The organism is Paenibacillus sp. NRS-1781 (genome assembly GCF_050467745.1).
Classification (GTDB): Bacteria; Bacillota; Bacilli; order Paenibacillales; family Paenibacillaceae; genus Paenibacillus; species Paenibacillus terrae_A.
Genome location: NZ_JBITPI010000010.1, coordinates 1 through 57,671 on the forward strand (window position 1 = coordinate 1; position 57,671 = coordinate 57,671).

General features: G+C 46.3%; 55 protein-coding genes and 1 pseudogene (1 of these 56 running past the window's edge). 10 read left to right on the forward strand and 46 right to left on the reverse strand.

Translation table 11 applies throughout. The annotated features are described in order from the left end of the window. From ACIFO6_RS02645 to ACIFO6_RS02655, 3 genes are all read right to left on the reverse strand, one after another. A complete protein-coding gene (locus ACIFO6_RS02645; RefSeq protein ID WP_430037837.1) occupies positions 1-1,839 on the reverse strand; it encodes a DNA primase family protein in 1,839 nt (612 codons plus the stop codon). Between the two features lie 19 nt (positions 1,840-1,858). Then, positions 1,859-2,056, reverse strand: a complete 198-nt coding sequence (locus tag ACIFO6_RS02650; protein WP_430037840.1) for a DUF5659 domain-containing protein — start codon at positions 2,054-2,056, stop codon at positions 1,859-1,861. A 164-nt stretch (positions 2,057-2,220) separates the two neighbouring features. After that, positions 2,221-2,997 carry a hypothetical protein gene (locus ACIFO6_RS02655; RefSeq protein ID WP_430037842.1) on the reverse strand — a complete coding sequence of 259 codons (777 nt, stop codon included), beginning with the start codon at positions 2,995-2,997 and terminating at the stop codon, positions 2,221-2,223. A 471-nt stretch (positions 2,998-3,468) separates the two neighbouring features. On the opposite strand from ACIFO6_RS02655, the gene ACIFO6_RS02660 reads away from it, so the two are divergent. After that, a protein-coding gene (locus ACIFO6_RS02660; protein WP_430037845.1) for an IS3 family transposase occupies positions 3,469-4,625 on the forward strand; the annotation gives its coding sequence in 2 pieces (ribosomal slippage) (positions 3,469-3,724 and positions 3,724-4,625; 1,158 coding nt in all). A 410-nt stretch (positions 4,626-5,035) separates the two neighbouring features. Here the strand turns inward: ACIFO6_RS02660 and ACIFO6_RS02665 are convergent. The 5 genes from ACIFO6_RS02665 to ACIFO6_RS02685 all read right to left on the reverse strand — a co-directional run bounded on the left by ACIFO6_RS02665 (position 5,036) and on the right by ACIFO6_RS02685 (position 14,354). Then, entirely contained in the window at positions 5,036-8,119 is a 3,084-nt protein-coding gene (locus tag ACIFO6_RS02665) for a type I restriction endonuclease subunit R, EcoR124 family (RefSeq protein WP_430037848.1), read from the reverse strand. A 16-nt stretch (positions 8,120-8,135) separates the two neighbouring features. Beyond that, entirely contained in the window at positions 8,136-9,395 is a 1,260-nt protein-coding gene (locus tag ACIFO6_RS02670; RefSeq protein ID WP_430038000.1) for a restriction endonuclease subunit S, read from the reverse strand. Next, complete coding sequence (locus ACIFO6_RS02675) at positions 9,395-11,959, reverse strand: type I restriction-modification system subunit M (protein ID WP_430037851.1); 2,565 nt, start codon at positions 11,957-11,959, stop codon at positions 9,395-9,397. The genes ACIFO6_RS02670 and ACIFO6_RS02675 overlap by 1 nt, the downstream gene beginning before the upstream one ends. Positions 11,960-12,727: 768 nt before the next feature. After that, positions 12,728-13,072, reverse strand: a complete 345-nt coding sequence (locus ACIFO6_RS02680; RefSeq protein ID WP_430037854.1) for a helix-turn-helix domain-containing protein — start codon at positions 13,070-13,072, stop codon at positions 12,728-12,730. 649 nt (positions 13,073-13,721) lie between these two features. Then, entirely contained in the window at positions 13,722-14,354 is a 633-nt protein-coding gene (locus tag ACIFO6_RS02685; RefSeq protein WP_430037857.1) for a hypothetical protein, read from the reverse strand. A gap of 346 nt (positions 14,355-14,700) precedes the next feature. On the opposite strand from ACIFO6_RS02685, the gene ACIFO6_RS02690 reads away from it, so the two are divergent. Both ACIFO6_RS02690 and ACIFO6_RS02695 read left to right on the forward strand, forming a co-directional pair. Continuing rightward, a complete protein-coding gene (locus ACIFO6_RS02690; RefSeq protein WP_430038003.1) occupies positions 14,701-15,246 on the forward strand; it encodes a recombinase family protein in 546 nt (181 codons plus the stop codon). Between the two features lie 218 nt (positions 15,247-15,464). Next, positions 15,465-15,698 carry a hypothetical protein gene (locus ACIFO6_RS02695; RefSeq protein ID WP_430037859.1) on the forward strand — a complete coding sequence of 78 codons (234 nt, stop codon included), beginning with the start codon at positions 15,465-15,467 and terminating at the stop codon, positions 15,696-15,698. 173 nt (positions 15,699-15,871) lie between these two features. On the opposite strand, the gene rlmD is transcribed toward ACIFO6_RS02695, so the two are convergent. From rlmD to ACIFO6_RS02715, 4 genes are all read right to left on the reverse strand, one after another. Continuing rightward, positions 15,872-17,542 carry a 23S rRNA (uracil(1939)-C(5))-methyltransferase RlmD gene (gene rlmD / locus ACIFO6_RS02700; RefSeq protein ID WP_430037862.1) on the reverse strand — a complete coding sequence of 557 codons (1,671 nt, stop codon included), beginning with the start codon at positions 17,540-17,542 and terminating at the stop codon, positions 15,872-15,874. Between the two features lie 223 nt (positions 17,543-17,765). After that, on the reverse strand, positions 17,766-18,647 hold the full coding sequence (locus tag ACIFO6_RS02705) for a diacylglycerol kinase (RefSeq protein WP_430037864.1): 882 nt from the start codon (positions 18,645-18,647) through the stop codon (positions 17,766-17,768). 185 nt (positions 18,648-18,832) lie between these two features. Then, positions 18,833-19,606: a sirohydrochlorin chelatase gene (locus ACIFO6_RS02710; RefSeq protein WP_430037867.1), complete on the reverse strand. Its 774-nt coding sequence runs from the start codon at positions 19,604-19,606 to the stop codon at positions 18,833-18,835. Beyond that, a complete protein-coding gene (locus ACIFO6_RS02715) occupies positions 19,606-19,896 on the reverse strand; it encodes a YerC/YecD family TrpR-related protein (RefSeq protein WP_014279885.1) in 291 nt (96 codons plus the stop codon). The genes ACIFO6_RS02710 and ACIFO6_RS02715 overlap by 1 nt, the downstream gene beginning before the upstream one ends. Before the next feature lie 229 nt (positions 19,897-20,125). Here ACIFO6_RS02715 and ACIFO6_RS02720 point away from each other — a divergent pair, with 229 nt between their 5' ends. Beyond that, entirely contained in the window at positions 20,126-20,653 is a 528-nt protein-coding gene (locus ACIFO6_RS02720) for a tyrosine protein kinase (protein ID WP_430037870.1), read from the forward strand. Positions 20,654-20,659: 6 nt separating this feature from the next. On the opposite strand, the gene corA is transcribed toward ACIFO6_RS02720, so the two are convergent. The 7 genes from corA to ACIFO6_RS02755 all read right to left on the reverse strand — a co-directional run bounded on the left by corA (position 20,660) and on the right by ACIFO6_RS02755 (position 27,928). Further along, positions 20,660-21,619 carry a magnesium/cobalt transporter CorA gene (corA, locus tag ACIFO6_RS02725; RefSeq protein WP_430037873.1) on the reverse strand — a complete coding sequence of 320 codons (960 nt, stop codon included), beginning with the start codon at positions 21,617-21,619 and terminating at the stop codon, positions 20,660-20,662. Positions 21,620-21,873: 254 nt separating this feature from the next. Further along, a complete protein-coding gene (locus tag ACIFO6_RS02730) occupies positions 21,874-22,308 on the reverse strand; it encodes a GNAT family N-acetyltransferase (RefSeq protein WP_430037876.1) in 435 nt (144 codons plus the stop codon). 300 nt (positions 22,309-22,608) lie between these two features. After that, positions 22,609-23,337, reverse strand: coding sequence for an amino acid ABC transporter ATP-binding protein (locus ACIFO6_RS02735; RefSeq protein WP_430037879.1), 729 nt, complete (start codon positions 23,335-23,337; stop codon positions 22,609-22,611). Continuing rightward, positions 23,330-24,778, reverse strand: a complete 1,449-nt coding sequence (locus ACIFO6_RS02740; protein WP_430037882.1) for an amino acid ABC transporter substrate-binding protein/permease — start codon at positions 24,776-24,778, stop codon at positions 23,330-23,332. Before ACIFO6_RS02740 ends, ACIFO6_RS02735 begins: the two co-directional genes overlap by 8 nt. A gap of 238 nt (positions 24,779-25,016) precedes the next feature. Beyond that, positions 25,017-26,006, reverse strand: a complete 990-nt coding sequence (locus tag ACIFO6_RS02745) for an inorganic phosphate transporter (protein WP_430037885.1) — start codon at positions 26,004-26,006, stop codon at positions 25,017-25,019. Between the two features lie 14 nt (positions 26,007-26,020). Beyond that, complete coding sequence (locus ACIFO6_RS02750) at positions 26,021-26,635, reverse strand: DUF47 domain-containing protein (RefSeq protein ID WP_014279877.1); 615 nt, start codon at positions 26,633-26,635, stop codon at positions 26,021-26,023. 192 nt (positions 26,636-26,827) lie between these two features. Continuing rightward, positions 26,828-27,928 (reverse strand): DUF3048 domain-containing protein, encoded by a 1,101-nt coding sequence (locus ACIFO6_RS02755; protein ID WP_430037889.1) that lies wholly within the window; start codon positions 27,926-27,928, stop codon positions 26,828-26,830. A gap of 244 nt (positions 27,929-28,172) precedes the next feature. Here ACIFO6_RS02755 and ACIFO6_RS02760 point away from each other — a divergent pair, with 244 nt between their 5' ends. Continuing rightward, positions 28,173-28,691 carry a DoxX family membrane protein gene (locus ACIFO6_RS02760; RefSeq protein WP_044647040.1) on the forward strand — a complete coding sequence of 173 codons (519 nt, stop codon included), beginning with the start codon at positions 28,173-28,175 and terminating at the stop codon, positions 28,689-28,691. 99 nt (positions 28,692-28,790) lie between these two features. Here the strand turns inward: ACIFO6_RS02760 and ACIFO6_RS02765 are convergent, their stop codons facing one another. The 3 genes from ACIFO6_RS02765 to ACIFO6_RS02775 all read right to left on the reverse strand — a co-directional run bounded on the left by ACIFO6_RS02765 (position 28,791) and on the right by ACIFO6_RS02775 (position 31,144). Continuing rightward, positions 28,791-29,582, reverse strand: a complete 792-nt coding sequence (locus tag ACIFO6_RS02765; RefSeq protein ID WP_430037892.1) for a dioxygenase family protein — start codon at positions 29,580-29,582, stop codon at positions 28,791-28,793. 92 nt (positions 29,583-29,674) lie between these two features. After that, the gene (locus ACIFO6_RS02770; protein ID WP_430038006.1) at positions 29,675-30,499 is read right to left on the reverse strand and encodes an alpha/beta hydrolase family protein; all 825 of its coding nucleotides are present in this window, start codon (positions 30,497-30,499) and stop codon (positions 29,675-29,677) included. Between the two features lie 345 nt (positions 30,500-30,844). After that, a complete protein-coding gene (locus ACIFO6_RS02775; protein ID WP_430037895.1) occupies positions 30,845-31,144 on the reverse strand; it encodes a hypothetical protein in 300 nt (99 codons plus the stop codon). 197 nt (positions 31,145-31,341) lie between these two features. Here ACIFO6_RS02775 and ACIFO6_RS02780 point away from each other — a divergent pair, with 197 nt between their 5' ends. Further along, positions 31,342-31,770 carry a hypothetical protein gene (locus ACIFO6_RS02780; protein WP_430037898.1) on the forward strand — a complete coding sequence of 143 codons (429 nt, stop codon included), beginning with the start codon at positions 31,342-31,344 and terminating at the stop codon, positions 31,768-31,770. Between the two features lie 114 nt (positions 31,771-31,884). On the opposite strand, the gene ACIFO6_RS02785 is transcribed toward ACIFO6_RS02780, so the two are convergent. From ACIFO6_RS02785 to ACIFO6_RS02825, 9 genes are all read right to left on the reverse strand, one after another. Further along, on the reverse strand, positions 31,885-32,832 hold the full coding sequence (locus ACIFO6_RS02785; RefSeq protein ID WP_430037901.1) for an ABC transporter substrate-binding protein: 948 nt from the start codon (positions 32,830-32,832) through the stop codon (positions 31,885-31,887). An 88-nt stretch (positions 32,833-32,920) separates the two neighbouring features. Next, positions 32,921-33,946 (reverse strand): FecCD family ABC transporter permease, encoded by a 1,026-nt coding sequence (locus ACIFO6_RS02790; RefSeq protein ID WP_430037904.1) that lies wholly within the window; start codon positions 33,944-33,946, stop codon positions 32,921-32,923. Further along, positions 33,946-35,031: a FecCD family ABC transporter permease gene (locus tag ACIFO6_RS02795; RefSeq protein ID WP_430038009.1), complete on the reverse strand. Its 1,086-nt coding sequence runs from the start codon at positions 35,029-35,031 to the stop codon at positions 33,946-33,948. The genes ACIFO6_RS02790 and ACIFO6_RS02795 overlap by 1 nt, the downstream gene beginning before the upstream one ends. Before the next feature lie 197 nt (positions 35,032-35,228). Next, on the reverse strand, positions 35,229-36,203 hold the full coding sequence (locus ACIFO6_RS02800; RefSeq protein WP_430037907.1) for a glycoside hydrolase family 43 protein: 975 nt from the start codon (positions 36,201-36,203) through the stop codon (positions 35,229-35,231). 238 nt (positions 36,204-36,441) lie between these two features. After that, entirely contained in the window at positions 36,442-37,731 is a 1,290-nt protein-coding gene (ilvA, locus tag ACIFO6_RS02805) for a threonine ammonia-lyase IlvA (RefSeq protein WP_430037910.1), read from the reverse strand. Between the two features lie 126 nt (positions 37,732-37,857). Continuing rightward, complete coding sequence (locus ACIFO6_RS02810; RefSeq protein WP_430037913.1) at positions 37,858-38,697, reverse strand: carbohydrate ABC transporter permease; 840 nt, start codon at positions 38,695-38,697, stop codon at positions 37,858-37,860. 3 nt (positions 38,698-38,700) lie between these two features. Continuing rightward, on the reverse strand, positions 38,701-39,663 hold the full coding sequence (locus ACIFO6_RS02815; protein WP_082067198.1) for a carbohydrate ABC transporter permease: 963 nt from the start codon (positions 39,661-39,663) through the stop codon (positions 38,701-38,703). Between the two features lie 28 nt (positions 39,664-39,691). Beyond that, positions 39,692-40,984 carry an ABC transporter substrate-binding protein gene (locus ACIFO6_RS02820; RefSeq protein WP_430037916.1) on the reverse strand — a complete coding sequence of 431 codons (1,293 nt, stop codon included), beginning with the start codon at positions 40,982-40,984 and terminating at the stop codon, positions 39,692-39,694. A gap of 238 nt (positions 40,985-41,222) precedes the next feature. Beyond that, complete coding sequence (locus ACIFO6_RS02825) at positions 41,223-41,849, reverse strand: alpha/beta hydrolase (protein ID WP_430037919.1); 627 nt, start codon at positions 41,847-41,849, stop codon at positions 41,223-41,225. 219 nt (positions 41,850-42,068) lie between these two features. Between ACIFO6_RS02825 and ACIFO6_RS02830 the strand changes: the two genes are divergently transcribed. Together ACIFO6_RS02830 and ACIFO6_RS02835 are read left to right on the forward strand one after the other, a co-directional pair. Beyond that, entirely contained in the window at positions 42,069-42,380 is a 312-nt protein-coding gene (locus tag ACIFO6_RS02830; RefSeq protein ID WP_430037922.1) for an autorepressor SdpR family transcription factor, read from the forward strand. Beyond that, on the forward strand, positions 42,377-43,033 hold the full coding sequence (locus tag ACIFO6_RS02835; RefSeq protein ID WP_430037925.1) for an SdpI family protein: 657 nt from the start codon (positions 42,377-42,379) through the stop codon (positions 43,031-43,033). Before ACIFO6_RS02830 ends, ACIFO6_RS02835 begins: the two co-directional genes overlap by 4 nt. Positions 43,034-43,160: 127 nt before the next feature. Here the strand turns inward: ACIFO6_RS02835 and ACIFO6_RS02840 are convergent, their stop codons facing one another. Together ACIFO6_RS02840 and ACIFO6_RS02845 are read right to left on the reverse strand one after the other, a co-directional pair. After that, entirely contained in the window at positions 43,161-43,985 is an 825-nt protein-coding gene (locus ACIFO6_RS02840; RefSeq protein WP_430037928.1) for an aldo/keto reductase, read from the reverse strand. A gap of 45 nt (positions 43,986-44,030) precedes the next feature. After that, positions 44,031-44,324, reverse strand: a complete 294-nt coding sequence (locus ACIFO6_RS02845; protein ID WP_430037931.1) for a putative quinol monooxygenase — start codon at positions 44,322-44,324, stop codon at positions 44,031-44,033. A 79-nt stretch (positions 44,325-44,403) separates the two neighbouring features. Between ACIFO6_RS02845 and ACIFO6_RS02850 the strand changes: the two are divergent. Continuing rightward, positions 44,404-44,540, forward strand: a pseudogene (locus ACIFO6_RS02850) (iron chelate uptake ABC transporter family permease subunit); the annotation flags it as partial. Positions 44,541-44,543: 3 nt separating this feature from the next. On the opposite strand, the gene ACIFO6_RS02855 reads toward ACIFO6_RS02850, so the two are convergent. The 10 genes from ACIFO6_RS02855 to purM all read right to left on the reverse strand — a co-directional run bounded on the left by ACIFO6_RS02855 (position 44,544) and on the right by purM (position 54,412). Next, positions 44,544-45,779 carry a serine hydrolase gene (locus ACIFO6_RS02855; RefSeq protein ID WP_430037934.1) on the reverse strand — a complete coding sequence of 412 codons (1,236 nt, stop codon included), beginning with the start codon at positions 45,777-45,779 and terminating at the stop codon, positions 44,544-44,546. A gap of 186 nt (positions 45,780-45,965) precedes the next feature. Then, entirely contained in the window at positions 45,966-46,391 is a 426-nt protein-coding gene (locus ACIFO6_RS02860) for an OsmC family protein (RefSeq protein ID WP_430037936.1), read from the reverse strand. Between the two features lie 54 nt (positions 46,392-46,445). Beyond that, entirely contained in the window at positions 46,446-47,192 is a 747-nt protein-coding gene (locus ACIFO6_RS02865; RefSeq protein ID WP_430037939.1) for an amino acid ABC transporter ATP-binding protein, read from the reverse strand. Positions 47,193-47,209: 17 nt separating this feature from the next. After that, complete coding sequence (locus ACIFO6_RS02870) at positions 47,210-47,857, reverse strand: amino acid ABC transporter permease (RefSeq protein ID WP_283654697.1); 648 nt, start codon at positions 47,855-47,857, stop codon at positions 47,210-47,212. Between the two features lie 85 nt (positions 47,858-47,942). Then, positions 47,943-48,803, reverse strand: a complete 861-nt coding sequence (locus tag ACIFO6_RS02875; RefSeq protein ID WP_430037942.1) for a transporter substrate-binding domain-containing protein — start codon at positions 48,801-48,803, stop codon at positions 47,943-47,945. A gap of 108 nt (positions 48,804-48,911) precedes the next feature. Next, positions 48,912-49,598 carry a TetR/AcrR family transcriptional regulator gene (locus ACIFO6_RS02880; protein ID WP_430037945.1) on the reverse strand — a complete coding sequence of 229 codons (687 nt, stop codon included), beginning with the start codon at positions 49,596-49,598 and terminating at the stop codon, positions 48,912-48,914. Between the two features lie 126 nt (positions 49,599-49,724). Beyond that, entirely contained in the window at positions 49,725-50,990 is a 1,266-nt protein-coding gene (gene purD, locus ACIFO6_RS02885) for a phosphoribosylamine--glycine ligase (protein ID WP_430037948.1), read from the reverse strand. A 90-nt stretch (positions 50,991-51,080) separates the two neighbouring features. Beyond that, positions 51,081-52,628 carry a bifunctional phosphoribosylaminoimidazolecarboxamide formyltransferase/IMP cyclohydrolase gene (purH, locus tag ACIFO6_RS02890; protein ID WP_430037951.1) on the reverse strand — a complete coding sequence of 516 codons (1,548 nt, stop codon included), beginning with the start codon at positions 52,626-52,628 and terminating at the stop codon, positions 51,081-51,083. Between the two features lie 129 nt (positions 52,629-52,757). Continuing rightward, positions 52,758-53,372: a phosphoribosylglycinamide formyltransferase gene (gene purN, locus ACIFO6_RS02895; RefSeq protein ID WP_430037953.1), complete on the reverse strand. Its 615-nt coding sequence runs from the start codon at positions 53,370-53,372 to the stop codon at positions 52,758-52,760. Then, positions 53,372-54,412, reverse strand: coding sequence for a phosphoribosylformylglycinamidine cyclo-ligase (gene purM / locus ACIFO6_RS02900; protein WP_430037956.1), 1,041 nt, complete (start codon positions 54,410-54,412; stop codon positions 53,372-53,374). The genes purN and purM overlap by 1 nt, the downstream gene beginning before the upstream one ends. Positions 54,413-54,471: 59 nt before the next feature. Here purM and ACIFO6_RS02905 point away from each other — a divergent pair, with 59 nt between their 5' ends. Then, positions 54,472-54,807: a hypothetical protein gene (locus ACIFO6_RS02905; RefSeq protein ID WP_430037959.1), complete on the forward strand. Its 336-nt coding sequence runs from the start codon at positions 54,472-54,474 to the stop codon at positions 54,805-54,807. 38 nt (positions 54,808-54,845) lie between these two features. Here ACIFO6_RS02905 and ACIFO6_RS02910 read toward each other — a convergent pair whose 3' ends face one another. The 3 genes in view from ACIFO6_RS02910 to purL are tightly spaced (at most 44 nt apart) and all read right to left on the reverse strand, a layout consistent with a single transcriptional unit that may run on beyond the window. Continuing rightward, on the reverse strand, positions 54,846-55,109 hold the full coding sequence (locus ACIFO6_RS02910; RefSeq protein WP_430037962.1) for a hypothetical protein: 264 nt from the start codon (positions 55,107-55,109) through the stop codon (positions 54,846-54,848). A gap of 44 nt (positions 55,110-55,153) precedes the next feature. Continuing rightward, the gene (gene purF / locus ACIFO6_RS02915) at positions 55,154-56,635 is read right to left on the reverse strand and encodes an amidophosphoribosyltransferase (RefSeq protein WP_430037965.1); all 1,482 of its coding nucleotides are present in this window, start codon (positions 56,633-56,635) and stop codon (positions 55,154-55,156) included. Beyond that, positions 56,620-57,671: the final stretch of a phosphoribosylformylglycinamidine synthase subunit PurL gene (gene purL, locus ACIFO6_RS02920; RefSeq protein ID WP_430037968.1), read on the reverse strand. 1,192 nt of this gene lie beyond the right edge of the window; 1,052 of the gene's 2,244 nt are visible here — the last part of the coding sequence; the start codon falls outside the window, past its right edge — the gene reads right to left on this strand; the stop codon is at positions 56,620-56,622. The genes purF and purL overlap by 16 nt, the downstream gene beginning before the upstream one ends.

The window sequence follows — 57,671 nt, forward strand, 5'->3', positions numbered from 1 at the left end:
TTATATTTTGATACCAAACCAGCACGGAACTGAATTGCCACTTGTTATTCTGGCCTTCTTCTGATACACCTTGTCCTTAAGTTTTGTTTTGATATGTTTATTAAATCGAATAATCATTTCAGGTTTAAATCCACCTTGTTTACACCATGCAGAGTATATCGCATATAACCTTTTGCATTCGATTCGGCTTTCATGTTGTTTTGAAGCTTCACTTTCAAGCTGACACACTTCATCTATAAACAGCATAATAGTATCGGATTCCATTTGATACGTTTTAACTTGATCCTTAATCGTTTGTGAATATGAAAATCCACCTTGTTGTTCGAGTCGTCTTAAGCCCTCAAGCGCATAATTCAATAATGTCGATAAAGCGGATGGAGTCGTCAGTTTATGAATTAATTTCGTATCCTTTTGTTGATCCGTAAATTTTCGAGTAAAAGGAAACACCGTCAGCCTTCTAAAAAATCCATCACTATGGTCACTACTTTTCGGCAACTCATTGGCGCTGAATAACAGTTTACAAAATGGCTCAAAGTTAAAGGGATCTTTCCCCTTTTTCTCTGCGTTTAATCCTTCACCACTGGCAAGCACCTTGAGGTTCCCCGTAGAGTTCAATGCATCCGCAGGGATATCTGTAAAGCAATTCAGCACTTTTCCATACAGTTCAGCAATCTTAAACCTTGATCTGTCGCCTTCCAAATCCTGAATTTTAACTTTGGATATATTCGCCTTGCCTATCATGGCTTCAATCGTTTTAATTAATACCGATTTCCCGTTACTTCCCGTACCTGTGAATAAAAATATTTTTTCATATTCCAAGGTGGGGATCAGGAAATAGCCAATCATTTCAAATAAAGTTGCATGCGTATCCTGTTCCAGTACAGATTCGATAAACTGAAGCATAGCAGGATCATTGGCCGTAGGATCATATAGGACAGGAAATTGAATGGTGCTCCGTCTCTCAGGCGTATGCTCCCTTAACTCTCCCGTTTTCCAATTCAACAAACCGTTTTTAACATTAATATAGTCGTCCAACAGATTCATTTGGGTTCCTGCAATATAACTTTGGGCCTCTATGTAATAACGTGCTTCCTTAATCCGACTATGGCGAAACTCATTGTCCAGCAGGGTAACGGATAATTGCTCCAGGTGACGCTCACCATCATTGACATATACCCCCTGATCATACCGATACAAAAACGTACCGTCAGAAAAACATTTCATATGCTGATCTAAAATATCTTTGCCGTACCAGATAGGCTGAAATTTCTTATGGGTTCCATGAATCTCAAAATATTTCATATAATTAGGCTCAATTGATTTGGGGGAATTCTCTCCTGCTGACTCATCATCGCGTTTGAACACATCTGGAATATCGACATAAGATGTAAGCTTAGAATTGCTTTGACTTCGGTAATACTCTTCCTCATGAGCTAACCATTCTTCATATTGTTCGGCAAGCCACTCTTGATATTCAGGATCATTCGCTTTTCGTTCTTCCTCTTCAATGCGTGTTTGGAGATTCCAATACTCAAAACATTCAATTTCCTTCTTAAAGTATGCTCTCTCCGAATCGGTCATATATTTTTCATCCGTATATGTCCACCACGTTTTGCCACCATTATACGAAAACTCCAACTCATATGGAGAATATTCAAACTGTATCCGATACTGCTTATCCACATCTTCCTTGGTGATCGGCTTCCACATACCATCTATCCAAGCTTCTACTTGCTTGCTATTGCTATTTTTTCGTACATCCACCCGTTTTCCGTTAATGGTGAATTGGTCGGTATAATATTTGTGTTTATCATCGTGTTTTTGCAAAGCTGTTGTCATATTGTTATGATCCCCCTTATTAATAGATGTTATCGACTACATGTTTAAATTCGTTATATTGCTCCATGGCTTTCCTTAACGGAGGCGAATCCTTGAATATAAATACTTTCCGATTCGAATCCTTTAAATCTACTTTTTCATCCATTTTATAAAACCGATTAAACATCAACCATCCTGCCATCCGAGACTGGGTAATGACAATTGTATGGCTTTCCATATTTGACCTCCTCATCTAAAAGTGATTGGAATGTGAATGATGAATTTATCTCACATCCCTCTCTACCGTCTGACAAACCGTATAGTTAAGCTCGCACCCTTTTAACAGGTGTCACCCAAGCGCCAGTGTTAACAGGCGCCTATCATGACACACAATGATTCATTTTATTCGATATGGACTATAGCCTTAAAGCTTGATTTCGTTACTTTCTCAATCCTGATAAATTTAATTGTCGCTCCGTCAAAATCTAGAAAGGATAACCCCTCATCCCGACGAATGGCCTGATCTCTCGGAATGATACACTTCACTTTACCCTGCTCATCTATAATATGAACATAGTTATGCTCGACCACCTGAACCCACAATTTCTTGCCTAATATCTGGTCAGCTATCGACTGTGATTCTTCCTTCGACTTTTTCAAAGTGCTAAAGCCAAGCGGATAATTTCTCAATATTCGTCTTGTACTTTTCTCGTCCAACATAGAAGGCGTATTACTAGTTTGTACTACGGTTTCCCGTTCAGCTTCGTATCCAATGAAATACTGCCCCATGATTTCAAATAATGAATAAACACCATCCTCAAGCATTGCATTTCCAGTCAGGGCGATAAACAAGTCCTGGATACCTTTTGAATCATCTAGATTAGTAATTGAAATGACGTTTGGATAAACTCTATTTGGATTAACGTTCTTGAATTGCTTTATTGCTTTGTTGATACGGGAGGCCATGTTGTCATATGTGTTATCCTTATCCATTTCATACTCTTGTGATTCTTGACAACGATCACAATATCTTTCCATTTCTTCGGCTGTCATATATTCAGTCTCGGCTTGCTCGATTGTCTTCTCCTCACAATAAAATAGAACTTGTCCATTTAGACAGACTTCAAAATCCGGAGTTTTAACATCTGTTTTTCTTATTTCATTTACTTCAAGCCCCATACCTTCAAAATATGTTTTGTAGTATCTTGACCTAATTTTTCCACTTGGGTGCACCCTTTCGAATTTGCATATATCCCATATAATGGTATGGGGAACTAAGGAGTCTAGCCTCTCTCTTAACGAATTACAATACCCGATTATAAAATAGTCATCCTCTAATTTGTGCTATTTATTTCGACAACAATCAGTCAACTTTACTTCTTTCTAGTCTCTGTTTCTCACTTTTCTCCAATCTGTACCACTCCCCAAACCCGCTCCGCTACTGCAAATTTAGTCCTCTGACTATCGTACTTTTGCGAATTTCAGGCTTTTATCTTGTTACTAGTAATCTTTTGTTGAGTATACGGTGTTCCAGAATTAATATCTTTCAATATCTGAAACTATACTCAGCATTATGATGCTAGACTAAAAAGTGGACACCGAGAATCGAGAATGCGAGAATAAAATCAAACACATTCGAGGTGCTTCCCTATGAGTAAAAACTACGACAAGGCTTTTAAAGTTCAAACCGTTCAAATGATTCAAGAAGAAGGTAAACCTGTCTCTCAAGTAGCGAGAGAATTGGGCATCTCCGCGAACACGCTGTATCGTTGGGTAGCTGAACACAACCAAGATGGGAAACAGGCTTTCCCTGGCAGTGGGAACCTGAAGCCAGAGGATCAAGCCACAAGAGAACTCCACAAACGCATTCGTGATCTGGAAGAGGAGAACGATATTCTAAAAAAGGCGATGCACTACTTTGCCAAAGACCGACGCTGATCTTTTCTTTTATATATGATCACCGCTTCCAGTGTCGTGTTGCAAAGATGTGTGCGGTGTTTGGTGTTTCACGAAGCGGCTATTACAGATGGGTACAAACTCGAACGATTCATAAAGAACGACAAAAACAACGGGAAAAGCTTTTACAACGTATCCGCCGGATCTTCTTGGATTCACGCCGTTTGTATGGCAGCCGGAAGATTCATAAAGCTTTGGTTCAGCAAGGAGTTGTCGTGTCAGAAAAAACAGTAGTGCGAATCATGAAGGAGCTTGGTTTAACGTCCAGAACCGTGAAAAAATACAAAGCAACTACGAACTCCAAACACCAACTGCCTGTTCATGAGAACCTTTTAAACCAGCAGTTTGTTGCTGAGGCTCCAAACGAGGTGTGGATGACGGATATTACGTATATTCCCACCGATGAAGGCTGGCTTTATTTGGCGAGCGTGATGGACTTGTACAGCCGCAAAATCGTAGGATTCCACATGGATTCTCGGATGACTAAAGAGTTAGTCATTCAGGCCCTTGACCAAGCCTATCGTGTCCAACGACCGGGCAAAGGGGTTCTGCATCATTCGGATCGAGGGAGCCAATACGCATCTCACGAGTATCAAGCTAAGCTGGTTAAGTACCCTATGAAAGGCAGCATGAGCCGCAAGGGGAACTGTTATGACAACGCCTGTATCGAATCCTTTCACAGCGTTCTAAAGAAGGAACTGATTTACTTAGACCACTACAAAACCCGTCGTGAGGCAAAGAAGCAGATTTTCGAATATATTACATGCTTTTATAATGGGAAACGAATCCACTCTTCCCTAGGTTATGTATCTCCAAATCAGTATGAACGATTGTACCGAAAACCCGCTTGAAGTTCTCGACTTGGGGTGTCCATTCTATTGACAGTAGTCCATTATTGCCCAGTTATATAACTGTACAATAATTCTTCGTCATTTATGGTACGGTTCACCTTATCGGGTCTAACGGCGAAAAAGACAGAGATAGCCTGAACGATTCTAGGTCCAAGTCTGCCCCTGCCTTTATAAAAGTCTTCGAAACTTTATCCAAAAAGCACTCTATTCGAAGTAGCCCTCATCTTCGAGTTCTTTCTTTACTGCCTCTTCTATTCTAGTCCATTTTGCTTTATTAATATCGGTTATGCCATTTGCTTTATTTATTCTTTCTTCTTCTTTTCACTCTTGTTCATGTTGTAATCCTCCGCGACTCTTGTAATCAACACATTCTGTTTTCTACTGTTTTCACCGTCACTTCAAACATCAGGTTAACTATATTTTTGCTTAATTTCAGCAATCCACGCTGGAAGCTTGGTAGTTAGCGTCATATTATGTCTTAATAAGTTGCCCGCCGTTTGATTGGTTGCCTTACTAAAATCAACACTACTAATGAGTTCATTGATGTACGGAACAACAACAGGCTGTAAAATAGAATATGAATTCACTGATTTGCAAAGCAATACACTATCTAGTCCCCACTCCAAAGAAAACGCATTAACCACGTTCTGCAGCTTACTTACTTTCCAAACTTCAAATGCCTCATCAAAGCTCAGACCGCTAGATAAGTTGCCAGGCACAAGCTCAGTATCCACAAATTCTTTCAGTAACTGTGCTTGCTCGTATTCCCCCATGTTACTCAACTCTTGAATTTGTTCATATATAATACGGAGTGTTTCCCTATCCACTGTTTGCACGCCGTTTGGCGAGGTAACTTTTGAACCAATCAATCTAAGGATATGATTCGCATCGATTACTTGTGTTCCTGCTAGCTTGGTTTTACCAACAAGTGGATTGACTGATGCTGGTGGAGGTGTAGTTCCTGGCTTCCACGTTAAGTTTTTATACGCACCTACATACTGCAACCAAGTGTGCTCATCAATACCAAAAGCTACATCATTCCACTTAAACTCGTAGTATTGTTCTACTAAATTTAGCTGTTCAACAGTATCTTTAAACGCAAGTATAAATGCTTCTTTTTTCTCTTCATCATTTTCAATTGTCTGCCACTCAGTCGGATCTGGTAAAGTCGGAATCATTTCAATAACTTTTATGGCTAATTTCTTTACAGCAGTTTCATAGGTATCCACAATTGCTTTACTGCTCTTACCACCGCTTCCATACAGCTTCAAAGCTTGATCTACGATTTGTTCGGTAAGTCGTGGATATTGAAAGTTGATAATCGTTCCAAACTCTTTATTTGAGCCAAATACACGGTTTGTGCGTGAGTAGGCTTGAATCAAACCTTGAAGTTCAAGTGAACGGTCAACATAAAGTGTATTAAGACGCTTAGAATCATAACCTGTAAGCAGTTGGTCTGCCACAATGATAAGGTCTATATTCTTAGGGTTTCGTCCGCTGCCGCCTCGAGTGGCACGCTCCACGACATCTTCAAAATAAGCATCTTCACCGTGTTTTTGATCACCAGCAACAAACTCAATACCCGTAAATTCAGCGTAGTCCTTAAACATACCTTTGACAATTTTAGGTTCTATTGGCGTAGGGTCATTTTCGTTACCGAAACTAAACGTCATAGACACGTTTAACTTTTCTCCGCAAGTTGTCAGTTGTTTCTTGAATTCATCATAATAAGCGATTACCCGATTTTTATAGGCCACGGTTAATATAGCATTAAACTCTCTTCCTTGTGATTGAGATTCCCAGTTATTCAGAATTTCTTCAACCACACGTGGGATATGCGTTTCATCTTGGTATTTTAACAATCCTCGTTTTTGTGCTTGCTTTTCAAGGTCAGCTTCTGACATTTCTTGAACTTGACGTTCGATTTCTCTATCCGTCAATTCCGGATGCTCTTCCTTAATCTTCTCCGCCAATTTTTCTCTTAAATCATCATAGCTCTTGAACTCTCCAGTGTTGATATAGTCAACATGAAAACCCAATACGTTTTTATCCGTAATCGCCTCGTCAATTGTATATTGATGTAACTTAGGTCCAAATAATTTTTCAGTTGTATTGATGACTTCGCTTTTTTCATTGACCTTCCCTTTGATCTTATTTTCATCAAATAAAGGTGTTCCGGTAAAGCCATAGAAAAGTCCACTTTTCTTGAAATAGCTCTTAATGGTTCCCATCATCTGACCCATTGTCGTACGATGAGCCTCATCGATGATAAAAACGATTCTCTTATCTGCTAAACTATGATCCTGTGCTTCTTCCAGTTCCTTAACTAAAGAGTTCAGTTTGAATGTTGTCGTTACCACAATTCCATTTTTTGCTGACTTAAGTATCTTTTTTAACTGGTAGGTGTGCTTCGTATCATCAACGGAAACCGCCTCATAAGCAGCATATGCTTTGAAGTTTTCACTGGTACGATTGTCTAACTCACGTCTATCAACAAGGAAGACGACTTTATCAAATCCTGCTCTAGTCGATAAAAACAAAGCTGTCTTAAAACTCGTGATGGTCTTCCCTGAGCCAGTCGTATGCCAAACAAATCCGCCGTGAGGAACTTTTCCCTCATTGTCCCAACCGAAAGCAGCACCTTCGACAGATTGTAGGGCATACACCTGATATGGACGCAATAGCATATGGCGCCTGTTTTCTTCATCTTTAGCTTCGTCAATCACCAAGTAATCTCCCACCATTTGATGAGCCATTGGTATCATCAGAAAATGCTCCACTACTTTTTGCCAGTTGTTAATCGGTTTGTTTTCTTTATCCGACCAATGAAAGACGAAACTAAGGTTAAAATCTCCTACTGATTTTGGAGTAGCAAAATATCGAGTGGCAATTTCAGAAGTGATGACCATCATCTGCGAAAAAGCCATGAAATTATTACTGTATTCGCCGTCACGATAGTAGCGGGTAAACTGTCCGAATGCCTCGTCTAGCGTTTTGTCTGTACGTTTTTGCTCGATATTGATTAAAGGCAAACCATTGATAAGTAAGACAATATCAAAGCGGTTGTTATTTGCTGTCTGTACTTCTCTAGCAATTCTATAGCTTGAGTCCCCGCCACGCACTTCAGCTTTTTTGAATATTGTCAACGTGATTTGTTTCCTCGTGACTTTGGGATTATCATCACGGTAAATTCCATCAATCTTTCCTTTTGATTCTTCTATTGCCAACACCTTTGCTGCCTCGTAACTGTTGCTGATACGATTAACTTTTGCCATAACTTGATTGAATTCATTATCCGTCAATTCCACACCTTCCAACTGGTCGGCATTGATACGGTTGAGTTCACCACGCCAGTGAGCAATCAAATCAGCAACGGTAACTTTTTGAATGTTTCCATTTAAATAGTCAGGAGCTGACCATTTATATTTTTGTAGTTCTTTGACAAAGCTCTCTTGATAAGTTTTTTCTGACGCACTTTTTGGTGCATTACTCATGACTTAGACCTCCTCTCTAAATAAACATCTCATTTAAATATGCTTTTTTAATACTTTGTAATTTTTCCATCTTCTTCCTATGGTGAGCAATAGTGCCGTCCAAGGCTTTGAAAAATGTACCGATTTTTTGCTGTTCCTCTAAAGTCGGAACCATTAATTCAAAGCTCGCATACTCTTGAGCATTCACCCCAGGCTGCCCAGAACGTTGTGATGTTATCTTTATAAAGTTATCGTATTTTGGTGTTAGGGTATTTTGGAACACAAACTCCGAATCGTAATCTTCGTTAATTCTCGCTCTAATTAAGAATCCCGCATAATAAACTTTCCCATCTGATTCCTTATAATGATAGGTTTTCCCAACACTTGCTCCAGTTCTAGCAAATAAAATATCACCATTTTTTAATCGATAACTATCTGTATTCGATAAATCCACGTCTGGAGAAGTTAATGCACTTTGATTAAACAATTTACTGTCATCATCTATATCCGTTATACGAATATATTTATTTATTCCATCAAAAATAGTAGCACTCGCATTTAAACCGTATTCAATTTTTTTTGACATCTCTCCTAACTTACGTGGTTCCCACGCTTGAGTAAATCCTGCGAACCTCCGTTTTGGCTCACGCTCACCTTCAACGGGGAACATTTCAGATAGATAAGCAGACTTTAACGCTTTAGTCTTTTCTAACTTAGACTGATGAAGAGTTATAAGGCAGTCGAGGTTGGTGAAGAACTGCCCAATTTTTTTCTGCTCTTCAATTTCGGGAAGTGTAATTGGCAGTGTCTTCACTAGTTCAGCATTATAACTTTGCTGTTTTGTGCCTTGGGTGTAGCTAATACCATAATCTTCACCAACTTTTCGATACCACTGAAAAAGAAACCTTGTATCTAGCACATTTAATTGTGGAAACAGAGCCATACAAGATTGATTTAATGTTGTATCAATTCCAAGTACAGCGCAGTTACCACGTGTTCCCGCAGCTTCCAAACCAGTAATTGCCATAACAAAAATACCTTTTGGAACAATCCTTAAGTTAGCATTTTTTTGACCTGCTGCAGTGATTTTTTCTACCGTTTCCGTTACAATTCCACGATTTAATTCACCGCTAGATAACCAATTAATATCACCATTCCAATTGTCACCATTAAACCGTGATGGTGTCTGTCCGTTATACATCTTTTCAATTACGTCACCTAACCTACTCAATTCCCAAGCATTGGTATTTTGAAACTCCTTAAATCGCTTTTTCGGCACTAATTTTGTTTGTACCATCACTGTCCCACCACCAATTCACTCATCAAAGCTTTAAAAGTTGATTCCAAGTCTCGACTTTCATCATCAACTGCTGTTAAAGTATTGGCATAGCGATTGTGCAACATTTGCAAAGTGCTTATCTCCTTTTTTAGCGGTATCTCTACCAACCCAGTCAAAGCATCCACTGTGTTACCGAACCATTTTTCATACATTAATTTGTCGATTTCTTCGTTTGTCAAAGTTAAGATACGTTCTTGCACGGCTTCTTTGAGAGCTTTTTCATCAGCTTTGACTGTTTTGCTAAGCTCTGACTTATCTACAAACAATTTTTCAATCTTTCTCAGAAGGTCGTACTCCACTGTTCCCTTAGTTGACTCTTTCAACGCTGCCTTGACTGCTTTAGCTTCAAAAGCCTCACCAGCTTCATCCAAGGTTTCTCCAAAAGCATTGGCTTCATCGCTATCTTCAACTTTAGCAGCCTCAACCAATTCCGACAGCTTAGCTTCATACTCTAGAATGCGAGTTTTCTTTATTTGGATTTCACATAGCTCACTGCTGTATAAATGCTTTGCAATTAACACATTCGGTACGATACTACCAACCCAGCCGTCTTGCTCTATACGCTTTTTATCACCAGTTCCTTTAGTCACCATATTCGGCTCGCGAGTGCGTCCTGCCGTATAGAAATCACTTAACGTAATAATTTCCGTGTCATGTGTCAGTATATTCTTCCAAATTTCGGCCACAATCTGATATCCGTCATAAATATCAATATATTCGAACCCTGACAATATTGTCTTGATTTCAACAAGCATTTGATCCATCAACTGAGTCAAATCACTGCTTGTGTCTACATTTCGTAATACGCCCCAGTATTTATCGATATAAGATTTTGCCTTGAATTCGATTTCTTTTGACTTTTCAGCAATACGAGAATCACTCAAAATGTCGTCAGAAATGTTCTCAACTGGTTTCAATAGATCAACATAACCATCACGAATTTCTCTCAAAGATTGCTCCAAAACATCTGAAACTGTAGACTGCAAAAGTTTCAAGCCGTCAATGTTTTTTCGAGGAATCCCACCAAAAAGATGAGCATCCACATCTTGAGGTATCTCTTCGTTAATCGTCTTAATATAACGAGTAATATTCATGTTATATTTATTTCTCAGTATTTCCTCGGGAGTTGCTAAATGGCTGTACCCTTCTTTTTCTCTACGTTCAACATATGTGTCTACGATTTTAGCAATATCTTTTTCTTGTAAAACATTTTGTTTCCCAACTTTAATAAAGCTTTGAGAAGCGTCAATGACTAAGACAGATTCGCCTAATTTTCGGTTTTTCTTCAAAACGATTATAACTACTGCAATATCTGTATTAGTAAATAACTTATTTGGCAAACCAATGATGGTATCAATGTAATTTTTCTTAAGCAAGCGTTCACGAATTTCACCTTCAGCTGAACCACGGAACAAAACTCCGTGAGGCAAGACAATCGCCATTGTTCCATCTTGGCCTAAGTGAAATAATCCGTGTAAAAGAAAAGCGAAATCTCCTTTAGAGTCTGGAGGCAACACCCCAGCAACTTCAAAACGAGGATCGCTTACTTTTAACCTTGCTTTGTTCCATTTTTTCGCGGAATATGGGGGATTCATAACAACCGCATCAAATTGCACACCCTCAGTTGGGCGTTCTGGATCTTCTGGCCAGTCCTGAGAAAGTGTATCGCCATTTTTTATCGTCATTTTGTCAGGACGAACACCATGAAGCAATAAATTCATACGAGTCAGGTTATAGGTTGCAGTATTCTTTTCTTGTCCGTAATAGCTCAAATTTTTCTGAGCATCCTCATATAAATGATTCTTAACAGTTAAAAGTAGCGAACCAGAACCAACAGTCGGGTCATAGATTGACTTGATGCTTGGCGTTTTTGCTGCAATTTGTGCCATCACTTCACTGACTTGTCGTGGGGTATAGAACTCACCTGCCTTCTTCCCCGAGTGCATCGCAAACTGACCGATAAGGTACTCATACGCATCACCCAAGACATCACCTTTTTGCAATGCCACCATGTTCAAATCTGCAAATAACAAAATCAGCGCTTTAATATTTTTGCTACGCTCATTTAAGTTGCTGCCTAAAGCAGTATCAGTTAAATCAAGCGTAGAACTTGAGAACAAGCCCTTGAAATCATCCGAATCGCCAGATATAGCAATTGAACGTTCGAAGTTATTCAAGCTATCCGTTACTTTTTGAACTTCAAAGTCTCCTGAGTTGATGTCTTTTAACCAAGTCTGATAAAGATACTCAGGCGAAACATAATACCCGAGCACATTCTGAAGCATTTTATCCAATTGTTCGCCGTATTCTGCTTTAGCCCTTGTGTATTCCTCAACCAATTCAGATTCAGTCATTTGCCCTAAACCGCTGGTTACTTTGAATGTCTCTAAAGTTTTATCACTCAAAAACTTGTAGAACATCAACCCAAGCATATAATCTTTGTAACGGCTGGCATCCATTGAACCACGCAGTTCAGTTGCCCCGTCCCATAATTTACGTTTAATTTCTTCTGATGTAATCACTTTGTATCCTCCATTGATTTTGTTTATTTTTTCAGCTCAGTAATATCACCTAAAACAACATCAAGCACCAAACATATATCGTCAAATTTATCTGCTACGAAAAGTCAGCTCAATACTAAAATTAGCGTTTGACGAAATCAAGCAATCTAAACTGGAAAAGCACCTGAAAATCCTGTATTGTTGCAGGTCCCACCAAACAACAAGAGGATATGACGGATGCCACTTCAGTATATCAACGAAATGCGTGGATCGCCATAGCTACAACTTCATAGTATCGTCTGTATGGAGCCGGAGAGATTCATTTAGAGGCATCGCCAGTAGCCTACAAACAACCTTGACCTATCAGTCATTTCGAACAAGATATGAAGCGTGGCGGCGTAATAAACACGCAAATTTCTCTGTTTTACCAGAGTCTACCCTAGGAGGAAATGCGATAATATATCTTTTCGTTTACCCGTTAATAAATCTTAAAAATTTTCATAAATATAAGCTCTCTAGAAAGTCTAAATTCCAAGATAGTTAGCTAATCAAGCATAGTTGCTAGTAATTACGATATTCACCCTGTCATTTCCTATGTTTAGGCATAGATTGTTGCATATTTATACATTAAATTCACCTAAGCAACACGCACCTTACACCATACTTTCACGTCCAATGAGGCAACGAACCTTAGTAAAAATTCAGCAAGGAAGACGATATTTATGCAAAACACGAAATAGGACGGTTACCTGTTGTCCAGGTACCGTCCTTAATAATGCAGCTCTCCACTTACTTTGATTCTTTCCACTCTAATAGGAAGTCAATCATTTTACTTATGCCTCGTTGTTCCTCCAGGTTCCTACTTTGAACTTTGGTAATAATCTCAGATATTACAACGCTCTCCTCACTATCAGGGTTTGGCTTAATATGTCGAAATAAATCCTCAAAACTGATTCCTAACGCATCTACAATCCCTTCCAGACTTTCTATCGTTGGACTCTTCTCTCCACGTTCTAGTTGTCCGATATATACGCTATGGAGACCAGCGAGATTAGCCAGCTCTTCTTGACTGTATCCCCGCCCTTTCCTAAAATTTCTAATTCTATCACCCAATAGATTTTTTAATTCACTCATCAGTACCACCTCAATATAACTTTGAGGACAGAAACAGATACTTTCTAGAAACAATAGGCTTCAACCTATGGTGGATACCTTGAAAACTTGCTGGAGCACCATGCCGGATTTGAGATTTGGACAATTAGTTCAAAACATCCTTATCCACTATAAAGGAGCGGGCAATTTAGTCTCCGATCTATGGAATATGGAGGAGGTGGAATGGATGAGGGCGATCCAAGCATTCTCTGATCACCATAACCATAACAGTAACAGTAACAGTAACAGTAACAGTAAATTGATTGATCCCTCTAATTGAAACATAGTATCGTTTAATACCGAATTTCTGTCACAGACGGCTAAGCTAAGTAGCACATTATCATTTACCACCAAGGGGATAACATAGAGACTATACAAGAACGTAATCGAAGATTAAAACGAGAAGGTATAGCCAGGAGCAATCGTGAGTATGCAAACTATGTCCAAAGCCAACCCCGGCAGTATTTTGATTCTCCACCTCCCTCATCTGCCGAGGTTCGATGTCCGAAATGCCAATCTTGTCAAATCTCAGCAGGAACAAAAGGTTTCAGCCTGGGGAAGGCAGTAGCAGGTGGAATCCCTTTAGGTGGGACTGGTTTATTAGGAGGCTTTTTGGGAAGAAACAAGCAAGTCAATACTTGTGTAAGATGTGGTTACCGTTGGGTACCATGATTTCTGGCCCAAGACACATGATTACTTTCCAGTCATTGAATGTACTATTTATTCTCATACCTAACCTTTCACTAAACCAGTCACAAATACGTTGAACATATTCGCCCATGTTTTCATTACAATAATCAAAGGAATCATTGTACAACTCCGATCGTTTGTACTCATATACAATTTTTTTAATTTGCGTATTAGAGACTCTACTATAGGAATCTGGATCGCTTCGGATAAGCTCAATCATCATCCATATCCACTCCGAATGATGGAGACAAAACGGTTCCCATACGTTTTCCAGTTTGTATAGTAGTGTTCCCTTTGAATATCTACTTGTTGTAATCAAGCCCACCTCCCGTAATTCGTCTAGATATTTATCAAGGGTTGCGGAACTTATGCCCAATTCTAGCATGAGAAGGGCTTGCCCTGGGTAGCAAGTTTTTTTATTCCCATATGCATATTGGCATAAATTTCTGTAGAGCTGTTTTGCACCAATGGAAAGAAATATACATCGGTCTATAGCAACAAGAGATTGCGAGGTTCCTTTATTCACAAAATAATGCTGTACTTGTGAAAATTCTTGATCAGTTAGTCTGCTCATTTATTATTCTCCTTTTCCTACTAACCTTTTTGGTTCGTAGTGGGTCATTTTTTTTAGATTTTGCTTTCTGATTTTTTGTGTTCTGATTTTCAGAATCAATTCAAAATTTGAATCCCTGTTTTTAGTTTTTTGTTACTGGTATTCAAATATTGAATTATGGAACTTCATTTTTTGAAGACTAATCTCTATAAGTAATCTCTACGAATAGAATCACTACAACCCAACTTGCGAGGCGAATGCCTCGCGGGGGTGATTGTGGGATTGATTACAGTATTAATTCTTTGTTGCACAACAACCTTTTAGAAAAATTTCTTCGGCATGAGGTTTTGATAGAACTTACGCGCCAATCGTCCGTGAAATCTTCAATCTCTATCTCTATGAAGGATGGGGATGGTGCCGGATTAAGAACGAAATGAATCGCAGAAGAGTGCCTACTCCCCGAACCGTCTCAGGGGCGAAAAATGCCGGAACACTATGGCATGACAGCTCTATACGGGTCATATTGGAGAATATCGTTTATACCGGAAACTTAGTCCAACACTGGGACGAAACGATAGACTTCATTTCAAAGAAGAGGAGAAAGGTACCTCAGGATAAACAGATCGTAAACCTTAATACGCATGTTGCTCTGATCAACCACGACGAACATTTGGCAGCTCTTGAGAAGATGAGAACTAAAGGCATTAGAAATTCAAATGGTCAGGAGAGCTTGTTCGCACATATCGCAGTCTGTGCTGATTGTGGAAAAGGCATGATGTATCGGAAAGATCGGGGTAAGGGCGGGGCCTACGTATGCGGTAAGTATGTGAAAAATGGGAAACAATACTGTACCTCTCACCTTATTGATGCCCCTAACCTTTTGAGACTGTTAAGGCAGAACTTAAGGCGCTGATAACAGATCACACAAGGCCTGAGAGCCTCTACAAGGCGGCCTGTGGCGAATTAGATAGGAACACACCTTCTTTCACGAAAGAGCACCAGAAGGTCACTAAGCGTTTAAAACAGCTATCTTCCGAGTTCGACAGCCTCTTTCAACTTTATTCGCGTCAGGCAATAACGATCAATCAATTTCAAGAAAAAAACGAACAATTGATTGGAGAACAGCAGACATTGCAAATGCGGCAAGCTGAATTGGATAGCGAAATCGAGACTGAGAAAGATACTGAGCAATTGTTACATGAATTCCGTCAACAGATTAAGAAAATCACCAATTTGGATACCGATGATGAACGAATTCTGAAGCCGATCATTCAATCACTTATTCATACAGTTGAGATCGGTGTTGATGGAAGCATTAAGCAAATACATTACAATTTCGCTGCTCCATCGTTTATTGGAGCATAGAAAAAAGGGTGCGAATACTACTCGGCACCCTTCCATTTTAGTAACACTGAGCACTCCACATGCCTTATATATGTAAATAATATATGTCCCCGCACTCAACCCTAAAGCATTTTTTTGAATGCGAGAACATATCCAAGTTGCTCTTAAACCCTCGTACATCAATGCTTCTTATATCAATATATTACTACCACACACTCCACATGCACCGTATGGGGAAACATGTCCACGGGCTGAACCTCCACCGTTCTATACCCGCCATCCTCCAGTATCCTTAAATCCCGTGCCAGCGTACTCGGATTGCAGGATACATAGACCACGCGCTCTGGCTTCATCTCCAGAATTGTTTCGAGCAGGCGAGGATCGCAGCCCTTGCGGGGTGGATCGACGACGATGACGTCGGCTGTGATGCCTTGCTCTTTCCATGCGGGGATGACGTCTTCGGACGCGCCTACCTCAAACTTCACATTGCGCATATTGTTCAACAGCGCATTACTCCGTGCATCCTCAATAGCTTCTTTGACGATCTCCACTCCGTATACCTGATCCGCATGTTGAGCGAGGAACAAGGAAATGGTGCCAATGCCGCAGTACGCGTCGATCACCGTTTCTTTGCCCGTGAGTCCGGCATATTCGACGGTTTTGCTATACAGCACTTCGGTTTGAACAGGGTTCACTTGATAAAAGGATCTCGCGGAAATAGCGAATTGGACGTTTCCGATGTAATCATAGATCACGTCACGGCCCCATAGTACACGGGTTTCGTCGCCAAAAATAACATTCGTTCGCTTGGTATTCACGTTCTGGCAAATGCTTGCCACGAGTGGGATATGCTCACGAATACTGCCGATCCAGGCATCTGCGTGTGGGATATCTCGTCCATTCGTAACGAGCACCAGCATCATTTCACCTGTACGAAAAGCAGTCTTAACGACGACGTGACGCAGCAGTCCGCGTCCAGCTTCTTCATTATATGCGCTGATGCCCAGCGTCCGTCCAATCTCTTTGACACGTACAACGACTTCGTCGTTACGCTCGTCCTGAATGAGACAGGTGTCCATATCCACAATACGATGACTGCCACGTGCGTAGAAGCCGCCGACAAGCCCGCCTTCGGTGACGCCGATCGGCACCTGGGCCTTGTTGCGGTACCGCCACGGATCGTTCATGCCCAGCGTAGGAAGTACCTTCACCGTAGCTTGTTCACCTGCGATGGAACCTTCATTTCCCTCCACCTCCAGCTTCCCGATACGCTCCAGCACGTCCACGACATGCTGCCGTTTCCAACCCAGCTGCGCTTCGTAGCTCATATGCTGAATCTGACAGCCGCCGCACTGATCGTAGATGGCGCAGGGAGCTGCAATCCGGTCGGGGCTTGCCTGAACGATATCCAGCAGCTTGGCATAGCCGTACTGCTTTTTCGTTTTCAGCACCTTTATCCGTACCTTTTCACCCGGCAACGCGCCTGGGACGAACAGTGTAAAGCCCTCAACACGCCCCACGCCTTCGCCGTCATGGTTCATGCCGATGATGTCCATCACGGCTTCATCGTTTTTTTGCACTGGCAGATCGGTACGCTGCTCTGCACTAACTCGGTTACGATTGGATGCATCCTGACTTCGTCCACCACGGGAAGCGCGATGCGATCCACGTCCCTTTTCCGATGTCTTCCGTTCCCTTTCCTGCGCACTTCCACTCACACTTCTGTTTCCATTTCCGGTCCCAGCTCGAAGCTGTCCCTGTCCTCTTTCACTGTTCATCGGCATGGTCTTTTTCTGCGGCTTCCCTTGATTGGGAGCTGCTTCATTCCGGCGGCTTTTTCCACGTCCGCTACGGCTACTCGTCATTTTAGATGTCACTTCTTTCTGATAATCTTTTCAAACCTGCTGATGCTCATGATCGGCATACAGCCTCATATATATCACGCGGCCATTACTCCACTCATTAACGCCAGTACCGTGAACTCGAAAATGCCGTTACTCCCCACGGAGAACGGCAAGAACCGATATCGTCACAGCGAAAAATAACTTCCAGCTCTACATTTCATATACTATACTGCATCGTCTTTCCTTACCGAAAAACATTCAAATGATGCGGTAAATTGCGGAAGGTTGCTGGCAGGGTTCCACCCAGTTCGCCATCCAGATTAAGTTGAACATAGCCGGGCGAGGTGACTTCCATGTAATCCGTTTTAAAATATACGATTTTCTTGTCCTGCAAGTGCTCACCACGCAGCGCGAGTGTCACGAGCCGAATCATTTCCGCCAGATTACATTTGCGCACAGCGATCACGTCGAGCAGCCCATCATCAATGGTCGCACCGGGCGCCAGCTTTTCAAATCCGCCCACCGAATTCGTATTAGCAATCAGGAAAAGCATGAACTCGTCGTGTATCACTTCCTGACCCGATGCCTTGATAATCAGTTCTTGCGGGGCAAGGCTGACCATTTTCTCCACACCCTTAAAATAATAAGCCAACTGTCCAATCATCGTTTTCAGCTTACTGGGAACTTCATACGTAAGCTCGGTTAAAGTCCCTCCACCCGCGATGTTAATAAAATAGCGGTCATTAGCTTTTCCGATATCCAGCGGCTTCGCATTTTGACGAATGACCAGATCGCAATAGTCCTCCCATTGCTTGGGAATGCCCAAGGCTCTGGCAAAATCATTCGTCGTACCTAACGGGAATACGCCCAAGGGCGGACGGTTTTCCCTTTCAGCCATTCCGTTAATCACTTCGTACAATGTACCATCCCCACCTGCGGCAATGATCATATCATACCCGCGCTCAATGGCATCCATCGTCTCACGAGTTGCATCCCCTTCTCCCGTAGTTGCATGGCAAGAGGCTTCAATACCGCCTTCATCCAGACGCTGCAAAATGTCCGCAAGGCGACGCTTCATTTCCTCGCGTCCGGAGGTCGGATTATAGATTAATCTAGCACTTTTCATTCCCGTTACGCCACCCGTATATTTAATGATATTTAGGTTTATATTCTCATTCATCACATTCACTCTATACAAAATATCATCATACTGGAAAAAGATCTCTTTTACAATAAAAGAAGCCTACGCTTACCTAAATACGGAAATTTCAGGCTATGATAAAGCTGTAGCTGAATCAAGCGCCCTGTTGCTCAATCCTGCTGCTGCATTCTTTGCAGCAGTTCATGAATTTGCCCGTTCATCCAGCTTGTAAGCAGGGGATGCGGCAGCAGAGGATCTCCCGAATAACGGTATTCAAGCCCCTGTAATCGTCCAGGAATGATATGACTTGTAAAATATCCCGAGCTTACAAAAAGCGGCGCCACTATAACATCATGACCCCGCTCTCGCTTCCAGTACGCTGCCTTATCATATACACTCTCAGGATTCAGCAAGGCGTAGTCCGTAGCGATACTACTCACCCTTTGCACCCTACGGGCTAACGAAGAAATCCCTCGCTCCCAGCGCTGAAAAAAGCCATCATGCACACTGCCATGTCCCACGAGCAAAATAGTCTCTCTCGCAGGATTGACCGACAATGGGCTAACCTTGTCCCACACCATGTGAGCCACATCTTCTCCGTCATCCACCGGACTGCCAAAATGCACACACGCCTTGATTCGAAAAGGCTTAAAATCCGTTTCTTTGTCTGGCGCAACCTTGACTCCCAGCGCATAACTGATCTCATCTACATGCGTGCTGCCTGACGACATAAATAAGGGCACAACCAGCAAATCTGTCACACCTAGAGCTTCCAAACGATCAATTCCATTCTGGATCAATCTGCCTTTAACCGTTTCCAAAAATGAAACCTCTAACGGCATGTCCTTCGGCAAATGAAGCTTTGCGGCAGCCTGATCCACCTGTTCCACCCAATACGACTCCCTTGAGCCATGGCTAATGACCAGTACCCCAGGGCTTCGCATTAGCGCCCCAGACGCTCAAGTGTCAATTTATACCCGTCATTACCGTAGTTCAAGCAACGCTTAACACGTGAAATCGTAGCTGTGCTGGCACCCGTCTCTGCTTCAATCTGGTTATACGTACTACCTTTACCCAGCATACGGGCAACTTCCAAACGTTGAGAGAGCGACTGAATTTCATTAATCGTGCACAAATCATCGAAGAATACATAGCACTCTTCCAAATTTTTTAGAGTTAGGATGGCTTCGAACAATTGATCAATACTTTTATCATTAAGCTTTTTGAGCTGCATGGATTATCATCTCCCAAGGTTACGATCTATCCCCATTGTACCCGAGGAATAGTTGGTTTTTCAAGCGTTAACGATTTCACGCATCACAGAACAGCATTATTTTTTTAGCAGGATCGTACTGTGCTATAGCCCAAATCCGCTTTTATACCTAATTTCGGGACACGCGCCTAAACCCACTGTGCGTTTGTAACATACATTAGAGTATCAACCAACAAAGGAATGTGATCTCATGCCTGGAAACTACTATCATCGGAGGCCGCCACAGCGTTCCCTTTCCGATCCGTATAATTCCTCTTCATATCCGGGACTCGACACGTACAGCGATGTTCCGCAAGTCGATTCCTCCGGAATCGTGCCTTACGAGGCACCATCAAATATTACAGAATCTGCCGCCGTGGTCACATCTGATCCGGTCCCAGCCAAAGGAGGACTGCTCGGCGGTCTTAGCAGTCTTGGCAGCCTTAGCAATCTCAACGAAATTAAAGGCTTCATTGACCGTATGGGCGGCATTGACGGGATTGTCGCTACTTTCGGCAAGGTACAAAAGGTCATGTCCAGCGTGCAGCAGTTTGCGCCAATGGCGAAGCTGATTATGGGCTCACTCCCAGGATTGGGTAAATCGGCGAGCAAAAATTCTGCAAAGGAACTCACCAAGGAATTGGATGAATACACACCACCTCGCACACGCCGAAAAAAGACACAGCGCAAAAGCACCACGACCCCGCGCAGACGTCCGAGCAAGCGCAAGAGGAAGTAGGCAATTTTATTTAAACCAGCCCCGACGCATAAACCAGATTACCATCGCTGCACTTAATATGAACATAAAGAACAGCACTCCAAAATAACCATATTTCCAGCCCAGCTCGGGCATATACGAAAAATTCATACCATAGATCCCCGCAATCAGCGTCAGGGGCATAAAAACAGTCGTAATGACGGTCAGCGTCTTCATGATTGAATTCATACGGTTGGAATTTAGCGAAATATAACTGTCTCTCAGGTCGGCTGTCATCTCGCGGTCGGCCTCCAGCATGTCGGTCAGCTTCAGCAGATGGTCATAAATATCTGTAAAATAGGCCATATGCTCTCCTTTACCCTGCACATGCTGCGAATTAAGGACCCTGTACATCAAATCCCGCATCGGCACAATTGTACGGCGCAGCTTGAGTAGCCTGCCTCGCAGAGCAAATACCTGCTTCATCAAGTCCTCCACTGATTCACGCCCGCCCAGGCTCTCCAGCTCTGCCAGCTCATCCTCAATCATGAACAAACTCGGGAAATAGTTATCCACCAGCTTGTCCACCACCGTATAAGCCGCAGCCAGCGGCCCACGCGACCAAATTTTGCGTTCATTGGCATGCTGGACAATCCGTTCCCAAGCCTGATCCAGCTCCTCCAGTTCATGATGATGGTACGTCACCAAGTAACGGCTGCTAATGAACATATCCACTTCTTCCGCATCCAATGTATCTACATCCAGCGCATGTACCACCAGAAACTGCACATCCTCATAATAGTCCAGTTTCGGACGTTGCAGAACATGCAAACAATCCTCCACAGCCAACGGATGAAAATGGAAATAACTCGTCAGAAGCTCTGATTCATGATCGGTAGGCTCGCTAAAATCCACCCACATCCATATATAATCCTCCATGACGATCTGCTCCAGTGGCAGCCCCACCGTCACCTGATGATCATGGCCTATAACCAATGTACGTATCACCGTACGTCCCCCTCGCCTAGCACTACTGTCATTAATTCTATATATATTGTATATAAGCTATTCAGCGTTATACAAATCTCAAGCCTCATATTCATGCTTCATACAGCCAAATAAAGAAAAGGATATCTCCGGGCCATCACCATCCCCAAAATATCCTTATGAATATAAATCCAACTCAAACGATATGTTCCATCTCTCTATCTGTTAAGGAGCTAACTTCAGGATTTCACAAAATCCTCAACTTATAATGACAACTATGCTTCAATTAATTTCACAAAGCCTGTGCTTGTCGCTTCATAGCCTAACCGTCGATAAAATTGATGCGCATCCTGTCGCTCACTCCGATTACCGCTGTTCAAAGCAATGGCAACCAAACCATTCTCTTTGGCCCAAGCTTCCGCCTCCTGATTTAGCGCCTTGCCGATGCCTTTATTACGATGTTTCGAATCCATCACAAAAACAACGATACGCGCATAATCTTCATTTCTTTCATAAAAAACATCATAGTGTAGCCCCACCATCCCCACCACTTCCCCTTCCATTTCAGCAACCAGGGTATGATAGTTAGGATTAGAAGCGATACGCTCATATCTCTGTTTCATTTCCTCTATAGATGTAGAATAACCCAATTCCTCCATTAAATATGCCAAAGCCGGAATATCCTCGCGATGAGCAGTCCTTATCTTCAAAGTAAGCCCTCCACTTATGAAAATAAATATCATAAAAGAACAACTACCTAACGTCCACGAAGTGCCACTCCACGGTCGGATGGTGCTTCCCAGCGCAGAGCACAGCGCTGCGCCAGTTCCCTCTCCTGCTCCACCCCAAAAGAGTAGGGCAGGCTATTGCGAAAAAAGGAGTCGATTCAGCGAGTAGTAGCGAAGCGGTACATTTGAATCTGAAGAAGCGTCAGCGATCGAAAGATCAAATGGACCACGGAGCGTCTCACAACAAGCACACTCACACATTCAACGCAAACCCTGCCACACTTACAACACCTTTTCCAAGAAACTAATCGTCCGCTCATTTCGCGGATTACCGAATACCTCTTGTGGCGTTCCTTCCTCGACGATGTAGCCTCCATCCATGAACACGACACGGTCGCTTACTTCGCGTGCAAAACCCATTTCATGCGTCACGATCATCATCGTCATACCTTCACGGGCCAGATCATTCATGACGCCAAGCACTTCTCCGACCATTTCAGGATCAAGCGCCGAGGTCGGCTCGTCGAACAGCATAATATCCGGGTTCATGGCCAGCGCGCGTGCAATCGCCACGCGCTGCTTTTGACCGCCAGACAACTGTCCTGGCAAGGCATCTGCCTTATCAGACAAGCCCACACGCTCCAGCAGCTTCATGGCCGTCTCCCGGGCCTCTGCCTTGGACTGTTTACCCAATTCTGTTGGCGCAAACATAATGTTCTTGAGCACCGTCATATGCGGGAACAGGTTGAAATGCTGAAACACCATGCCTATATTTTCACGGACCTTGTTAATGTCCACACTCTTGTCACTCAAGTTGTAGTCATCCACGATGACCTCGCCTGCGGTAATTTCCTCCAGCATGTTCACACAACGTAAAAACGTGCTTTTCCCCGAACCCGAGGGGCCAATGACGCAGACAACCTCGCCTTCCTGTACTTGCATATCAATGCCTTTCAGTACTTCGTTACTGCCATAGCTTTTTTTCAGGTTCTTGACGATAATTTTACCCACGGCGAACTCTCCCTTCAAGACGGTTGGAAATTTTGGTCAGGACTGTAATGACGATAAGATACATCACCGCAACCACCAGCCAAATATCAAAGGATTGGAACGTCCGCGCAATAATGATCTTACCCGATTGGGTCAATTCGACCAGGCCGATAACGGACAAAATCGAAGTATCCTTCAACGTAATAACCAACTGATTGATAAACGACGGGATCATGATTTTCACAGCCTGCGGCAAAATGATTTTGAGCATAGCCGTCCGGTATGGCAACCCAAGAGAACGAGCAGCTTCCATTTGTCCCGGATCAATGGACTGAATACCGCCACGGATGATCTCCGTCACATAAGCTCCCGCATTCAGAGACAACGTCAGTACAGCCGCGACAAAGAGCGGCATTTTAAAATCCAGTGCCTGCGGAATACCAAAGTAAATAAAGAAAGCAAGTACGATCAGCGGAATACCACGGAATACATCGACAAAAACTGTGGCAATACCACGGAACAGTTTATTGTGACTCACCTTCATAAAGCCAAACACCAGACCCAGCACAAAAGCTACCAGCAGGGATACAAGTGTATACAGCAGCGTATTTCCCATTCCTTTGATCAGCGAAGGCAGGGAAGCGGAAATGAGTTCCCAGCGCCCACGTTCAACAGGTGCCGCACCTTTACCGGATTCGCCCAGATACTTGGACATGATTTTGTCATATTCCCCGCTGTTGCGGAGATTCACAAGCCCTGCATTAAATTTCTCCACCAACTCCTGGTTTTTCCCTTTATTTACAGCGAAACCGTAAGAACCACCTTTTTCCTTATCCGTCACAAGCTTGAGTCCATTATTCTGTGTCACTCCGTATGCCAGCACCGGATAATCATCAAAACATGCAACTGAGTTTCCAGTCTTAACCTCATCGTACATTTGAGAGGAATCATCGAACGGAACCGTCGTAAAGCCATATTTGGCCTTAATGGACTCTGCGAACGTGTAGCCTTCGGTTCCCGTTTTGACAGCAACACGCTGCCCTTTCAGGTCCTCATAGCGCTTAATCGTATCATTATCCTTACGGACCGCCATGACGACACCTGAATCAAAATACGGTTCAGAAAAATCAAATTTTTGCTTACGTTCATCTGTAATACTCATCCCGGCAATAACGCCGTCCACTTGATTCGTTTCAAGGGCCTGCACTGCCGCATTAAAGCCAAGAGGCTTGATGGTATAGTCAAAATTCTGATCCTTGGCAATAGCAGCCAGCAGATCCATGTCGATTCCGACAAATTTACCGCCTACATCTTCAAACTCAAAAGGCGCGAACGTTGTATCCGTGCCGATATCATATTTTGTTATGTTTTCTGCATGTGCCACTACGCCAAAATTACCGGCCAGGGCAACCACAAAAAACAGACAAATCATGAGTGCTATTATTTTTCCGGATTTTTGCATAAGTTCCTCCAGTCAGTTGAACGGTTCAAAGTTTTTTGTTTATTCTACAGGAGTTATCAAAAATTGACTACTTTGATGTCAGATATTTTTTGAAATGTTTCATGAACCTCTCTGGTCGAGTAAGGTTTACTGGGCCTGTGTTTGTTCTTTAATGCCAATAAGCCCCTGCCGCAAAAAGCGGACGGAGGCTTATTGTGTATCCCATAGTGTGTACTTATTCCCTAGAAATAATGATGAACTAAAAAAGAATTTTGAAAATCAGTCCTGACAATAAAGCAGAAATTGGAATGGTAATAACCCAAGTAATGATAATTCTACCAGCCAACGACCAACGCACAGCGGAAAAACGCTTCGCAGAACCAACACCCAAAATAGCCGAAGTTATCGCATGAGTGGTGCTTACTGGTAAATGAAGCAGCGTGGCTGTGAAAATAACCGAAGCTCCGGAAATATCAGCGGCGAAGCCATTGATCGGCTCGATTTTAAAAATCTTGGTGCCCATCGTCTTGATGATCTTCCAGCCCCCAATAGACGTACCAAGCGCCATTGCTGTTGCGGCCGAAATTTTAACCCACATTGGCACTTCCAGATGATCCTGATACCCCGCTGAAACGAGTGCAAATGTAATAATCCCCATTGCCTTCTGAGCGTCATTCGTACCGTGCGTGAACGATTGAAGCGCTGCCGTAATGACCTGCATCGTGCGAAAACCTTTATTCACCGTATGCGGACTGCGACGAGCAAAAACGTATTTTAAAATGATCATCACAATATAACCAATAACAAAAGCAATCAGCGGGGAGAAAATAAGTCCCTCAACAATCCCGATGAAGCCACTCCAGTTCAATTTCTCTGATCCCGCACCTACATACACAGCCCCGGCCAGCGCACCAATCAAGGCGTGGGAAGAGGATGAAGGAATACCGAACCACCATGTGAGCAGATTCCAGATAATCGCTGCGATCAGTGTCGCAATGACGATATCAATCCCGTTCGTAAGCTTGGTAGGGTCAGCCACACTGCCACCAATCGTCTTGGCAACCCCTGTAAACAATATGGCTCCCAGAAAGTTCATAACCGCAGCCATAATAATCGCACGACGCGGCGTCAACGCACGGGTAGATACCGAGGTTGCGATAGCGTTCGCCGTATCATGAAAACCGTTAATAAAATCAAATGCCAGAGCAAGAAAAATAACAATACCCAATACCAGTAAACTTGTATCCATGTAAAAGGACTCCCTTACGAGTTACGCATAATGATGGATTCCAGCATATTTGCAACATCCTCGCATGAATCCGTTGTCGTTTCTAGGCGTTCATACAATTCTTTGCGTTTAATCAGTTCAATGGGATCAGTCACAGTTGCAAACAGGTTTTTGATGCAAATACGCAACAGCTCATCCCCCTGATTTTCCAAATCATTCAGGCGAATGGTGTATTCACGAATGGCCAGCAGCTTCTTCTGTGAAAGCAAATGTACAGCCTTCTGGATTTCATAAGCCGACTGACGCAAAATATCAGCGAACTGCACAATATACTCGTCCGGCTCCGTAATGTTGTACATATAAAAACGAGAGGCCGTCGCTTCCAGACCGTCCAGCACATCATCCATGGTCGTTGTCAGTTCCATGATATCGTCGCGTTCCAGCGGCGTAATGAAGGTCTTGTTCAGCTCAGTAATAATCGTGTGTGTGTAATCATCACACTTATTTTCATACTTCTTCATTTCATTAGTAAACAGAACCACATCTTGAAGATTTGAAGTATGTTGGGCAAAGTAATCGGCTGCTTGCACGATTGTATCTGCCATATTTTCCAACGTCTCGAAGAATATATCCTTTTTCTTCAATCTCATTAACGATTACCCCTTTACGAAAATATCCGCAACCTGTTTCGACTGCATTAGACAACCTTTGCTATCTTATCACACTCATCAATGTTTTTGTAAAGTTTGTAAAGGCAAATTTCATAATATTAAGTATACATTGCCCGACAAGGAAGTTCATTATGCGACAAATTATATCTAGAAAGGTGGATTATGGATTCCTCATTTTACTTCTACACTTACATGCTCGTTCAGCGAAACGTCCGCCGGAACCACATGTATATAGGATGTACCTGGTACCAATGGAATTTCAACTCCATTTTTCATAAAACGAATAGCATCACCGGGCGTATGCTGCCACTCGGCGTGTATCAACTTCCCTTGTTGAAACAACATAGCCTCTCCACCGCCTTTAAGCTCAACGCTCAATCGACCTACATCATCCAGCATTTGGTGCCTGGTGCTCATCACAATGACATTGGCCGCAGAGAGCTGCTTGTTATTGTTTTGATCCACATGTGACTTTTCGTTCACAAAACGCTTATATTGCTGATCTGACGGATCGTAGATGTAAGATACCTTGTAGCTTTTAAGCAAAAAGCGGATTTGCAAAGATACTGCCTCCCCGTCTCCCATGATCGAAGCTTCACCGAATTTAAGGTAGTTATATACCGGAACCACCGTCTGCTTGGCGTAGCCTTTACTTTCGCTTCCTTGGCGAAGTCTGTTCACATCTGTGTACAGATTGTGTGGAGGACGGCGATCCTTGCTTCTCCAGAAGTAAGCTCCCCCATTCGAAATCTCATCCAGATGCTCTTTTCGTTGCTGCTGTAAAATCGCATAGGCATCTGTACTTCCCCCGGCGTGTATCGGCAACGCCCCGTAAGTTTCGCCCAGCTCAATCAGATACGGCCGGATGCTGCGGACCGGACCTATTTTCACATCACCACCATGACTTTGGAAAAAAGCTACCAAACGTGTAATTCCACCTTCTGCGAGAACTTCATATACCATGTCAGCCTCGCTAAGTCCCGCCTGAGGTCGTGCGGCTGGAGCATTATTAATCATAATCGCAAGCGGTCGTTCCAGAACACGCTGCTCCACCGGAAGGCCGGTAAGCGGAGCTGTAAATGCCGGAATATTCGTTTCCTTGGACGGTTCAAGCGCTTCCGGCTGTGTTTGTTGCTTAATGGGTTGGGGCACGGGTTCTGATTCACCCGATTTGGACATAGCAGAACAGGACATCATGGTCATACATAGCAAAACCGAGGTCATCACACGCAACCATTGGCTTCGATTGAAAATGGGCCCGAACAAATTCATCCCTCCAGTTAGACATTTTTCTCATTATAAGCGTTATTTCCTGTTTTTGTCTTGATTGAAGCTCCTCATCACTATAGAATACTTATCTGAAGACATTAAAATTTAAAAAATATTCATACTTTGTGATTTTTATCACAAATAACTGTAACTGAACCTAATACAATAAGGGTGTAGCAGAGATGATCATCCCAAACCAATGAAATACAACCAACATTATAAGAGATAAGAAAGAGGAGTGGTTTGAATGTTTAACAACTGGTTGCGAGAAAATAAAGTAGCGATGTGGCTGCTGACTGTAGTACGGGTTTATCTGGGTTATGAATGGATGACCCATGGACTTGAGAAGCTGACTGGCGGATTCGATGCAGGCGGATTTATCTCGGGGGCCATTGCTAAGACAGGCGGAGAACACCCCGCTGTACAAGGCTGGTGGGGTTCGTTCCTTGAAGCCTTTGCTCTACCCAATGTCGGTCTGTTCAACGTCCTGATCCCACTGGGTGAGTTCCTGGTCGGAGTTGGCCTGCTTCTTGGTACACTGACTACATTAGCTGCCTTGATGGCAATGGTTATGAACTTCTCGTTCCTATTCTCGGGCACAGTAAGCACCAATGCAATCTACCTGCTGTTTGAAATCTTCCTTGTCGTTGCTGGCGCAAACGCTGGACGGATTGGCTTGGATCGTTGGGTATTGCCCTTCCTGCGTGGACTGTTCCGTAAAAATAAAGATACCTTTCCAGCAGATCCTGCTCGAAAAATAGCTTAAGCTACCCAAAAAAACAACCGTTACCCTCCGGGCTAATGGTTGTTTTTTTGTGCAGCTATGCTGCCGTGGTTTATAGATTCGAACGTTCTTTTTTCACATTTACGTATCACGTTCTTGACCGAAAACCCAACAATTGAGACTCAGTGAGCCCAGGACATAGGACTGAAAAAGCTTCTGCGCCGAGCGCTGGTCATCCGCAGCCCCCATCGCGTAAAACAGCGGCGAAAAATGCTCTATCCCATAAGAGGGAACCGCCTGTTTGGCATAAGGAGCCTTTTTATCATATTGGAACAAATGACGTAAATTCCATTCCTGAAGCTGCTGACCGATCCAGTTATCATATTGAACCGCCCAATCTGCTGGCTCATTCGTCTGCTTGAGTGTTCGCAAGTTGTGGACCAATCCGCCGCTTCCGATGATCAATATGCCCTGTTCACGCAACGGTGCCAGCATCCGCCCAATCTCATACTGCTCCTGCGGAGCACGTCTGGAATCAATGGAGAGCGGGACGACCGGGATGTTCACATCAGGATATATATGCCGCAAAACCACCCATGCTCCATGATCCAGTCCCCGGTTCCGTACCGGCTGGTGGAACAGGTTATGCTGACTGAACAGATGCTTTATCTCCTCATACAGCTTCGGATCGCCTGGTGCAGGGTAATCAAGTGTGTACATTTGTTCAGGAAAGCCATAGAAATCGTGCAACGTCGCATGCCGGTCATCCGCCCCGATACATTGATCAGCACTATCCCAATGCGCGGAAAAGATGACTATTCCTTTGGGTCGGGGCAGGCTCGCGCCCAGCTCTGCAAGAAAGCTGGTGTATGCGTTGTTTTCTAAAGCCAGTGTCGGTGAACCGTGCGCAACAAAAATTGAGGGTAATGTCATCGCTGCCAACCTCCACACGCCAGTATAGTGTTACTCTTCCATTTTACTCCGGTGGAGGCGTAATTTCCAATACAATCCGTTGCAGCCTGAAATCAGATCATCCAGTGCTGCCAATCCCGCTGAATATTCTCCTGCTCATCCAGCCATTCCAGCGTCCGGTCGATCAACCGCTGTCGCTCTTTACCGGAGGAGAAGGTGTGGTCTCCCTGAAAAATAATCTCTTTGTCACAGCGTCCCTCTTGACGCATCCAAAATACCTTTTGGAACAGGAATGCATAGTCCACAGGAATGATATCATCCGAGGTTCCGTGAATAACGAGCACATCGCCGTTAAACTTGACGGCCTCCTGAAACGGCTGGAACTGGGCAAGCGACTCAAAATATGAAGGTGTGAACTTATAGCCCAGATAGTCGGCCTGACCGCTTTTCACGGACTCATCGTACACGCTCCGCTCCGTAATTTTAACAATGTCATTGAACGGGTAGCCGACCGCAGACCAAAGCACCAAATTTTGTACTCTCTTGTCCCGTACCGCTGTGAGAAGAGCGACCGCGCCACCCAGACTGTGACCAATCAGCGTCACCTTGGTCGGGTCGATATCTGTACAATTCACCGCATAATCGAGCACGGTACGTGTCTGATTAATCATCGACTCCAACCCCTGCTTACCGTATTCACCCGTGCTTTCCCCGCAACCCGCAAAATCAAAGCGCAGGACAAAATATCCCCCTTCCGCAAGCTCACGAGCAGTCTTCACGAATAACCGATCTACCCCGATCCGATTGCCCACAAATCCGTGACATATCACTACGAGCGGTACCCGTCTCTGACCGTCTCCTTCATTCGGATTGCTTGGATAATGAATCGTTGCGGCCAGCTCCTCATTTTCAAAGCGAATTCCAATTTGCCGTTCCATCATGATTGTCCCCCTGTTTCAAGCTTCACCGTCACCAAGCTGTATGCTGCATGGGCACCCCCACCTTGTGAAGCTTCTTGTAATGATTAATGATTGATAATTAATGATTTAATGCGAATATGTCAAACGTATATTGTAACATGGATGCTCAGCAAAATATCCATTCACTTTAATTCCGATAAGTTTAATAAGTTTTATAGTAAAATCAGTCTATCATTGCCCTGCTTCCTTGTCAACCTGTCAGTTATAACGGAGAAAAAGGGAATAAATGGCGCTCCCCGCAACGAATAACGGAGAGCGCCATATTACATTACTTGGTAGGGAAAGTCACTTTCATCCCGCAGACTATTCGTAGCTGTTCCTGAACATTTCGTGGGTCTCCGTACGCCCCTCCCAGTCCAACCTGCAGGAGACACCGCTATTCTGATCCTCATGCCATAAGCTGCGGTAGCTCTCTTCACCCAGATCACCTGCAAACTCGGTATCCTGAGCCCATTCAGCATCATTCAGAATACGGTACGTCGGGGATGTTCCCTGAACGCTCCGATGACTCACGTTCACAGGCATGGCCTCCACGCTGTTTCTAACTGGAGCGGCTTCCAGCCGTTTATTAACCGTATAATCCGCCTGCTTATCCAGCTTCATGATGCCACATCCTCCCCACATTTACATTCAGGATGCCCCGCGTGCTCACCCTTTATCCAGTTTGTGGAGAATGCTGCGGTAATATACATTGCGCAGATAAAGCCTTTTGCCATCCGCAGCTTACTCACGTATACTGTTTTTGTTACGTATTGGCGGTTCCGCCAGACCGGAATACGCCCGCAAAGCAGGAGGAAGCAATGAATAAATCCAAAAATTATACACTTATTGCATGGATTTCCTTGTCCATGTTTTTCTTGACACAGGCAATCATCGGATGGTTTGTAACGTTTACAGGCGGAGATGTTGCTCCTTTTGAAAAAGTTAACCTGTCCACTCTGATCATCATCGCCGCAGGAGCCATCTTGCTGGTTGAAACGCTGATGAATTTTATGGACCGCCCGGAAGAAGGAGAGGAAGCACAGCAGGACTATACGCCCGTGAAGCCCCGCATAGACCTCAAATCCATCTTGCTGTATGTCGTGTTAGTCGTGGTGATTCTCGTCGCCGGGCTGGCCCTGCGCCGCGTACTGCCCGTGTTCAGCATCTCGCCCTGGGTGAATCTGATCCTTGCCGCCATCGGCTTCATCGGTCTCAAGCCGATTTTTTTACGCAAAAAACATTCATAAGACGCAAGCCTCATCTGTACTTGGAGCTGCCCGATTTTTGTTCGTGCCAAAAAGCCGTATTCCCCGCCTGCAATAAGATGCATCAAGGGATACGGCTTTGCTGTACGCTAAAGCTTATTTGGAAAAGAGCTGCTCTGCATTATCCAGCGCGATTTTGTGTCCCATCGCCGAATAGTCCAGCCAAGGCTGTCCGTCCAGCATGTAAACATGACCCTGCTTCACTGCTTTGAGTCCTTGCCATACCGCGTTTCCTTCCAGCTGCTTGTACACCTTTTGGGCATCCGCACCTTTACTGATAATGACAAAGATCGCATCGGCATCATAATCCGGCAAAACCTCCTGGGATACGACCTGATATGCCTTGTTGATCTTTTCCACACCCTTGGCTGGCTTCAGGCCCAAATCCTGATACAACAGCGGGCCTACCGGGCGCTTCATGCCCATTACGCGGACTTCCTTCGCCGTCACACGTACAGCCATCACGGTTCCGTCGCCGATTTTTTGATGAATCAGCTTTTTAACTCGTTCCTGCTGAGCGTCGTAATCTTTCAGGAAAGCGTCCGCCTGCGCTTCATGCTTGACCATAACAGCTATTTTTTTCAGTTGGTCCTTCCATGTGCCCTCATCCAGATCAAAGACCTCGGTTGGCGCGATTTTTTCATACTTGGCTACATCGGTTCCCGAATATTTTTTGTCGAGAAAAATATGATCAGGTTGCAGCTCCAGCACAGCTTCCATATCCGGGTCTGTGACAACGCCCAGCTTGCGGGTATTTTGGAGACGATCTTTTACATGCGGCAAAAAGTCCTTCACATCTCCGCCAATGACCGAACCAGCCGGAGTAATGCCCAGCGCCAGCAAATTGTTCGTTAAATGAATGGACATCGAGGCAATACGCGAATCCGCGCTGACCGTTTTCTCACCGTTGTCCGCCGCTTTCGTATCGGCAGCTTGGTTGTCTGCTGCTGGTCCACAAGCGGATAGCATCACCATACATAAAATAAGAACCATGCCCACCCATGAACGCTTGAATCCTGAATAATAGGAACCATTATTTGTCATTACTATTCCTCCTATGTCATAAAATCTCCATATAAAATGATCTATATAGAAAGCTTCAGCTTGTTGGTTTATGTACCTATTCCATCCGTCATTTCGTACGGGACAGCAAAAATAAAAAATACGGAGCCCCTACCACAGCAACCACCACACCCGCCGGAATCGCATTCGGCTGAAACACAGAGCGTCCAATCGTATCCGCAGTGACCAAAATGACGATTCCGACAAAGCAGGCCACCGGCAGCAAATGCTGATACATTGGCCCAACCAGACGGCGAGCCAGATGAGGCGCAATAAGCCCAATGAAGCCAATACCTCCAGCCATAGACACACTGGCGCTGGATAGGGCCACGGCTGCACCCAACAGCAACAGCCGCTGACGCTTCACACTCGTACCAATTCCAGCCGCCGTCTCGTCGCCCAGCGACAGATTGTTCAGGCTGCGCGTCTGTGACAAAACGTAGGGCAACACAATAACTATCCACGGCAGCAAAGCCGCCGCATGTATCCAGTCCCGGCCCCATACGCTGCCAGCCAACCAGCGTGCGGTGAACGCGTAAGTATCCTCATCGAGCCGCAAGGACCAATACAGCGTTATAGAGCTGAGGCCCGAGGCTACTCCGATGCCGGATAGAATCAGACGCACAGGCACGATTCCTCTGTTCCGGTTATAGGACAACAGCACGATCAGCACCGCCGCCACGACACCTCCTGCAAAAGTAAACAGGGGGATCAGCACGGCTGCCGATCCTTCAAGATCGCGAAAGAAACTGACGAACATCACCAGTCCCAACGCAGCGCCCGCGTGAAGCCCCAGCACCCCCGGGTCAGCGAGTGCGTTCCGCGACAAGCCCTGCATCACAGCTCCGGCTGCTCCTAATCCGGCCCCAGCCAGTACCGTTACAACGATACGCGGCAGACGGTATTCGAACAGAACAGTATGATCACGTCCGCTTCCCCCGCCAAATAGCGTATCCAGCACGCGTAGCGGTGGAATGCGAATCGTTCCGGTATTCAGACCCAGAACAATGACAACAAAGCTGAGCCCCGCCAACACCAAACAAACGAGCCAAGCCTTTCTCCTTCTTGCATCCCTGGTCCCTAAAGAGCGACTCACTACAAATCCCTCCTTTCCTTACGAGCGAGAAAGAGGAAAAAGGGCACCCCGATAAAAGACACCATAATGCCAATAGCCAGCTCCTCCGGCGGATTCGCCATTCTCGCTCCCAAATCAGCCAACACCAGCAGCACAGCTCCCAATAACGCAGACAGCGGTACGATCTGGCGATAATCCACACCGATCAGCTTGCGGGCAATATGCGGAATGACCAGCCCTACAAAGCCGATGGCCCCGGCTGCGGACACGGACAATCCGGCCAGTACCACCACGGTCAGCAGACCCAGCAGCCGGATACGCTTGAGATTTAATCCAAGATTCAGCGCCACCTCATCGCCCATCGAAATCAGGGATATAGAGCGTGCCAGCCCCATAGACCAAGCGATCACAATCAGCAAAATTGGCGCAAGAATCTCAAGCTGCGACCATTTGATTCCGGCGACACCGCCCGCATACCAAAAGGCCAAATCCTGACTCAGATCAAAATATATCGCAATCCCCGAAGTCATAGAGCCTAACAGAGCAGCCGTCACTGCTCCAGATACGGTCAATCTCATCGGCGTCAATCCCCCGGGCGCGGAAGCTCCCAGACCAAATACCAGCAAGGTGCTCATCAGTGCCCCGAGGAATGACAGTACGATTAACGTTCCATAAGGAAGATTAGGGAAAAAGGCAAAACTCACAGCGACCACGAACATCGCTCCTGCGTTAATGCCTAACACACCTGTATCTCCCAGCGGGTTGCGCGTAATCCCCTGAATTAGAGAGCCTGCCACCGCCAGCGCAGCTCCGATGACAGCCGCCCCCAGCACGCGCGGTAATCTTAGCTCATGAATGATCTGATGTGTCATCAATGAACGATCATAGTGGAATACTGCCGCCCATACCGTGCCTAAGGTCAAGTCCTTGGCTCCAAGAGAAATCGCGGCAAACATGGCCAAGGCCAGCAACACAGCAGCACCTATGAATAGCAGCGCCTGCCGAATCCGGCCCGCCCGGAGTAAAGGACGGGCTACAAAGGCTACTTCGGGAGCTGTGCCTTCTATCCGAGCCGCAGGTTTATCTGCTCTGCCTTTAAACTGCATTCGAGGCACTCCCTCCATACCTGAAACCACCATAACGCTCATGACGATGGCGATAATGATAATTATTATCAACTCGATTCATAATAGCATGTTTCTATGACATTGCAAGCCAAAAACTGCTCCCCCTTTGGAGGAACAGTTTTTGGCTATACCTAGGTGAGATCGCTATATGGATGACTCCATCTAGCCCACATTTTTTAGTACGTAGGCCAACCTGCGGAGTCCCATTTCAGATCACTAATCAGCAGCTTTGGATTTCCGTTATCAGTCGCATCATAGGCATGACGCGCAATCACTCCATTGTTATAAATAGACTGACCGCCCGGTCCCTTCCAACGGTCATTCCCCGCATCCAATACGGTTCCGCCGCCATCCATCAGTTTTTTACCACTCTTGTCCACATACGGTCCAGTAATACTGGTGGAGCGACCGTAAATAATTTTGTAATTACTGTTTACACCTTGGCAGCAGTTATCAATGGAAGCAAACAGATAATAATAACCGTCTCGGTATGTAACATGTGGAGCTTCCAGACCGCCAGCGGTACGCTTCGCAATGGAATAAATCTGCCCTGTAGGCTTCATCGTATTTTTGTCCAGACGGGTGACTTTCAAGCCCGTGTTCCATGAGCCGAAGGAAAGCCAAGGGTTACCGGAAGCGTCAATGACCATATTCGGGTCAATGGCATTGTAATCATCAGATTGCGTTGTACGCAGCACCAGTCCGTCATCTCTCCAGCTTCCGGCTCCTATGCTCGTTGCAGAAGTCAATCCGATGGCCGAAGTGCGGGAACCGAAAGTAGATATAGAGTAGTAAACCCATACTCGTCCATTGTACTTTTGAGCATCCGGTGCCCAGACATCGTTCGGGGTTTGATTAGGTACATACGATTTCCACCATAATGGCGGCGACAGAAATATTTGTGGTAATCTGTAAAAATTACGTCCATCATCCGACCTTTGAACCTGTATCCCCTGCCCTGTGGAGAAAATATACCATGCATTGCCTTCCTTCGTGATGGACGGATCATGTACCGCGACATCACCAGTTAACGCCCAATGCTCTGCCGATACCGACGGCACCACGGATAGCAATAATGCAGCCGAGGTTACGGCGGCAAACGCCGTTCGAGCCAATTTACCCTGTACTGATTTTTTCCAGGATTTCATCATTCTTACGCACCTCCAAATTCATTTTTATGATGAAAATCAGGTAATACACAGATTACATTAGTGTTTATACTTATGAAGTTACATATATATTAACCTATTAACTCCAGTTTTGTAAACGCTTTATTTCAAATAAAATGAAATTTATAAACTACGCATAATGTTATGTACCCTGGAGCGACTGGAATCGAATTTTGCAAATTTCTGTTACAAAAAAAGGAGCCCGCAGGCTCCATCCTTGTTAAATCAGCATGTTAAACAGATTTTCGTTTTTGTTCAGTTCCGTATATTCGAGCCCCTTGCGGTTCATTCGTTCAATCAAGGGAAGGTAGTCTTCCTTGTGAAACAGCTCAATGCCGACCAGCGCCGGGCCGTTCTCCTTGTCATTCTTTTTCGTATACTCAAACCTTGTGATGTCATCGTCCGGTCCAAGCACATCCTGAAGAAACTCACGCAGCGCTCCTGCTCTTTGCGGGAACTTTACCATAAAATAATGCTTCAGTCCTTCGTAAATCAGGGACCGTTCCTTAATCTCCTGCATACGGTCAATATCGTTGTTGCCACCACTGACGATGCAAACAACCGTTTTGCCCTGAATCTGTTCACGATACATATCCAATGCTGCTACAGGCAACGAGCCCGCAGGCTCCACTACAATCGCATTTTCATTATACAATTCCAAAATCGCAGTACACGCCTTACCTTCCGGCACCTTCACAATATCGTCCAGGGTACGTGTACAAATGTCATATGTTAACTGACCGACACGCTTAACAGCGGCTCCGTCAACGAACTTGTCTATTTGCTCCAGCGTAACCACCTTGTTCAAACGCATGGCTTCCGTCATCGACGCCGCGCCAAGCGGTTCTACACCAATGACCTTGGTGGATGGACTGACCGTTTTGAAATACGTGCCTATGCCTGCCGCCAAACCGCCACCGCCAATGGTCACGAACACATAATCTGCTGGCGTATCCAAACTTTCCATCACTTCCATCGCAATCGTACCGTTACCTGCAATAATTTTCGGTTGATCAAACGGATGGATAAAGGTCATCTTCTGCTCGCTGCACACCTTTATGGCCTCATCGTATGCATCGTCGAACGTATCCCCGGTCAAGATGACCTCCACACTGTTGCCGCCAAAGCGACGAACCTGCTTCACCTTCTGATTGGGTGTTGTGCTCGGCATGAATATTTTCCCGTGAATGCCCAGCGCATTACATGAAAAAGCCACACCCTGCGCATGATTCCCCGCACTCGCACACACGATGCCCTTTTCCATCTGCTCGGGAGTCAGGCTGCGAATCATGTTGTAGGCTCCACGGATTTTAAAGGACCGCACGACCTGGAGATCCTCTCTTTTCAGATACACGTTACAGTTATATTTGGCCGACAGGACGGCATCCCGCTGCAAAGGTGTACGTACAATGACATCACGCAGCATATGATGCGCCCGTACAATATCCTCCATGCTGACGGTTGACGTCATCGGGGCCGGATCGGTTTTCTGGGTTTCTGTTGGTTCCATAGGTTCTCCACGCTCCGCCTGAATATGTCTGTATTTGAAATCTTTCAAATATCATACCACGTTTACCTATAGCTTGTGCAGGTCATAGAGCATGAAAATGAGAATGAAAATCAATTACGGCAACGATTATCCTTTTACCCCGCCTGCGGTCATTCCCTCAATAAAGTAACGCTGGAAGAACAGGAACACGACGAGAATTGGCAAAATAGCCAGCACCGACCCGGCGATCAGCACATCATAGTTGTTGCCATACGGCGTCAACAGACTGGACAGACCAATCGGCAGCGTCAGCATGTCATTGGTACGCAGTACGATCATCGGCCACAGGAAGTTATTCCAGCTATTCATAGCCTGCAAAATAGCCATCGCTGCGAACGCGGGCGCCATCAGAGGCATCATAATCCGCACGAAAATGCCATACTCCGAACAGCCGTCAACCCGTGCAGCATCCATAAAATCCTTCGGGACCCCGCTCAAATATTGACGGAAGAAAAAGATCGGAATCGGCGCGACAACAAATGGCAGAATGACGCCCCATACCGTGTTGATCAGCTTCATGCCGATCATCAGCTTATAGAGTGGAAGCATAATAATTTCTACTGGTATCATCATCACGACCAGGACGAGCGTAAAAATCACATTTTTCAGCTTGAACCGATACATCTCTAGTCCATAGCCCACCATGGCGGACAATATCAAACATAGCACCGTGAACACAACGGTTATCACAATACTGTTCCAGTACCATTGAAAATAATCCGTCGTCCCCTGAAAGATGAATGCATAATTTTTCAAGGACATGATGCTCCACTCCAGCTTGAGATTCAAGCCGTACCGCAGCAGCTCCGTCGATGGCTTGAACGAGGCCAGCGTCACGGCAAATAGCGGAAACAGGGCAAACCCGGCAAACAGGATGAACAGAACAACGAGCAGTGCGGATAACGCGCCTTTTTGCTTCTGAACCATCGCTTAGTCCTCCTTCCGAAACAAGCCGAAAAATTTGAGCTGGACCAGGTTCAGCAGCAGCGTAAATACGAGCAATACAATGCCTACTGCGGCTCCGAAGCCCATACTGTTTTGCTCCAGACCTTGACGGTACAGATAACCGACAATCGTTAGGCCGATATCATTCGGAGAGTTGTTCCCGTTCCACAGCATGTAGCTCTCCGTAAACATGGACAACCCCGCATAGATACTAATCGTAAATACGTAGATCGTCACTGGTTTTAGCATCGGAATCGTAATCCGCCAAAAGGAATCAAAGCGACTGGCTCCGTCAATCTGTGCGGCTTCATACAGCTCGGGGGGGATGTTTTGCAGTCCCGACATGTAATACAACATGTTCACGCCCAGCCATCTCCACAGGGCCAATACGATCAACGCTAAAAATCCGGTGTTGGCGTTCATCAGCCATTTGTACGGCTCCAGACCGAACACACCCAGCAAGGAATTCATCAGCGAACCGTCCAATTCCCCGAACATGAGCCGGAAAATCGTTCCCGCGACCACCACTGAGGTCAGTGCAGGTATAAACATTACCGAGCGAAACAGACCTCTGCCCGGCATTTTGGGAGAATTTAGCAATACCGCCAGCACCAGTGGCAGCGGAATCAACACCACCAGCGTAAGCAGGGTATACAGGACGCTGTTCAGAATCGCTTTTCCAAACGTGGGATTGATCAAATCCTTATAATTTTCCAGTCCGACATAAGTCGTTATGCCAGGCAGCACTTCCTGAAAGCTCATAATGACTGTCGAGATGACCGGGTACGCAAAAAACAGTGCAAATGACAGTAGAAACGGAAGGACAAACACATATGGCGCCGTGCGGCTGGAATGAATAAAGCGGCTCCATCGGCTTCTCGTCGGACGCTGAGGCTTCGGCGGCTGACCTGTCGGTACATTTGCGTTCGTATGAACGGGCGTTGCCATAGATCTCACTCCCTTTCCTGTTGGGGGACTATCTCAATTCATCGGCCAGCTCATGCAGCACCGTGGCCGGATCCTCACCATTCAGCAATGTCCGATAAAGTATTTTATTGCGTACTGCACTGGCAATATCAGGCGTTTTCGGTCCGATATGCACCGCATTAATTTCCTCTTTTACCTCAATGAGCGTATCGAAAATATTCGTTCCGAAATAATCCGTAAACTTATTCTTCGCTTTGACTTCCGGCATCGTCCATACTTCACTGCGGATCGGATCAAAGCCGAGCTGCTTCCAAATTTCTACATTCCCTTGCTTGGAAAGCTTGGCAAAAGCCAGAAAACGCATCGCCAAATCCTGATGCTTCGATTGGTTCGTGACCACCGTGCCCGTTCCGCCCATCCCCGCTGACCGAGAGCCGCCTTTTTCCCACGCTGGCAACGGTCGGATGATGATTTTCCCTTTCAGGTCAGGCATGTAATCCGTAAATCGTCCCATATACCACATCGGCATCCACACCGAAGCGGCCCCTCCTTTGTTCATAAACCCGTAGTATTCCTCCATATGGTGTCCGCCGCCCGGCGCGGGAATGGCGATTTTGTCCTTCACCATTTGCTGGAGAAATTCAAGTGTTTTAATATTCGTTTCGTTATCCAGCGTCAGTTCACCCTTATCATCCAGGAAATCCGATTTTTGCTGGGAGATCATCGGCCAGTAATTCCACAGGTCATTCGTTTCCACGGTCGCCATCGGCTTGCCCGTCTTTGCCAGTACTTGCTTGCCCGCCGCAGCATAATCTGCCCACGTTACGATAGAATCCGGGTTTACCCCCGCCTGATCCAAAATTTCTTTATTGTAATACATCACTTCGGCTCCAACATGAAAATCAATACCGTAATACTTACCGTCTTTGCCGTAAATCTGTACTCTGGAGGGCACAATATTTTTCAGCTCCGGGTCAATCACCGGATTGAGCGGAACCAGCTGTGGTATCCCTTTGAGGAAATTACCGATCTTGTTCACCTCGATATCTGCGATATCCGGCGCCCCCACCCCTGATTGCAACGCAATCGACAGCTTGCTGTGGTGGTTATCATATGGAAATGTATTCGCTTTCAAAATAATCGGTTCATCAGGGTGCAGTTGGTTCCATTGGTCGGCCATTTGCAGAAAAAACTTCTCATGCAGTTCATTAAACGTCCACAATACCAATTCTGTTCCCGGCCCATCCTTTTCGTCGGCCTTGCCAGAACAGCCTTGCAGTAGTCCAGCCAGCAGAACCACCGCCATGAGCATCAACGCCATGCTTTTTCTTCGCAGCAGCATATCCTTCCCCCTTCGCATGATGAAAAGATAATTCCTTAAAATGATTGCGCTTTCTTTTCTATTTAACATCAAGCCAAATTAGTTTACAAGAACATTATTTATAAGAAATTCATTTTTAGCGCAGAACTAGCGCCTACGTTGCATTATAGGGGGAAAATGAATTGAATGGGATTATGAAAGCTACGCAAAAAAGAGCCTCGAATGGAGGCTCTTTTATGTTATATAAAATGATCTTTCTTTATACCTTCTCTCCACTCGGGCCAAAATGCTCCCCAAACCACTTTCCTGCGGCTTCGCCCTCGGTACGGGTCAATTGGTGACCGTTGCGTTCCCAGTGTGCATCTACCTGCGCACCTGCGCCTTCCAGCAAGGTTAGCAGCTCACGGGATTCCGCAACCGGAACAATCGGGTCGTTTTCACCGGAAGATAGAAATACGGGAACACCATTCAAGTCTGGCAGATTCAGTCCACGCAGCGGCACCATCGCATGGTGCAGAATAGCTCCGCGCAGCGCCTTGGCATCGTGAAAGAGCATGCTGGCCGCTATATTCGCCCCGTTGGAATAGCCAAGAGCCACAACGTTGTTGCGGTCAAAATCGTATTGCTCCGCAGCTGTATCCACAAATTCACTCAGTTCCTTGGTACGGAATACGAGATCCTCGATGTCGAACACCCCCTCTGCCAAACGGCGAAAGAAACGCGGCATCCCATTTTCCAACACATTTCCCCTTACGCCTAACACAGACGCTCCCGGTGCTACCAAACCAGCCAAAGGGATCAGATCCTGTTCGTTCCCACCTGTCCCGTGCAACAGCAAAATAACCGGTGCTTGCGGATTACTTCCTTTACGGAATATGTGTTTCATTTATATCCTCCTCTAATTTTGTTTTAAATTAAGAATCTTATTTTACATATAAATGAATTATAGCGAACTTCCCGACCTTTTACAAACAAAATCAGCAAACCTACTCTAAAACTTTTTCTAGAATGATGTATTTATCCTTTGACATGTATCCTAGTTCTATTTTACTATTGCATTATATATTTAGAATATTATCTAAATATCTAAAGGAGGAAGTGAATTTTGAATGATGCCTTCAAAGCTTTAGCTGATCCGACTCGGCGTAAAATATTACAGCTCTTGAAAAAGAAAAGCATGAGCGCAGGCGAAGTGGCTGAGCATTTTCAAATCAGCAAGCCCAGCATATCCCACCATCTGAATATCTTGAAGCAAGCTAGGCTAGTGCTGGATGAGCGACAGAGGCAAAACATTATTTACACCCTGCATACGACGGTTGTCGCGGATGTCATCGGTTGGATGTTCAGCATTGCCCACTCCGATGCCCCTGCGAAACAAAATGCGAATGACATCAAGGATACGGAGGAATCTGAATGAAATCTCGAATGAAATGGAGCTTTACGGATGTTTTGACGACTTTGATTTCCCTATCACCCGCTATAGGGGCTTTGCTCCTGTATGACCGCCTGCCTGCCATGATGGCTTCCCATTTTAGCTTTGACAATACGGCTGACAGATATATGGGTAAAACGGGCGCTATCGTCATGCTGGTGCTGATGGGCCTGATACCGCTATTGTTCCGGTTAGCCCGCTACATGGACCCGAATCGAGCGAATTACGAAAAATTTTCTAAAGCCTACGAAGTAACACGTGCAGGTCTTGCCGTTGTACTCGCTGTAGCCGGTTGGGGCATGCTTCTGTATAGCCTGAACATACTGCTGCAAATGAATACTATAATTTGCGGGTTGGTAGGCCTGATGCTGCTGATGCTCGGTAATTATTTGACTCAGGTACAGCCAAACTATACCTTCGGTATCCGCACACCGTGGACTTTGTCCAACCCAGAGGTATGGCGTAAAACGCACCGTTTCGGCGGCCCTATGATGATGCTCGGGGGTGCTTCGGGCTTGGTGGCGGCATGGGTCGATGGAATGGCGGGAACGATCATTTTTCTCACTGGACTGGCTATATCCGTCGTCGCCCCCATACTCTATTCCTTCCTCCTTTATCGCAAATTAAATCAAAAGTAGGCATGCAGGACGTAGTAACTCTGTCCAGACGGACAAAAGCGTATGAGACGATCCGAATGCATAAATAAACAAAGAACCTCCAAAACCACGATGCACGTGGAATTGAAGGTTCTTTTTTATTCTATAACTAGAACAACAGCTTATCGGGATGAGTGCCCACACGCTCATCAAGATGAAGTGCGTTGATTCTGTTAATATCCTCTGCCGTCAGTTCAAAATCGAACAAATTGGCATTTTCGCGGATACGATGTGCGGTTACAGATTTGGGAATCGTCACGATACCCCGATCCAGATGCCAGCGCAAAATAACCTGCGACGAGGTTTTGCCGTATTTTGCAGCAATCTCAACGATATCCGCTTGCTCGGTCAATTTACCCTTCATCAGTGGACTCCAGGATTCAAGCTGAATCTGGTGCTCCCGGCAGTATTGATGCAGCTCTTGCTGTGTCAGACGCGGGTGAAGCTCCACTTGGTTGATGGCAGGTATGATGTTACTGTCTTTCAGGAGATTTTCAAGATGGTGAACTTGGAAGTTGCTGACTCCAATGGCGCGTACGCTTCCTTCTTCATACAGGCGTTCAAATGCCTTCCAGGTTTCCTTGTACTTGTCCTTGCCAGGCCAATGAATGAGATACAGATCAATGATGTCCAGACCCAGTCGCTTGCGGCTTTCCTCGAAGGCAAGCAGTGTTGAGTCAAAGCCCTGATCTTCATTCCACAGCTTGGTAGTAATGAACAATTTTTCTCTGTCCGCCCCGCTGTCACGAATAGCTTGTCCAACCAGTTCCTCATTGCCGTAGATCGCCGCCGTATCAATGTGACGATAGCCCACCTCGATGGCCGTTTTAACTGCTTCGTAGACCTCATTGCCTTCGGCCTTGTACGTACCAAAACCCAGCCAGGGCATCTGAACTCCATTATTCAGTACAGTTGTATCCGCAATATTCCCCATGTCTATCTCCTCCTGTTCCTGATTATGATTTAGAAAACGGGCTAGTTACAGCTTGGTTGCATCCTGAAAAGTATTGACTTGAAGCGGAGCGGCCAGCAAATCTTTAGCTGCGGCAACAAATGCCTGGAAATGGGCAGACTTGTTATGGAAATCTACAGCAGCAGCATCCTTCCACTCTTCAACCATGGTAAAAGCGTTGGGATCATTCAGATCCTGCATCAGCGTGTAGCGTACATTACCTTCTTCGGCTTGTGAGCCGCTGAGCAAACCTTGGGTTTGTTGCAGAAAAGCCTCTCTTTTTTCTGGTAAAACTTTCATATCAGCATGAATAATAATCATGATATTTTCCTCCTCACATTATGTAACTATTTCTATTATAGACCATTCATTCGATAGATTAAAAGTGCGGGCGTTCCTGTTCTCCCTCGCCGATGCGCTGGGACGGGGCTGAAGCCTCCGCTCGAAATTCCCGCAAGCATCGTGACAGCCATCATCGGCGCACCGTATTTTCTGTATTTGTTGCCACGGGAACGCAAGCAAAAAGGCAACGGGTAGGGGTTATATTTCCACCTGTACACCAATGCGCTGATTGATTTCCTTCCTGAACGATTCATCACGCAGTAGCCGTTCTTTAAATTCATTCATCATATTTTGCAAGGAGGCATTTGTGAACGGGTCCAGATCCTTAAAGAAGACCGCCATTTCCGTCGAATGTCCTTCCTTGTCCGTCGCATACATGGCCAGGGTGAAGACATATTCGGTAGATCCGCCCTTTTGTCCAGAATGCTGTAGCCATTCCTGATTTTCCGGATGATCTATCAGCTGTTCCATGACCTCAGACCATAATTTTTGCTCGGCTTTCGAAAAGCCTTGACGGCTATTCAGCTTACTCATCAAGGACGCATAATCCGCCGTCGTCGAAGCTATAAAACGTTCCGTGCTCATTCGATCATTTTCCCGATCATACCATGTCGAAATTGCAGCACTTTTTTTGTAAGAACCACTAACATCACGGCGCAGCTTGTTATGGATCATCTGGGCATGTTGGCGGAACTCTGCGTCAGACATCGCTTGAATGGCTGCTTTGGCGGAATTGCTATTTTCTGCACCGCCCCATGCCCGTTCCTGAGTCTCCCTCATCCATTCGTAAGGAATCAGAATGGAAGATACAAATGGATAAATCGGATCATGATCCTGGAGTCCCAGATCAGTTTTCGTTTGGTTAATCTGTTCCAAGCCCAATCTGTCCATTAAATACTCTGTGTTGGCATTGGAGTTGTATCGAATCATACCTTTGGCAACCTCGCGTAGAGACACCATTCCGTTCTTCACCTGTCCTTTGGCCTTCATATCCTTCAGCCATGCCGGATGTGCTCCACCATCCAGACGCGGCAGATAGAATCGCTCCAGCGCAGTCAGCTTGATCCGTTCATACGGGTTGATTGTGCCTGCTGCCGCCTGCTTGGCATATTCCACCGCAATCACCGTCTTGACTGTACTCGCCAAGGGCATCATCCGGTGTTCCTCACGACCTGCTAGCTTCTTACCATCCCGCAGAATCGTAATGGATGCTTTCTCTGGATGTTCCTCTAAAAAGCGCAGCACGCGATGGGCGCTATCCTGCTCAATCGTTTCCTCCTTAGCGTCAGCTGCAATGGCAGTTGCGGGCCGAACAGTATCCAGGGTATTAGCCATGCTGTCCTGCTTCGATGATGGCAATCCCACAGCCACACCAATCACGATAATTACCGCAGCCAAGGCCACCGCTATGATCACAAGCTGCTTTCGTTTCACTATATACCTCCCCCCGTATGCACTCAGCACACAGGTTTATTTTTCCATTTTTAACCTCCAGTTTCTATTGTAAACGAAAACAAAGCACAAAAAGTTTCATTACATGTAATATTTGAAAATAAATTCAAAAAGGAGAGCCTCCCTGCATATAACACAGGTTGACTCTCCTTCACTAACCTTCCACCCTTACGCTGGATGTGGTACTTCTGTTCCGTTTAGGATCAGGTGCATGCGAATCTCCGCTTTTAAGGAATCGGATACGGCACAATATTTTTCCTTACCCATCTGAATCGCTTTCCACACGCGAGAATCTGGAACATCGCCATCTACATGGAACGTCAGATCAATCGCTGTAAAACCCTTCGGCATTTCTTCCTTACGCGTACCTTCTGCATCAATATCAATACGGGTAATGTCCGACAGGAAGCGATCCAGAATCATCGTAATATCAATGCCAATACATCCCGCCAGACCCGCCAGCAGCAGTTCCATCGGTGTCATGCCTTTGCCGTCGCCCCCATAAGCTGCCGTAGCATCCATCCCAACAGAATAACCGGATGGTCCCTCCGAAGTAAACGCGCGTTTGCCATGCCAGGTTGTAGATACTTTCATGTTCAAAGGCCTTCTTTCCATCTTCATAATGTATGATCTATTCTTATTCTCGCTTCAAAACTCACTGATTTGACGTAAAAATTTCTGTGTTCTCTCATGCTGGGGAGCCTCGAAAAATGCCTGTGGCGCTGCCTCCTCCAAAATCACACCGTCCGCCATAAATACAACCTTGTCCGCCACCTCGCGGGCAAATTTCATCTCATGGGTGACGACGACCATCGTCATCCCGTCCTGGGCCAGCTCCCGCATAACGCCCAGCACCTCCCCGACCAGCTCGGGATCGAGCGCTGATGTCGGCTCGTCGAACAGCATAATCGCCGGGTCCATCGCGAGCGCACGCGCAATGGCTACCCGCTGCTGCTGTCCACCGGACAAACGCGCAGGATGAGCATCCTGCTTGTCCGACAAACCCACACGCTCCAGCAGCCGCTGTCCGATGGACATAGCCTTGTCACGCGGCATTTTTTTCACTGTCAGCAGCCCTTCAATGACATTGCCGATTGCTGTTTTGTGCGGATACAGATTGAATTGCTGAAATACCATCCCCGTCTGCCTGCGAATATTACGAATGGCAGCTTGCCGGGTACGGAGAGGAGCCGTAGCATTTACCTCGATCCCGTTCACCTCAAACTTGCCGGAAGACAATTCCTCCAGACCGTTCAAGCAGCGCAGCAAGGTGCTTTTACCCGAACCACTCGGGCCGAGCAACACGACGATTTCACGCGCGGCCACCTGAAAATCAATGCTTTTTAACACTTCCACCTGACCGAAGCGTTTACCCAAACCGCTTGTTGTTATCATCCTCTATCATCTCCAACTTAATAAGCTCGGGCCAGACGCTTTTCCACCCGCTCCAGTATAGCGGAGAACCCAATGCTCATGATCCAGTACATGATGCCAATTTCGAGCAAAAACGGCATATAGCGCAGATACTGTGCCTGTAAAAGCTGTGCCTGACGCATCAGCTCACTTACCCCAATCACCGAAACGAGCGACGTTTCCTTAAGCATACCGACAAATGTATTGCCCATCGGCGGAATCGCAATTCGCACGGCCTGCGGAAGAATGATGCGCCACATCGTTTGACCCGGTGACATTCCGGTTGCATAGGCCGCCTCGGTTTGACCCTTTGGCACCGCTAAAATAGCCCCACGAAACGTCTCCGATAAATACGCCCCTGTATTGATACTTAGTGCAAGACAAGCAGCAGTCAGCGAGCCGAACGATATTCCGTAATCATCCAGTCCATAGTAAATGACCGCAATCTGCACCAAAACTGGCGTTCCCCGAATGATAGATACATAACTGCGCGCCAGCCAACGAACCGGACGATTTCCCTTTAACCGGGCGACTGCCACCACCAAGCCGATCATAAGGCCAAATAGCATGGAAACAATCGTGATATACAGCGTATAATAAGCGCCCTTCAATAAAAAAGGGACGTTCTCCCACATTAATTCAAGCATCGGTTATATTCCCTTCTTTCAGACGAGTGGCCCCATGTCAGCATGAAAGCCAAGACCGGAGCCAGACGCCTGTAACAGGCTTACGTTATTCTTTCGGCTCCTCGCCGAACCATTTTTTGAAAATCGTTTTATAGGTGCCGTCTTCCTTCATTTCTTTCAGAGCCTTGTTCAAGGCTGCTTTAAGCTCAGGAGTATCCTTGTTAATAGCCACACCCGCTTGGTCGGATTTAATTGGCTCGCCTACCGCCTTAATCTGGAAGCCATTTTTATCAACAATGGGCTTGAGCGCATACAGATTGTTGATTGTTGCGTCAATGCGACCAGAGTTCAAATCCTTCAAGGAAGTAATGACATCATCATACGTTTTAATCTCAAAATCGCCGACCTTCGGCAGCACTTCGTTACGCAGATAGGACTCATCATTCGTTCCCAAGCCGACACCAATCGTTTTGCCTTTAAAATCCTCCAGCTTGGTAATATCGTTTGTTTTGTTGTTTACGATAATATTTACATTGTTTGTGATATACGGCTCTGTGAAATCAATGACCTTTTGACGGTCTGGCGTAATCGTCACCTGGCTAATCACCGCATCGAATTTTTTCTTTTGCAGACTCGGAATGAGTCCCGAAAATTCTTGTGCTGTGAACTCCGCTTTGACCCCGATACGCTTCGCCAATTCATTCGCGATATCCACATCAAACCCGTCCAATTCCTTCTTATCGTTCAAAAAATTGTAAGGCTGGTACGTCCCCATCATTCCAACCTTAATCACTCCCGCCTTCTTGATCGCTTCGAGCTTATTACCCGCTGCCACCTCATTGCTGCTGCCCGCTCCGTTGCTGCTGTTGGCAGCTTCCGGCTTCGTTCCGCAAGCGCTCAGCACCAGACTGAACATGGCCAAAGCCATCAGTGTAGTTACCAGGAACCCTTTTTTACGTGTTTTCATGAATCGTTCTCTCCTGTCTGGATGTAAATGATTGAGTACATATGTGTATTTTGGCTCTATTATTCGCCTCTTACTGCCAATTCATGCGATGTGGACTCCCACCCCCGCCTAGTTTTGGCCCAACAGTCCGTAAAATTCAAAATTAGCCGCTTCTGCCGCTAATCGTTTAGCCGTTACCTGCGTAATGCTGTCATGTGTTCCCTCGGAACCGAATAGCCAGCGTGTAATAACGCCTTCGATCATGCTTATGAGCAGCGCTGCCCGTAATTCGACATCCAATTCGGCTGGTAGCATGTTCAGCTCTATCGCTCGCTCCATATTGCGCCGAAAGGCCAGTTCCATCGCGATTTTCGTCTCCCGAATGCTCTGTCGTACTGGTTCATCCACACCGCTGCCGATCAGGAGTAATCCCATCAAATAGCGGTTCTCCAATGCAAAATCAAACAGGCGGACAAACAGCGCCTCGGATGCTTTAACCATATCAGTCAGCGTGCCTGCATCACGGCGGTATCCTCGCCCTATCGCTGCCAGCAGTTGTTCACGGCCTGTAGCGATAATCTCCAGTGCCAGTGCCTCTTTGCTTTTAAAATGCCAATAAAACGTGCCTTGGGCCACTCCGGCCTCCACCACGATATCTGAAATCTTTGTTTGATGGTACCCTTGCTCGGCGAATCGCTTCAACGCAATGTGAAGAAGCTGCGTTCTGCGATTGGTTTCTGCTGTTTCTTCTCCCGCGTGATCAACCAATGGTCCATTCGCGGTAGTCTTGGACTGCTTCGCCTTCCGTGGCTGCATGGATTTCCTCCTCCCGATTGATCAGTCAGTCAGTTTTATTTTTTTAATCCTATAGGATAAGTGTACTTTTGTCAAACGAAAAAAGAGAACCTCCGTTGAGGTTCTCTCTATCTTGTACAAACGCTTCTATAGCAGTGCTTTTGCTGCAATATCCGTACGGTTTTGCTTGCCTTCAAAGGTAATATGTGCCGCCTGTTCATACGCCTTGCCCCGCGCTTCGGCAATATCACGTCCCAAGCCGACCACGCCTAACACACGTCCACCGTTTGTGACCCACTCACCCTGTTCGTTGATGCCTGTACCGGCATGAAACACGATAGCTTCATTCGCCTGATCCAGTCCGTGGATCGGCACCCCTTTGGCATACGTTCCGGGATAGCCCCCGGAAGCCAACACCACACATACCGCCGCTTCATCCCTCCACTCAATCTCCACCTGATCGAGCGTACCGTTCACCGCAGCGAGGAAAATATCGAGCAGATCCGATTTTAGCCGTGGCAGCACAACCTGCGTTTCCGGATCACCGAAGCGTGCGTTAAACTCAATCGTCTTCGGCTTGCCGTCCGGAGAAATCATCAATCCGGCGAATAAAACACCCCGGAACGGACGTCCCTCAGCCACCATCGCTTTTGCCGTCGGCTTAATGATGGTCTCCATGGCTTCCTCGATAATCGAATCCGCTATGTGCGGTAACGGGGAATACGTGCCCATCCCCCCGGTATTCGGCCCTTTGTCACCATCAAAAACAGGCTTATGATCTTGCGCCGCTGCCATCGGACGAACCGTTTCGCCATCCACAAAGGAAAGAATCGACATTTCCTGTCCGTCCAGAAACTCCTCGATTACAACCTGCGCCCCAGCTTCGCCGAACACCTTCGCTACCATAATGTCGGATAAAGCCCTTTCCGCTTCCTCCATAGAGTAAGCGACCGTTACCCCTTTACCCGCTGCCAGTCCGTCCGCCTTAATGACCACAGGAATGGGCTGCTCCTTCAAATAGGCATGTGCTTCCTCATAGGTATAAAACTTGCGATAGGTTGCTGTCGGGATATGGTATTTGTGCAGCAGATCCTTCATGAAGATTTTACTGCCTTCAATTTCCGCTGCATTTTTACGCGGTCCGAATACCGGAATGCCCTTCGCCTCAAACGCATCCACAATACCTTCTGCCAGCGGATCATCGGGGCCAACCACGACAAGTCCAACCTTTTTGGATTCCGCCAGCTCTGTCAAGGCATAAAAATCACTCACCGGAATCGGTACGCATTCCGCCAACTGCCCGATGCCGGCATTGCCCGGCGCGCAGTAGATTTGTCCGGCCTTAGGGCTTTTTTTCAGTGCCCACACAATCGCATGCTCACGGCCGCCCCCACCGATAACCAAAATATCCATTCAGGTGATTCCTCCCGCTCCCGTTATGGTGTCAAGATTTTGCTAAACCCTCGTGTGAGAGAATGCTGCTGCATCCTCTGCTAATACAAGCTAGTGCTTGAAATGACGCACGCCTGTGAAGACCATCGCAATGCCGTGTTCGTTAGCAACCTTGATGGATTCTTCGTCCTTGATAGAGCCGCCTGGCTGAATAATTGCCGTAATGCCTGCTTGGGCTGCCAGCTCCAGCGTATCGCCCATCGGGAAAAATGCGTCAGATGCCAGCACAGCACCCTTTGCCTTGTCTCCAGCCTGCTCAATAGCGATTTTAGCCGCTCCGACACGGTTCATTTGTCCCGCACCCACGCCAATGGTCATGTTGTCTGCTGCCAGTACGATCGCATTGGACTTCACATGCTTAACCACTTTCCAGCTAAACAAAAGCTGTTTCAGTTCTTCCTCGGATGGCGCACGCTCTGTCACTACGGTAAGCGCGTCCGGGTCTACAGCGTGAATATCGTTCTGCTGAACAACCATGCCGCCTTCAATGGAAGTAACGACGAAACGGCTCTCAGCCTGTTCAGAGGTGGGCAACTCGCCCAGATCAAGCAAACGGATGTTTTTCTTTTTCGTCAAAATCTCCAGTGCTTCTTCCGTAAAGCCCGGTGCCTGTACAATTTCCAAAAAGATTTCGCTCAGCTTCTTCGCTGTATCGCCGTCAATAATCCGGTTAGCCGCTACGATGCCGCCAAAAATGGAAGTTGGATCAGCCGCGTACGCCTTGCTGTACGCTTCATAAATGCTGCCGCCAATTCCCACGCCGCAAGGATTCATATGCTTAACAGCTACCACTGCTGGCTCGCTGAATTCTTTAACAATTTGCAGGGCCGCGTTAGCATCGTTGATATTATTATAGGACAGCTCCTTGCCGTGAAGCTGCTTCGCTGTCGTCAATGTACCCTTGGCTGCCAACGGCTGACGGTAAAATGCAGCCTGCTGATGCGGATTTTCGCCATAGCGCAAATCCTGAATTTTTTCATAGGTTACTGTATAACGCTCAGGCAATGGCTCGCCTGTCACATTCGACAAATAATCGGAGATGAGCGCGTCGTATGCTGCGGTATGACGGAAAACCTTTGCCGCCAAACGCTTACGAGTGTTCAGCTCGGTATCGCCATCCTTGCGTATTTCGTCCAGCACTGTACTGTAATCGTCAGCATCTACTACCACACTTACGAATGCATGGTTTTTCGCCGCAGAACGGAGCATAGTCGGACCGCCGATATCAATATTTTCAATCGCGTCCTCATAGGTTACACCGGGTTTGGCGATCGTTTCCGCAAAAGGATACAGATTCACAACGACCAGATCAATATAATCCAGTCCAAGCTCCTTCATCTGACGCTGATGCTCCTCATTATCCCGAACAGCCAGCAGGCCGCTGTGTACCGCAGGATGGAGTGTTTTAACACGTCCGTCCATAATTTCAGGAAATCCTGTTACCTCTGAAATGCCGATGACAGGAATGCCCTCCTTCGCCAACAAGCTGCTCGTTCCCCCTGTCGAAACGATCTCCACACCCAATTTGGACAGCTCGCGGCAAAATTCCACGATCCCCCGTTTATCTGATACGCTGACGAGCGCTCTTTTAATACTCACCATTTCTCCTCCTTTAGCTCTTCAGGATTTTGCAAAATTCGGTTTTATCAATTTATTTCCCGAGAAATATCGGAAAATGCCTGTACGGCATTCTTGACATGACAAGGATATGACAAATTACAATCATCTTTAGAGATGTGAAATTACCTTACGGCCATCCAATTGGATTTTGCCTTGAGCCAGTCTGCCAACCACCTCAGGATATAACTGTCGTTCCACGGATTGAATGGCTGCGGATAAGGATTCCACTGTATCATGGTTGTGTATTTCTACGACACGCTGGGCAATAATGGCTCCCGTATCCATCCCCCCGTCCACAAAATGAACGGTAACCCCACTGACCTTGACCCCATAGGCCAATGCCTGTCCAACAGCATCTTTCCCTGGAAATGCAGGAAGTAGTGACGGATGAATATTGATAATTTTTCCGGCATAAGCATCTACCATAACACTGGATAGCAAACGCATGTAGCCTGCTAACACGATGAGATCAATGGATTTCTGCTCCAGCAGAGCAACCAGTTCACGCTCATAATCTTCGCGGGAAGCATATTCCTTGGGTCGAAACGTGTGACACGCAATGTCGGCTTTTTGAGCTCTGGCTACGGCAGGAGCCGCAGGCTTGTCACAGATCAGCAGTTCTACCGTTGCTCCGCCCAGCTCTCCTCGTGCAGCCGCATCCACCAATGACTGAAAATTCGTTCCTTCACCTGATGCAAAAACAGCAACCCGGTACTCGTTCATTACACCTCGGCTCCCGTAAAGGTCACAATAGAACTGCCTTCCGTTACTTTTCCGATCACATAAGCGGCTTCGCCCTGTTCTTTCAGAACTTCCAGTGCAGTCTGTGCATGCTCTGCGCCTACAACGATAACCATTCCAATTCCCATATTAAAGGTTGTGAACATGTCTTTGTTGGAGATTGCGCCTTTTTCCTGCATGAGCTGGAAGATCGGCAGAATCGGCCAAGCGCCGTATTCTATATCCACATTAACGTGATCCGGCAGCACTCTAGGGATATTCTCGATAAAACCGCCGCCCGTGATATGCGCCATGCCTTTTACCTTTACCTTGTCCAACAATGCCAAAACGGATTTCACATAGATTTTCGTAGGCTCCAGCAGTACATCGCCCAGTTTGCCGTTCAAGCCTTCGATTTCATCATGCAGACCGTATCCTTGCTGTTCCAACAACAGCTTGCGAACCAGTGAGAAGCCATTACTGTGTACTCCGCTGGAGGCCAGCCCAATAACCGTATCGCCGGGGGCAATGGAACTGCCGTTAATGATCTTGCTTTTATCTACAATCCCGACCGTAAATCCGGCAATATCATATTCACCATCGCTGTACATTCCCGGCATTTCTGCGGTTTCACCGCCGACCAGCGCACACCCCGACTGATGGCAGCCCTCAGCGATCCCGGCAACAATAGCTTCGATTTTCTCGGGTACCACCTTGTCACAAGCGAGGTAGTCGAGAAAAAAGAGCGGCTCCGCGCCCCCGACGACAATATCGTTCACACACATCGCAACCGCATCAATACCAATGGTGTCATGACGATCCATTGCGAAAGCAAGCTTTAGCTTCGTGCCGACTCCATCCGTACCGGAAACGAGTACAGGCTCCTCGTACTTATCCTTATTCAGGCCGAACAGCGCACCGAATCCGCCTAAATCCGTCAGCACTTCGGGACGGAAGGTACGTTTGACGTGCTTTTTCATCCGTTCTACTGCTTCATTACCGGCAGCGATATCTACCCCTGCGTTTTTGTATGCTTCGGACATTCATGAACACTCCTTCAAATGATTGACCCTCCTAAGTCCTCCCTAGTAGGGAGGATTCCATGGGGCTGCTCCCCCTGGACCCCTCAAGAGTCGGTCAGATGTGTAAAGTTGGGTGCTGCTTGTTGATTGGTTCGTGCTGGGAGTCGCGTGTTTTCCTTGTGGTTTGCGGGATTTTCCCGTCAACCACAAGGACACGCTTTAGTGCGTGGCCGCCTTTCGCAGCGGCGGGGCACATCCCGGGCTGTTTGCTTCGCAAAGGCGGGGACGTGCCGGGCAAAGCAGTGAGCGGCGCCAACAAGCGGCTTACTGCTTTGCCCTTTGGGCAGGCTGCTTCCGCCCAGCCTCCTGTACGGGTTAGTTGCTTAGCGCGCATTGGACTGCTAAATGCTAAGTGAACAGGTGGCCTTCTTGAGCCACCTGCCCCTTTAAAAACTCATGGCATGAAATAGTTATGCCATGAATTTTTAACTGTCTTACCTATCCTCTTCCCCGTGGGGAACAGAAGAGGTACAGGCCCTGCTGTAAAGTGAAGCACACCTGAGAAACGCAGCGGATGGAAGGATTCTGGAGAAGCGAAAGCGTTCGCCTTTGCCGCTGGATTCCAACCCTGTAAGGGGTTGTTCCAATCCAGGAATCCAGCGGCAACAGCGATCGTAAGAACCTTCCACTCGCGGAGTGGCCCTCTCAGAACCGCCATCCCCATACTCACCATGCACTGCTGTACCTCTTTTGTTCCTTCTACTAACAACTACATCCGAGCTTTTCTTCGCCTTTGAAATCCACTTGAGTGGGATAATCATTATCGAAGCAGGCCAGACACAAGCCGCCTTTGTAATCCTCTTCGTTATATCCGCCTACTGCGGCGATCAAGCCCTCAGCGCTCATAAAATAGAGTGAATCGGCGTTAATCTCCTGACGTATTTCCTCAACTGTTTTGGACGATGCAATCAGTTCCCGGCGATCCGGCGTGTCGATGCCGTAGAAGCACGGGTTTTTGAAGGGCGGCGAGGTGATACGTACATGAACCTCTAGCGCCCCCGCATCACGTAGCATATTCACAATTCGACGGGATGTGGTGCCCCGCACAATGGAATCGTCGATCATGATCACCCGTTTACCTTCGACAACACGGCGTACGGCGCTCAGCTTCATTTTCACACCTTGCTCGCGTAGCTCCTGACTCGGTTGGATGAAGGTACGTCCGGTGTATTTATTTTTAATCATGCCCAGCTCATAAGGAATACCTGTCTGCTCTGCATATCCAATCGCCGCAGAAATACTGGAATCCGGTACCCCGGTAACCAAGTCGGCATCGACAAAAGCTTCCAGCGCCATTTGGCTACCCATCCGTTTGCGTGCGGCATGAAGATTGGTTCCGTTCAAGTCACTGTCCGGACGGGCAAAATAAATATATTCCATCGCGCACAGTGCTTTACGGTGCTTGCCTTCACTGTAACGGTCTTCGTGCAGTCCGTTTTTATCCAGCACCAGCAGTTCACCCGGCTCGATATCGCGCAACAGCTCTGCTCCAATCGTTTCCAAAGCACAGGATTCGGAAGCAAACAAATATGCATCTCCCAGTCTGCCCATCGTCAACGGGCGCAAGCCGTTAGGATCGGAAGCGACAAGCAGCTTGTCGTTGGTCATAATGAGAAAAGCAAACCCACCGACAATACGCTTCAATGCATCCTTCGCCGCTTCCACCAAATCCTTGGACGAACGGGCGATCAAATGCGCAACGACCTCCGTATCGCTTGTCGTTTGAAAAATAGATCCTCCCTGCTCCAGCTCATGCCGGATTTGCAAGGCATTCACGATATTGCCGTTCGTTGCAACTGCCAAATCGCCATCACGATATTTGAAAACCAAGGGCTGCGCATTCGTCAGCTTACTGTCTCCACTTGTTGAGTAGCGCACATGCCCTATGGCCATGTCACCTGTCAGCGTAGCCATCAAATCTTTATTGAATACTTCTTTTACAAGACCCATTCCACGATGATAATGGAACTCGTCGCCACTGCTCACACAGATGCCCGCGCTTTCTTCTCCGCGATGCTGGAGTGCGTGCAATCCGTAATATGCAAGGGAAGCAGCATCGGAGTGTCTATACACTCCGAACACGCCGCATTCCTCTTTTAATTTATCAAACAGCCCCTCTTTACCAGAGCCTTCATTATAATAATCTCCAGTCCACAACGTCCGTGCTGTTATTTCATCAGACATGGAATGACATCCTCCCAGATTTGCTTCAAACTGGCGACTGCCTCGTTCAAAGCGGGTTGTCCGTTCACCTCAACTGTCAATTGTGATCCTTCAACTTTTCCTAATACGGTAACTGGCACTTCTAAACCACGCAGATGTGCTTCCAGCACAGACGCTTGATCCGGCGATGCAGATAACAAAATGCGGGACTGACTTTCGCTAAACAAAGCATGGTCAGGACGCAAGGTTGTTTCTACGTTGACCTGTGCTCCCAATCCGCCACTAATCCCGGATTCCGCAAGCGCTACAGCCAATCCGCCCTCTGCCAAATCATGCGCAGATTGTACCAAGCCTGTTTGGATGGCGCTAAGCACCGCATGCAGCAGCTTTTTCTCTACGTTCAAATCCAGCTCAGGTGGACGACCCTCAGATACACCGTGTACGACAGCCTGGAACTCACTGCCTCCAAGCTCAGCCTTCGTTTCTCCCACCAGGAAAATCACGTCGCCTTCGGCCTTAAAGCCTTGTGTCGTAATATGATCTGTATCATGCACCAGACCTACCATGCCCACAACAGGCGTCGGATAGATGGAGCCTTTGGCATTTTCGTTGTACAAGCTGACGTTGCCTCCGATGACAGGTGTATCCAGCACGCGGCAAGCTTCTGCCATCCCATCCACGGCTTTTTCCATTTGCCAGAAAATATCCGGTTTCTCAGGGTTACCGAAGTTCAGGTTGTCCGTAATCGCCAGCGGTTCGCCGCCGGAGCATACAATATTACGTGCTGCTTCGCTGACCGCAATCCGTCCGCCTACCTCTGGATCAAGGTATACATATCGTCCGTTACAATCTGTCGTCATGGCAAGTCCCTTGCGGGTTCCACGCACCGTCACTACTGCTGCATCCGAGCCCGGACGCACGGCCGTACTCGTGCGAACCATGTAATCATACTGCTCATATACCCATTTCTTGCTGGCTACACTTGGCGAAGACAGTACCTTTTTCAGCGCACCGTTCAAATCCGTCACTTCGGCATAACGCAGTGTGTCAATGGTAG

What these genes read in the sequence shown, in the direction of transcription:
- ACIFO6_RS02775 (WP_430037895.1), bottom strand. Translation starts at nt 31,144, where the DNA reads ATGAAGCTGGATAAGCAGGCGGATTATACGGTTAATAAACGGCTGGAA.
- ACIFO6_RS02740 (WP_430037882.1), bottom strand. Translation starts at nt 24,778, where the DNA reads ATGCAAAAATCCGGAAAAATAATAGCACTCATGATTTGTCTGTTTTTT.
- ACIFO6_RS02750 (WP_014279877.1), bottom strand. Translation starts at nt 26,635, where the DNA reads ATGAGATTGAAGAAAAAGGATATATTCTTCGAGACGTTGGAAAATATG.
- ACIFO6_RS02685 (WP_430037857.1), bottom strand. Translation starts at nt 14,354, where the DNA reads ATGAGCAGACTAACTGATCAAGAATTTTCACAAGTACAGCATTATTTT.
- ACIFO6_RS02765 (WP_430037892.1), bottom strand. Translation starts at nt 29,582, where the DNA reads ATGACATTACCCTCAATTTTTGTTGCGCACGGTTCACCGACACTGGCT.
- ACIFO6_RS02825 (WP_430037919.1), bottom strand. Translation starts at nt 41,849, where the DNA reads ATGAAACACATATTCCGTAAAGGAAGTAATCCGCAAGCACCGGTTATT.
- ACIFO6_RS02905 (WP_430037959.1), top strand. Translation starts at nt 54,472, where the DNA reads ATGGGGCTGCTCCCCCTGGACCCCTCAAGAGTCGGTCAGATGTGTAAA.
- ACIFO6_RS02860 (WP_430037936.1), bottom strand. Translation starts at nt 46,391, where the DNA reads ATGAAAGTATCTACAACCTGGCATGGCAAACGCGCGTTTACTTCGGAG.
- ACIFO6_RS02910 (WP_430037962.1), bottom strand. Translation starts at nt 55,109, where the DNA reads ATGGCGGTTCTGAGAGGGCCACTCCGCGAGTGGAAGGTTCTTACGATC.
- ACIFO6_RS02785 (WP_430037901.1), bottom strand. Translation starts at nt 32,832, where the DNA reads ATGACAAATAATGGTTCCTATTATTCAGGATTCAAGCGTTCATGGGTG.
- ACIFO6_RS02705 (WP_430037864.1), bottom strand. Translation starts at nt 18,647, where the DNA reads ATGAAAAGTGCTAGATTAATCTATAATCCGACCTCCGGACGCGAGGAA.
- ACIFO6_RS02670 (WP_430038000.1), bottom strand. Translation starts at nt 9,395, where the DNA reads ATGGTACAAACAAAATTAGTGCCGAAAAAGCGATTTAAGGAGTTTCAA.
- ACIFO6_RS02665 (WP_430037848.1), bottom strand. Translation starts at nt 8,119, where the DNA reads ATGAGTAATGCACCAAAAAGTGCGTCAGAAAAAACTTATCAAGAGAGC.
- ACIFO6_RS02815 (WP_082067198.1), bottom strand. Translation starts at nt 39,663, where the DNA reads ATGGCAACGCCCGTTCATACGAACGCAAATGTACCGACAGGTCAGCCG.
- ACIFO6_RS02655 (WP_430037842.1), bottom strand. Translation starts at nt 2,997, where the DNA reads ATGGGGCTTGAAGTAAATGAAATAAGAAAAACAGATGTTAAAACTCCG.
- ACIFO6_RS02810 (WP_430037913.1), bottom strand. Translation starts at nt 38,697, where the DNA reads ATGGTTCAGAAGCAAAAAGGCGCGTTATCCGCACTGCTCGTTGTTCTG.
- ACIFO6_RS02715 (WP_014279885.1), bottom strand. Translation starts at nt 19,896, where the DNA reads ATGCAGCTCAAAAAGCTTAATGATAAAAGTATTGATCAATTGTTCGAA.
- ACIFO6_RS02755 (WP_430037889.1), bottom strand. Translation starts at nt 27,928, where the DNA reads ATGAATTTGTTCGGGCCCATTTTCAATCGAAGCCAATGGTTGCGTGTG.
- ACIFO6_RS02820 (WP_430037916.1), bottom strand. Translation starts at nt 40,984, where the DNA reads ATGCTGCTGCGAAGAAAAAGCATGGCGTTGATGCTCATGGCGGTGGTT.
- ACIFO6_RS02720 (WP_430037870.1), top strand. Translation starts at nt 20,126, where the DNA reads ATGCCTGGAAACTACTATCATCGGAGGCCGCCACAGCGTTCCCTTTCC.
- ACIFO6_RS02710 (WP_430037867.1), bottom strand. Translation starts at nt 19,606, where the DNA reads ATGCGAAGCCCTGGGGTACTGGTCATTAGCCATGGCTCAAGGGAGTCG.
- ACIFO6_RS02880 (WP_430037945.1), bottom strand. Translation starts at nt 49,598, where the DNA reads ATGCAGCCACGGAAGGCGAAGCAGTCCAAGACTACCGCGAATGGACCA.
- ACIFO6_RS02745 (WP_430037885.1), bottom strand. Translation starts at nt 26,006, where the DNA reads ATGGATACAAGTTTACTGGTATTGGGTATTGTTATTTTTCTTGCTCTG.
- ACIFO6_RS02650 (WP_430037840.1), bottom strand. Translation starts at nt 2,056, where the DNA reads ATGGAAAGCCATACAATTGTCATTACCCAGTCTCGGATGGCAGGATGG.
- ACIFO6_RS02760 (WP_044647040.1), top strand. Translation starts at nt 28,173, where the DNA reads ATGTTTAACAACTGGTTGCGAGAAAATAAAGTAGCGATGTGGCTGCTG.
- purM (WP_430037956.1), bottom strand. Translation starts at nt 54,412, where the DNA reads ATGTCCGAAGCATACAAAAACGCAGGGGTAGATATCGCTGCCGGTAAT.
- ACIFO6_RS02780 (WP_430037898.1), top strand. Translation starts at nt 31,342, where the DNA reads ATGAATAAATCCAAAAATTATACACTTATTGCATGGATTTCCTTGTCC.
- ilvA (WP_430037910.1), bottom strand. Translation starts at nt 37,731, where the DNA reads ATGGAACCAACAGAAACCCAGAAAACCGATCCGGCCCCGATGACGTCA.
- purN (WP_430037953.1), bottom strand. Translation starts at nt 53,372, where the DNA reads ATGAACGAGTACCGGGTTGCTGTTTTTGCATCAGGTGAAGGAACGAAT.
- ACIFO6_RS02835 (WP_430037925.1), top strand. Translation starts at nt 42,377, where the DNA reads ATGAAATCTCGAATGAAATGGAGCTTTACGGATGTTTTGACGACTTTG.
- rlmD (WP_430037862.1), bottom strand. Translation starts at nt 17,542, where the DNA reads ATGACGAGTAGCCGTAGCGGACGTGGAAAAAGCCGCCGGAATGAAGCA.
- ACIFO6_RS02865 (WP_430037939.1), bottom strand. Translation starts at nt 47,192, where the DNA reads ATGATAACAACAAGCGGTTTGGGTAAACGCTTCGGTCAGGTGGAAGTG.
- ACIFO6_RS02800 (WP_430037907.1), bottom strand. Translation starts at nt 36,203, where the DNA reads ATGATGAAATCCTGGAAAAAATCAGTACAGGGTAAATTGGCTCGAACG.
- ACIFO6_RS02875 (WP_430037942.1), bottom strand. Translation starts at nt 48,803, where the DNA reads ATGAAAACACGTAAAAAAGGGTTCCTGGTAACTACACTGATGGCTTTG.
- ACIFO6_RS02770 (WP_430038006.1), bottom strand. Translation starts at nt 30,499, where the DNA reads ATGGAACGGCAAATTGGAATTCGCTTTGAAAATGAGGAGCTGGCCGCA.
- ACIFO6_RS02870 (WP_283654697.1), bottom strand. Translation starts at nt 47,857, where the DNA reads ATGCTTGAATTAATGTGGGAGAACGTCCCTTTTTTATTGAAGGGCGCT.
- ACIFO6_RS02845 (WP_430037931.1), bottom strand. Translation starts at nt 44,324, where the DNA reads ATGATTATTATTCATGCTGATATGAAAGTTTTACCAGAAAAAAGAGAG.
- purF (WP_430037965.1), bottom strand. Translation starts at nt 56,635, where the DNA reads ATGTCTGATGAAATAACAGCACGGACGTTGTGGACTGGAGATTATTAT.
- ACIFO6_RS02840 (WP_430037928.1), bottom strand. Translation starts at nt 43,985, where the DNA reads ATGGGGAATATTGCGGATACAACTGTACTGAATAATGGAGTTCAGATG.
- ACIFO6_RS02795 (WP_430038009.1), bottom strand. Translation starts at nt 35,031, where the DNA reads ATGCAGTTTAAAGGCAGAGCAGATAAACCTGCGGCTCGGATAGAAGGC.
- ACIFO6_RS02680 (WP_430037854.1), bottom strand. Translation starts at nt 13,072, where the DNA reads ATGAGTGAATTAAAAAATCTATTGGGTGATAGAATTAGAAATTTTAGG.
- ACIFO6_RS02645 (WP_430037837.1), bottom strand. Translation starts at nt 1,839, where the DNA reads ATGACAACAGCTTTGCAAAAACACGATGATAAACACAAATATTATACC.
- purD (WP_430037948.1), bottom strand. Translation starts at nt 50,990, where the DNA reads ATGGATATTTTGGTTATCGGTGGGGGCGGCCGTGAGCATGCGATTGTG.